Annotated in this window: 44 protein-coding genes and 4 pseudogenes (2 of these 48 only partly in view); 21 read left to right on the top strand and 27 right to left on the bottom strand. The window is 61.6% G+C overall.

The window, feature by feature from the left end; genetic code table 11:
* From ACSQ84_RS04235 to ACSQ84_RS04220, 4 genes are all read right to left on the bottom strand, one after another.
* Positions 1-885: the 5' portion of a branched-chain amino acid ABC transporter permease gene (locus tag ACSQ84_RS04235; RefSeq protein WP_436210368.1), read on the bottom strand. Its footprint begins 153 nt before the window's first position; only the first 885 of its 1,038 coding nucleotides appear in the window; it begins with the start codon at positions 883-885; the stop codon falls past the left edge of the window.
* Between the two features lie 90 nt (positions 886-975).
* Positions 976-2,136 carry an ABC transporter substrate-binding protein gene (locus ACSQ84_RS04230; RefSeq protein ID WP_436210367.1) on the bottom strand — a complete coding sequence of 387 codons (1,161 nt, stop codon included), beginning with the start codon at positions 2,134-2,136 and terminating at the stop codon, positions 976-978.
* Positions 2,137-2,170: 34 nt separating this feature from the next.
* Entirely contained in the window at positions 2,171-3,400 is a 1,230-nt protein-coding gene (locus tag ACSQ84_RS04225) for a CaiB/BaiF CoA transferase family protein (protein WP_436210366.1), read from the bottom strand.
* A gap of 2 nt (positions 3,401-3,402) precedes the next feature.
* Positions 3,403-4,170 carry an enoyl-CoA hydratase/isomerase family protein gene (locus ACSQ84_RS04220; protein ID WP_436210365.1) on the bottom strand — a complete coding sequence of 256 codons (768 nt, stop codon included), beginning with the start codon at positions 4,168-4,170 and terminating at the stop codon, positions 3,403-3,405.
* Positions 4,171-4,399: 229 nt separating this feature from the next.
* Here ACSQ84_RS04220 and ACSQ84_RS04215 point away from each other — a divergent pair, with 229 nt between their 5' ends.
* Positions 4,400-5,455, top strand: a complete 1,056-nt coding sequence (locus ACSQ84_RS04215; RefSeq protein WP_436210364.1) for an AraC family transcriptional regulator — start codon at positions 4,400-4,402, stop codon at positions 5,453-5,455.
* Between the two features lie 175 nt (positions 5,456-5,630).
* Here ACSQ84_RS04215 and ACSQ84_RS04210 read toward each other — a convergent pair whose 3' ends face one another.
* The 8 genes from ACSQ84_RS04210 to ACSQ84_RS04175 form a co-directional block, all read right to left on the bottom strand.
* Positions 5,631-5,879, bottom strand: coding sequence for a hypothetical protein (locus tag ACSQ84_RS04210; RefSeq protein WP_436210363.1), 249 nt, complete (start codon positions 5,877-5,879; stop codon positions 5,631-5,633).
* A gap of 88 nt (positions 5,880-5,967) precedes the next feature.
* Positions 5,968-6,117, bottom strand: a complete 150-nt coding sequence (locus tag ACSQ84_RS04205; RefSeq protein WP_436210362.1) for a hypothetical protein — start codon at positions 6,115-6,117, stop codon at positions 5,968-5,970.
* A 413-nt stretch (positions 6,118-6,530) separates the two neighbouring features.
* Positions 6,531-7,931 (bottom strand): FAD-binding oxidoreductase, encoded by a 1,401-nt coding sequence (locus tag ACSQ84_RS04200; RefSeq protein ID WP_436210361.1) that lies wholly within the window; start codon positions 7,929-7,931, stop codon positions 6,531-6,533.
* 127 nt (positions 7,932-8,058) lie between these two features.
* Complete coding sequence (locus ACSQ84_RS04195) at positions 8,059-8,946, bottom strand: dihydrodipicolinate synthase family protein (protein WP_436210360.1); 888 nt, start codon at positions 8,944-8,946, stop codon at positions 8,059-8,061.
* Between the two features lie 52 nt (positions 8,947-8,998).
* Entirely contained in the window at positions 8,999-9,736 is a 738-nt protein-coding gene (locus ACSQ84_RS04190) for an ABC transporter ATP-binding protein (RefSeq protein ID WP_436210359.1), read from the bottom strand.
* A gap of 16 nt (positions 9,737-9,752) precedes the next feature.
* Positions 9,753-10,904, bottom strand: coding sequence for an ABC transporter substrate-binding protein (locus ACSQ84_RS04185; protein WP_436210358.1), 1,152 nt, complete (start codon positions 10,902-10,904; stop codon positions 9,753-9,755).
* A 28-nt stretch (positions 10,905-10,932) separates the two neighbouring features.
* Complete coding sequence (locus ACSQ84_RS04180; protein ID WP_436210357.1) at positions 10,933-12,777, bottom strand: branched-chain amino acid ABC transporter ATP-binding protein/permease; 1,845 nt, start codon at positions 12,775-12,777, stop codon at positions 10,933-10,935.
* An 8-nt stretch (positions 12,778-12,785) separates the two neighbouring features.
* Positions 12,786-13,658, bottom strand: coding sequence for a branched-chain amino acid ABC transporter permease (locus tag ACSQ84_RS04175; RefSeq protein ID WP_436210356.1), 873 nt, complete (start codon positions 13,656-13,658; stop codon positions 12,786-12,788).
* A gap of 292 nt (positions 13,659-13,950) precedes the next feature.
* On the opposite strand from ACSQ84_RS04175, the gene ACSQ84_RS04170 reads away from it, so the two are divergent.
* The gene (locus tag ACSQ84_RS04170) at positions 13,951-14,634 is read left to right on the top strand and encodes a GntR family transcriptional regulator (RefSeq protein WP_436210355.1); all 684 of its coding nucleotides are present in this window, start codon (positions 13,951-13,953) and stop codon (positions 14,632-14,634) included.
* Between the two features lie 358 nt (positions 14,635-14,992).
* On the opposite strand, the gene ACSQ84_RS04165 is transcribed toward ACSQ84_RS04170, so the two are convergent.
* Together ACSQ84_RS04165 and ACSQ84_RS04160 are read right to left on the bottom strand one after the other, a co-directional pair.
* Complete coding sequence (locus ACSQ84_RS04165) at positions 14,993-15,394, bottom strand: RidA family protein (RefSeq protein WP_436211175.1); 402 nt, start codon at positions 15,392-15,394, stop codon at positions 14,993-14,995.
* A 284-nt stretch (positions 15,395-15,678) separates the two neighbouring features.
* Positions 15,679-16,035, bottom strand: coding sequence for a hypothetical protein (locus ACSQ84_RS04160; RefSeq protein ID WP_436210354.1), 357 nt, complete (start codon positions 16,033-16,035; stop codon positions 15,679-15,681).
* Positions 16,036-16,219: 184 nt separating this feature from the next.
* On the opposite strand from ACSQ84_RS04160, the gene ACSQ84_RS04155 reads away from it, so the two are divergent.
* Positions 16,220-18,493, top strand: coding sequence for a response regulator (locus ACSQ84_RS04155; RefSeq protein WP_436210353.1), 2,274 nt, complete (start codon positions 16,220-16,222; stop codon positions 18,491-18,493).
* On the opposite strand, the gene ACSQ84_RS04150 is transcribed toward ACSQ84_RS04155, so the two are convergent.
* On the bottom strand, positions 18,451-19,302 hold the full coding sequence (locus ACSQ84_RS04150; protein ID WP_436210352.1) for a response regulator transcription factor: 852 nt from the start codon (positions 19,300-19,302) through the stop codon (positions 18,451-18,453). The genes ACSQ84_RS04155 and ACSQ84_RS04150 overlap by 43 nt on opposite strands.
* A gap of 17 nt (positions 19,303-19,319) precedes the next feature.
* Here ACSQ84_RS04150 and ACSQ84_RS04145 point away from each other — a divergent pair, with 17 nt between their 5' ends.
* The 5 genes from ACSQ84_RS04145 (at position 19,320) to ACSQ84_RS04125 (ending at position 26,648) form a co-directional block, all read left to right on the top strand.
* The gene (locus ACSQ84_RS04145) at positions 19,320-20,393 is read left to right on the top strand and encodes an ABC transporter substrate-binding protein (protein ID WP_436210351.1); all 1,074 of its coding nucleotides are present in this window, start codon (positions 19,320-19,322) and stop codon (positions 20,391-20,393) included.
* Positions 20,357-21,286, top strand: a complete 930-nt coding sequence (locus ACSQ84_RS04140; RefSeq protein WP_436210350.1) for an ABC transporter permease — start codon at positions 20,357-20,359, stop codon at positions 21,284-21,286. Before ACSQ84_RS04145 ends, ACSQ84_RS04140 begins: the two co-directional genes overlap by 37 nt.
* Before the next feature lie 47 nt (positions 21,287-21,333).
* Complete coding sequence (locus ACSQ84_RS04135) at positions 21,334-22,113, top strand: ABC transporter permease (protein WP_436210349.1); 780 nt, start codon at positions 21,334-21,336, stop codon at positions 22,111-22,113.
* A gap of 10 nt (positions 22,114-22,123) precedes the next feature.
* Complete coding sequence (locus ACSQ84_RS04130; protein WP_436210348.1) at positions 22,124-23,194, top strand: ABC transporter ATP-binding protein; 1,071 nt, start codon at positions 22,124-22,126, stop codon at positions 23,192-23,194.
* Positions 23,195-23,261: 67 nt separating this feature from the next.
* The gene (locus tag ACSQ84_RS04125; protein WP_436210347.1) at positions 23,262-26,648 is read left to right on the top strand and encodes a molybdopterin-dependent oxidoreductase; all 3,387 of its coding nucleotides are present in this window, start codon (positions 23,262-23,264) and stop codon (positions 26,646-26,648) included.
* A 92-nt stretch (positions 26,649-26,740) separates the two neighbouring features.
* On the opposite strand, the gene ACSQ84_RS04120 is transcribed toward ACSQ84_RS04125, so the two are convergent.
* Positions 26,741-27,643 carry a LysR family transcriptional regulator gene (locus ACSQ84_RS04120; RefSeq protein WP_436210346.1) on the bottom strand — a complete coding sequence of 301 codons (903 nt, stop codon included), beginning with the start codon at positions 27,641-27,643 and terminating at the stop codon, positions 26,741-26,743.
* Between the two features lie 152 nt (positions 27,644-27,795).
* Here ACSQ84_RS04120 and hglS point away from each other — a divergent pair, with 152 nt between their 5' ends.
* Genes hglS through ACSQ84_RS04105 form a run of 3 tightly spaced genes read left to right on the top strand, consistent with a single transcriptional unit; the run spans position 27,796 to position 32,032 of the window.
* Entirely contained in the window at positions 27,796-29,199 is a 1,404-nt protein-coding gene (gene hglS / locus ACSQ84_RS04115; RefSeq protein ID WP_436210345.1) for a 2-oxoadipate dioxygenase/decarboxylase HglS, read from the top strand.
* Between the two features lie 36 nt (positions 29,200-29,235).
* A complete protein-coding gene (gene amaB / locus ACSQ84_RS04110; protein ID WP_436210344.1) occupies positions 29,236-30,789 on the top strand; it encodes an L-piperidine-6-carboxylate dehydrogenase in 1,554 nt (517 codons plus the stop codon).
* Between the two features lie 13 nt (positions 30,790-30,802).
* Positions 30,803-32,032 carry a pyridoxal phosphate-dependent aminotransferase gene (locus ACSQ84_RS04105; protein WP_436210343.1) on the top strand — a complete coding sequence of 410 codons (1,230 nt, stop codon included), beginning with the start codon at positions 30,803-30,805 and terminating at the stop codon, positions 32,030-32,032.
* 715 nt (positions 32,033-32,747) lie between these two features.
* Here the strand turns inward: ACSQ84_RS04105 and ACSQ84_RS04100 are convergent.
* Together ACSQ84_RS04100 and ACSQ84_RS04095 are read right to left on the bottom strand one after the other, a co-directional pair.
* Positions 32,748-34,432 (bottom strand): annotated as a pseudogene (locus tag ACSQ84_RS04100) (S8 family peptidase).
* Positions 34,433-35,198: 766 nt separating this feature from the next.
* Positions 35,199-36,153: pseudogene (locus tag ACSQ84_RS04095) on the bottom strand (AAA family ATPase).
* On the opposite strand from ACSQ84_RS04095, the pseudogene ACSQ84_RS04090 reads away from it, so the two are divergent.
* From ACSQ84_RS04090 to ACSQ84_RS04080, 3 genes and pseudogenes are all read left to right on the top strand, one after another.
* Positions 36,130-36,261 (top strand): annotated as a pseudogene (locus ACSQ84_RS04090) (SbcC/MukB-like Walker B domain-containing protein); the annotation flags it as partial. The pseudogenes ACSQ84_RS04095 and ACSQ84_RS04090 sit on opposite strands and share 24 nt — an antisense overlap.
* Before the next feature lie 45 nt (positions 36,262-36,306).
* Entirely contained in the window at positions 36,307-36,516 is a 210-nt protein-coding gene (locus ACSQ84_RS04085; protein WP_436211205.1) for a hypothetical protein, read from the top strand.
* Positions 36,513-37,730: a TIGR02679 family protein gene (locus ACSQ84_RS04080; protein ID WP_436210342.1), complete on the top strand. Its 1,218-nt coding sequence runs from the start codon at positions 36,513-36,515 to the stop codon at positions 37,728-37,730. The genes ACSQ84_RS04085 and ACSQ84_RS04080 overlap by 4 nt, the downstream gene beginning before the upstream one ends.
* A gap of 5 nt (positions 37,731-37,735) precedes the next feature.
* Here ACSQ84_RS04080 and ACSQ84_RS04075 read toward each other — a convergent pair whose 3' ends face one another.
* Complete coding sequence (locus ACSQ84_RS04075; protein ID WP_436210341.1) at positions 37,736-38,089, bottom strand: hypothetical protein; 354 nt, start codon at positions 38,087-38,089, stop codon at positions 37,736-37,738.
* Positions 38,090-39,322: 1,233 nt separating this feature from the next.
* Here ACSQ84_RS04075 and ACSQ84_RS04070 point away from each other — a divergent pair.
* Positions 39,323-40,132, top strand: a complete 810-nt coding sequence (locus ACSQ84_RS04070) for a DUF6065 family protein (protein ID WP_436210340.1) — start codon at positions 39,323-39,325, stop codon at positions 40,130-40,132.
* A 134-nt stretch (positions 40,133-40,266) separates the two neighbouring features.
* Positions 40,267-40,542: a hypothetical protein gene (locus ACSQ84_RS04065; RefSeq protein ID WP_436210339.1), complete on the top strand. Its 276-nt coding sequence runs from the start codon at positions 40,267-40,269 to the stop codon at positions 40,540-40,542.
* A gap of 144 nt (positions 40,543-40,686) precedes the next feature.
* Here ACSQ84_RS04065 and ACSQ84_RS04060 read toward each other — a convergent pair whose 3' ends face one another.
* From ACSQ84_RS04060 to ACSQ84_RS04045, 4 genes are all read right to left on the bottom strand, one after another.
* Positions 40,687-41,898: an ABC transporter permease gene (locus ACSQ84_RS04060; protein WP_436210338.1), complete on the bottom strand. Its 1,212-nt coding sequence runs from the start codon at positions 41,896-41,898 to the stop codon at positions 40,687-40,689.
* Entirely contained in the window at positions 41,888-42,583 is a 696-nt protein-coding gene (locus ACSQ84_RS04055; protein ID WP_436210337.1) for an ABC transporter ATP-binding protein, read from the bottom strand. Before ACSQ84_RS04055 ends, ACSQ84_RS04060 begins: the two co-directional genes overlap by 11 nt.
* A gap of 41 nt (positions 42,584-42,624) precedes the next feature.
* A complete protein-coding gene (locus ACSQ84_RS04050; protein WP_436210336.1) occupies positions 42,625-43,905 on the bottom strand; it encodes an efflux RND transporter periplasmic adaptor subunit in 1,281 nt (426 codons plus the stop codon).
* 199 nt (positions 43,906-44,104) lie between these two features.
* Positions 44,105-45,394 (bottom strand): calcium-binding protein, encoded by a 1,290-nt coding sequence (locus ACSQ84_RS04045; protein WP_436210335.1) that lies wholly within the window; start codon positions 45,392-45,394, stop codon positions 44,105-44,107.
* Between the two features lie 171 nt (positions 45,395-45,565).
* Between ACSQ84_RS04045 and ACSQ84_RS04040 the strand changes: the two genes are divergently transcribed.
* The 3 genes from ACSQ84_RS04040 (at position 45,566) to ACSQ84_RS04030 (ending at position 48,831) form a co-directional block, all read left to right on the top strand.
* The gene (locus ACSQ84_RS04040) at positions 45,566-46,090 is read left to right on the top strand and encodes an RNA polymerase sigma factor (RefSeq protein WP_436210334.1); all 525 of its coding nucleotides are present in this window, start codon (positions 45,566-45,568) and stop codon (positions 46,088-46,090) included.
* The gene (locus tag ACSQ84_RS04035; RefSeq protein WP_436210333.1) at positions 46,090-46,959 is read left to right on the top strand and encodes an anti-sigma factor family protein; all 870 of its coding nucleotides are present in this window, start codon (positions 46,090-46,092) and stop codon (positions 46,957-46,959) included. Before ACSQ84_RS04040 ends, ACSQ84_RS04035 begins: the two co-directional genes overlap by 1 nt.
* A 900-nt stretch (positions 46,960-47,859) precedes the next feature.
* Positions 47,860-48,831 carry a S8 family serine peptidase gene (locus ACSQ84_RS04030; RefSeq protein ID WP_436210332.1) on the top strand — a complete coding sequence of 324 codons (972 nt, stop codon included), beginning with the start codon at positions 47,860-47,862 and terminating at the stop codon, positions 48,829-48,831.
* Between the two features lie 28 nt (positions 48,832-48,859).
* Here ACSQ84_RS04030 and ACSQ84_RS04025 read toward each other — a convergent pair whose 3' ends face one another.
* Both ACSQ84_RS04025 and ACSQ84_RS04020 read right to left on the bottom strand, forming a co-directional pair.
* Positions 48,860-50,203 (bottom strand): glycerate kinase family protein, encoded by a 1,344-nt coding sequence (locus ACSQ84_RS04025; RefSeq protein WP_436210331.1) that lies wholly within the window; start codon positions 50,201-50,203, stop codon positions 48,860-48,862.
* A 111-nt stretch (positions 50,204-50,314) separates the two neighbouring features.
* Entirely contained in the window at positions 50,315-51,685 is a 1,371-nt protein-coding gene (locus tag ACSQ84_RS04020; RefSeq protein WP_436210330.1) for an SLC13 family permease, read from the bottom strand.
* 1,209 nt (positions 51,686-52,894) lie between these two features.
* Between ACSQ84_RS04020 and ACSQ84_RS04015 the strand changes: the two are divergent.
* Positions 52,895-53,152: pseudogene (locus tag ACSQ84_RS04015) on the top strand (transposase); the annotation flags it as partial.
* Entirely contained in the window at positions 53,141-53,776 is a 636-nt protein-coding gene (locus tag ACSQ84_RS04010) for an IS30 family transposase (protein WP_436211174.1), read from the top strand. The pseudogene ACSQ84_RS04015 and the gene ACSQ84_RS04010, both read left to right, overlap by 12 nt.
* A gap of 538 nt (positions 53,777-54,314) precedes the next feature.
* Here the strand turns inward: ACSQ84_RS04010 and ACSQ84_RS04005 are convergent.
* Together ACSQ84_RS04005 and ACSQ84_RS04000 are read right to left on the bottom strand one after the other, a co-directional pair.
* Positions 54,315-55,748 carry a PepSY domain-containing protein gene (locus tag ACSQ84_RS04005; RefSeq protein WP_436210329.1) on the bottom strand — a complete coding sequence of 478 codons (1,434 nt, stop codon included), beginning with the start codon at positions 55,746-55,748 and terminating at the stop codon, positions 54,315-54,317.
* 13 nt (positions 55,749-55,761) lie between these two features.
* A protein-coding gene (locus ACSQ84_RS04000) for a TonB-dependent receptor (protein ID WP_436210328.1) crosses the window boundary here: on the bottom strand, positions 55,762-57,671 show its 3' portion. It continues 454 nt past the right edge of the window; the window shows 1,910 of its 2,364 coding nt (coding positions 455-2,364); its start codon lies off the right edge, out of view; its stop codon occupies positions 55,762-55,764.

Genomic DNA, 57,671 nt, shown 5'->3' with positions numbered 1-57,671 from the left:
ATAGCTGTGCAACCCGCCAATAATCGCCGCAACAAATCCCTTCAGGGCAATCAGAAAGCCACCGTCATAATAGATTGTCGTCATCGGCCCGATCAGCAGACCGCCGAGCACGCCAATGAAGGCTGCGATGCTGAATGCCAGGCTTCCTGCGCGATCTGGCCGAATACCGACGATCCGCGCGCCGGTTGCATTCGAGGCGGTTGCGCGGAGCGCCTTCCCGAACACCGTCATGCTAAATCCGACAACGAGCAGCAGCATCAAAACCACCGCGACAACAATCACAGAGGCCGCGCCACCCGAGAGAAACAGCGGTCCCAGTTTCAGATTGAAATCGACAATCGCCGGCGTCCGGAATCCTTCAGCTCCAAAAAATAGCAGACCAGCGCTTTCGAACGCGAGATGCACCGCCACTGACACGATGAGCAGCACGAGAATCGAGGACGATGCGAGCGGCGCGTACACGATACGATAGAGCAGTGAGCCCAAGGGTACCACAATGACCAGCGTCGTCAGGACTTGAATAGCCAAACCACCTCGCGGGGCGCCGGCTAAAATCAGGACTGCGGCCACGACCGCAGGGAACGATATCTTGAGCATCGCGATCGCGGACGGGACGCCAAATGCCGATCTACCGGCAGCGATCGACAGAATGCCGCTGCATAGCGCCCACGCCGTTCCAACCAGGAGCAACCAAAACGTGCCGGGGATCGCACCCGTCTGTAACACTGCGAGCGACAACGCTCCGAAAGTCACGAACTCACCCTGCGGAACGAAGATCACCCGCGTGACGCTAAAGACGAGCACCAGCGCCAACCCGAGCAATCCGTAGATCGCACCGTTGACGATGCCGTCCTGAGCAAGAATGAGGGCGACGCTGCTATCCATGTTATTTTACGACCTTGAACGCGTGCTCTCGTGTCTCGAACGACGGGACGCGAGAGATTGATATTCGGAAGTAGCTGGGCGCGAACGCAGTTACGGAACAAGCTTCCAGGTGCCGTCCTTTACGGTAACGATCATCCGGGCTCGATTGTCGAGCCCAATATGGTCCATGGGCGTCATGTTGAATATTCCGTGCGAGCCGACAACATCCTTGCTCTTTTCGATCTCGTCGCGGAGCGCCTTCCGGAATTCTGGCGTTCCAGGCTTCCCTACCTTCAATGCGGCTGGCACGGCATTAGCGAACGTCAGAAAACTATCGTACGCATGACCTCCGAATGTAGCGCGCGTACCGGCACCAAATTGCCTCTCGTATTGCGTGACGTAGTCAAGTGCGACCTTTTTGATCGGGTTGCTGTCCGGCAATTGCTCCGGAATCAGCATCGCGCCAGTGGGAAAGAATGTTCCCTCCAATGCCTTGCCGCCGACGCGCAGAAAGTCTGCGTTGAGCACGGCGTGACTTTGATACTGCAACCCGTTGTAGCCCCGTTCTTTGAGAGCAATCGCCGGCAACGCCGCTGGCGTGCCAACTGCCGCGATGAAGACCGCATCGGGTTTAGAGCCGACGATCTTGAGAATTTGTCCGGTGACACTGGTGTCGGTCCGGTTGAAGCGCTCGGATGCAACGACCTCGATTCCGGCCTTTTTAGCAGCCGGCTCAAATTCAGCCCAGAAGCTCTCGCCAAAGGCATCGTTCGCGCCAATGAACGCGGCCCTCTTGACGTTCGATGTCTTCATGTGATCGACAATCGCGCCGACCATCAAAGCATCGGCTTGAGAGGCCTTGAACACCCAGTAACGTTTGTCGTCCATTGGACTGACGATACGAATTGATGAAGCCATCGCCATAAATGGCGTCTTTGTTTCCGACGCTACATCGACGAGCGCCAGCGCAATCGGCGACGTGTTGGCGCCAAGTATAATATCGACATTGTCTTCGCTGGTTAGCTTACGCGCGTTCTTGACGGCATTGGTTGGATCCGATCCGTCATCGAGGATCACCCATTCGATTTTCTGTCCTGCGATTTCCTTCGGCAGCAGACCAAGCGTGTTGCGATAGGGGATTCCAAGCGACGCGGCCGGACCGGTCGCGGAAACGGTCGCGCCAATCTTGATATCGGCACCAGATGCATCAACGGCAATCAATGACATCCCGGCGCAGATTGCTATGCCTTGAAGCGTTTTCATCGACTTCATCTTGCTTCCCCCTTGGCTGTTTTAGTTGTGTGTTTCAGTCGTACGTACCAACCGGATTGCGGCGGCTGAGCAAGACCTTTCGCTTTTGTAGGTCTTTGATACGAGCCGGCGTTATCTTGCGTTCAGCGAGAATCTCTTCGTTGTGCTCGCCTTGGAAGGCGGGCACGCCGGGCTGCGGCAACATTGAGCGGCTGAAAATCCAGGGATTCCCCGGCATACGTACCGCCCCCCCTGCGCGGTCATCAACTTCGACAACGGCACCCCACTCTTTCACCCATTCCGAACCGGCGAACTCACCAATGGTACGGAGCACCCCGACCGCAAGCCCCGCCTCGCTAACTTGTGCCTGCAATTGCTCAAGACTGGAAAATGTCGATAACCAGGCTTTCACCTCCGCGAGGAGCGCAGGGAGATTTTTCCGGCGTAGATTGGCTGTGGCAAAGCGGGGGTCGGTTCTCAGATCGTTGCGCCGCATCATCGCGCAATAGCGCGCAAAGATAGGCGAATAGATCGGACTGGCGGCGATCGTCAGGCGGCGACCATCGGACATCTCGAAAATGTGAGATTCGTTCGCTGAGAGGGCGATCGGTTCGCCGTCGGTATCTATACCTGAAAGCATGGCGCCGGCGCGCTCGTTGATGGACATCATTGTTGCCGCCATTGACACGTCGACGTGTTGTCCCTCTCCGCTGGTGTGACGATCGTGAAGCGCAGCGAGAATGGCAACGACGCCTTGCAAACCGGTATAGACGTCCGCATGACTGCAGGCGTCGTTTCGCGGCTCTGATAATGCCTCCCCAAAATGATCGCCTACCATCGCCGTGAAGCCGGTCTCGGCCTGCACCGTCGGCGCGAACGCTGGGCGGTTCTTCCAGGAAGTGAACTGGCCATACCCGCTGAGCGAGACGTAGACGACCCTTGGATTGAGGGCGCGAACATCCTCATAAGACAATCCGAAGCGGGCCAATGTGCCGGGACGGAAGTTCTCGACGATAACGTCCGCTTCCTTGCACATATCGGTAACGATCTCCCGCGCTTCCGCCCAATTGAGATCGATGCTCAGATTGCGCTTGCCGGCATTCTGCTGGACGAAATACAGACCCATGTCGCCGACATGCGGGAGGCTGATGCGCGCGAGATCGCCTGATGGGGGCTCGATCTTTGTTACGTCGGCCCCGAGATCTCTCAGAGCTTTGGTGCAATGCGGGCCCGCAAGCACGCGAGTGAAGTCGATTACACGCAATCCTTCCAAGGGACCCGCCATAATCAATCTCCCTTGAACACAGCGGACGCAGGTCCTGTGGCGAAGAAGGCATCGAAGCCACGCTGCCGGTCCGCAGCCTTCCAGATCATGTCGTTGATCTCAACTTGCTTCGCATCCGCCGACTGGATGCCCCCGCGCGCTGCCAGGTTGGCTTGCATCTTCACACCCTTGATGACGGCCGTCGGCCCTGCAGCAAGTTGGCGCGCCCATGTCATCGACGCGCTCGACAGATCTGCTTCAGGCACTACTAAATTGATGATGCCCCAACGCTCAAACGCCTCCGGAGTGTGGCGGCGCCCAAGCATGCAAATTTCCTTTGCGCGCGCGGAGCCGGCACGTTGTGCGATGCGCTGGGTACCTCCCAGCAATGGCAGCAACCCGACCGTTACTTCGACCTGCCCAAGAAACGCCGTGTCGGCGGCGATGATCATGTCGCAGGTCAGCGCAAGTTCGAGGCCCCCTCCAAGGACACCGCCGTTCACGGCCGCCACCGTGGGCACGGGAACGTCTTCGAGGGCATGAAGCATGGCCTCGAAACGAGGCTTGTCGGTATGGATGGTCGTCCCGGTGCCCCAGGACGCCATTTCAGCGCCGGCACAGAAATGGCGCATCGAGCTGCGCAGCAGAATTGCGCGGCAGCCGCCGCTGACGACCGCCTTGTAGGCAGCCATGAGATCTTCGACCAATCTGTCGTCGATCAAATTGTGTGGCGGCTTCGCGAGCGTCACCACGCCGACCTTGCCGTCGATTTCGTGAGCAACTGTGGTCATCCGTCTTCCTCCGAACAGTCAAAGACCCGGGGTCCGGGTCCGACCGATGAACGCTTCCTCGTTTCACGGCAGGTGCCTTGGGCCTTCGGCCGTCTATATTCCGCTAAATCTGGTCGGACAGAAGGAAGGTGACAACGTCAGGGTCTGCCAATTATGATGTCAATCACTGCCAAACAGGCCTTTAATTGACGTTTGTGATGGGTCAATCCGTGCCAGACGAGTCGATCTCATGAAGCCAATCAAACTCGTGACTCCGATCTCAGGCGACCTCAACGCCCCGACCCAGAACCTTTTGGGCCTCGCGGCGCTGGCCGCGGAGCTCGGGGCGGAAGGCATCTCGGTCCGGGATCTCTTCGCGCGGACCGGCGTCGACGCGGCACAGCTCGAGGATGCCCATGCCCGCATCTCGCATCGCCAGCGGCTCGCAATCTACCGGAACGCCATGAGGCTCGCGAAGCGCTCCGACGTCGGGCTTTTGGCCGGCGCCAGGCAGAGGATCAGCGACTACGGCATCTATGGATATGCGATGGTCTCGAGCCCCACGTTCGGAGATGCGCTGCACTTCTCGCTCGATCACGTGACCATGGCGGGCCCAGCCGTTCGGCAGATCAGCTTCCGCATCGAGGGCAGGACGACCGCCATCCTGAGAAGCCACGGTCTCGACACACTCGGCGAATTGTTGCCGTTTGCCGCGGAGTTTTGGCGAAGCTCGATGACCGTGCTGTTCAGCCGCGTCCTTGAACTGCCGTTCCCGACCAAACGCATGATCTTCCCCTTCCCGCCCCCGGTCCATTGGCGCAACTACGAACGCCTGTTCAACTGCCCGATCGACTTCGATGCGGACCGGATGGAGTGGCACTTCGATGCCAAGGTCCTGGATCTGCCCTGTCCGAATGCCAACCCAATCACCGCGAAGATCTGCCAGCAGGTCTGCGACACGGTGTTGACCGAACACCCCGGCGAATCGGACCTCGTGCGGCGCATTCGCGCTGCCTGCCTGAACAGCCCGAACCGATTCCCGCCGGCCTCTGAAATCACTTCCCAACTCGGCCTCTCGTTACGGACCTTTCACCGACGGTTATCGGACGGCGGATTGTCCTATCAATCAATCGTCGACGAGATGCGCCGGTCGCTCGCGACTGAGCTGCTCGAGAATACGCATATGAGTATCGACCAGGTCGCCGAGCGCATCGGTTTCGCCGACGCGACCAGCTTTCGCAAAGCCTTCAAGAAATGGACCGACCGCTCGCCGACCGCTGTCCGCAACCCCTCGCGGATGCGGTAGAATTAGGCCATCATGCCGACAAAGGTGGAAATCAGCGTCATCAGGATCAGTGTCGAGACGGCCACCAAGACCGTCAGTAGCTGACCATGGCGCACCTCGTCCAGGTCGAGGCCCGGCGAGATGAGTGCCGCAGATCAAGGGGGGCCCCGCACTCCATCTCACATCTCCCTGCGCGTCAGCCGGATGTCCTGCCGCCAGCGACGAATTCGGCGGCCTGGATCGTTCCGACGCAGGAGCCGAAACCAATCGAGGCGTATCCCGCTCTGTAACACTTGCCCCGGAACGTGATCTCATCGCCGTCCTGCAGAAATCGCCTCTGCTCGCCGTTGGGAAGCACGACAGGCTTCGACCCGCCATTCGTGAACTCCAGCATGCTGCTGAGCTCGGCGGGGCTCGGTCCGGAAATGGTGCCGGTACCGATCAAGTCGCCGGGCTGCAAGTTGCAGCCGTTGATGGTGTGGTGGGCAACCAGCCCTCCTGATTAGAAGGACCTGCGCCGTGCATGACAGAAACTAACCCCGCGCGCGCCGCAGCGCAGCTCCCAATTGCTCCTTCTCCTTATCCCAGCGGGCATTTTCGGTTTGCGATCTCTTCTCGAGAGCCTCGACCTCGGGCTGGATGGCGGCGGCCCGCTTCGCGTGCTCCTGCTCGGCCTTGTCCAACGCAGCCTGCACCTTGTCGATGGCTGCTGCCGGCGTTCACGGGCGCAGAACAGTCGTTGAGGCGTCGGAGTTAGACTTGATTTGCTCGCGCTGTCTGGACCTAGCTTCCACTTGCCGATGGGCGGCCGTTCCATAACCGCCCGTTCTGCGAATTGAGCCTAGCAGCGTTCGGTTTCGCAAATTCGCGACTTGCCAAACAAAACCCCTCCCCTCTCGAAAGAATGGCCAGCCTTTGACTGCGATCGGTGCAGCCTCCTCACACCGGTTATCGCTAGACTTTCTACGAACTCTCGGTGCACACATCGTGCACACACCGTCCTCCAACTGATTGGAAATGGCACTCTGTCGCGGTAGCGCGGCGAGACTTGAAGCCTGAGCTGCTGCAAAGACTCCGGCCCCACGCATGATGCCGTTCAAGGGTAGAGTTTACCCGGGTTCATGATCCCGTTTGGATCCAACGCCTTCTTCACCGCCTTCATCAGGGCGATACCTTGGCCGTGCTCAGCTTCCATATGCACGATCTTGTGCAATCCGACACCGTGTTCGCCCGAGCACGTTCCCCCCATGGAAATGGCACGGCGCGCGGTACGAAAAGCAAGCGCCTCAGCTCGCTCCGTTTCGTCTGCGTCATTCGGATCGAACAGGATCCCGAGATGGAAATTGCCGTCTCCTACATGACCGACGATCGGCGCAGTCAGGCCGGATGCGACGATGTCTGCCTTGGTCTCCAGCAGGCAAGCGGGCAGCGCTGATATCGGCACGCAGGCGTCGGTGCCCATGTTGCTCTTGCCGGGGCTGAGCGCCATCACCGCCTGATAGGAATTATGACGCGCCTTCCACAAGCGGCTTCGGTCCTCGGGCCGCTCCGCAAACTGAAACTCGCCGCCGCCGAGATCCGTGGTGATCGTCTGCATCATCTCGACGTCCTCGCGCACGCCATTCGGGGAGCCGTGAAATTCGAGAAATAGCGTTGGCGTCTCCGCGTAGTCGAGCTTCGAGTAGCGGATCGCCGCGCGCATCTGCACTTCGTCGAGCAGCTCGATGCGCGCCATCTCCAGATTGGATTGTAGCGCCGTCACGACGGCCGCCACCGCATCCTCAAGCTTGTCAAATTGGCATACCGCCGCGACGATCGTCTCCGGCACGCCGTAAAGCCTGAGCTGGATTTCCGTGATGACACCGAGCGTGCCTTCGCTGCCGACATAGAGATGGGTGAGATCGAGGCCGGCGGAGGATTTTCGCGCACGGCTACCGGTGCGCACGATGCGGCCGTCGGGTGTCACGACGGTGAGGCCGAGAATGTTCTCGCGCATCGTGCCGTAGCGCACCGCATTGGTGCCGGAGGCACGCGTCGAAGCCATGCCGCCGAGTGAAGCATTGGCGCCGGGATCGACCGGAAAGAACAGGCCGGTGTCGCGGATATGCGCATTCAGGGCCTCGCGCGTCACGCCCGCCTGGACGCGGCAGTCGAGCGATTCCGGCGTGACCTCAAGAATCTTCGCGAAGCGGCCCATGTCGAGCGACACGCCGCCGGCAAGGGCCGCCAGTTGGCCCTCCAGCGAGGACCCCGCGCCGAAGGGCGTGACCGGCACGCGGCGCTCGTTGCAGCGGGCGAGAACGAATGCTACCTCCTCGTTGGTCTCGGGAAAGACCACGAGATCGGGCACGCCAACCGCTGGCAGGCCCTCGCCGTGGCTGTGCTGGTCGAGCACCGCCTGTGCGGCCGTGACGCGCGCGCCCAGTCGCTCGGTGAGGCTCGCGCCCACGGCGGCGATGATTTCGGGCCGCGGGCGCGGCAAGGCGTTGGCGTTCATGTCGGCCTCCTTTGTAACCCTGCCCCCGTCTCCATCAAGACGATCCACCTTTCAAACCGCGATCGCCGCGAGCAGCCTGGAAAATGCGAACAAGCCGGGATGGCACCGCCCTCCCGAACGGCCTCGCTCAGACGTCGTATTCGAGCAGCGCCGGCAGCGTGCGCTCGATGGCGGCGCGGGTGGCCGCGTCGGGCATCGGCATCGGCTGTCGGGAGATGCCGCAATCTACTCCCTGCAGCTGCAGCGAATACTTCACGCAGGCCGGCAGGTTACCGTGCGGCAGCACCGACCAGAAATTGACGAGGCGGTGGTGGATGGCGAGCGCGGTCTCGTCGTCCTTCTTCTTGACCGCGTCCCAGAGGCGCACGCAGGGGCCAGGCGCTGCGGTCGGCGAAGCGGCCAGCGTGCCGTGCGCCCCGAACTGGAAGCAGGAGTAGAGCAGGTTGTCGACTGCGGCGAGGATGACCTTGTCCTTCGGCGCGTTGGCGACGAGCTCGGCCGTGCGGGTGATGTGGCCCTGACTCTGCTTGATGCCGACGACCCACGGCAGCTCGTTCAGGATGCGCAGCACGAGCGGCGTCGAGAGCAGGTTCCAGGGGATCACATTGTAGAGCAGGACGGGCGTCTTCAGCGTCTCGGTCAGCGTCTTGAAATGACCGAAATTCGATTCGTCGTCCGGCTGGAAGACGTAGAAGACCGGCGTGACCTGCAGGGCGTCAACCTTGAGGTCGGTGATCAATTCGCCGCGCTTGATGACTTCGCGCGTCGAGTTGGCGATGATGCCGGCGACGACCGGCACGCGACCCGCGACTTCCTCCATGGTGATCTCGCCGAGCCGGCGGAACTCGCCGGGCTCCAGCGCCTGGCCCTCGCCGGTCGAACCGCCGAAGCAGATGCCATGCACGCCCTTGCCTAGCATGAAGCGGATCTGGTTGCGGAACTTGGCTTCATCGATGCCGCCCTTCTCGTCGAACGGGGTGGTGAGTGCCGGGATGATGCCGTGAAGCTTCTTCATGGTGTGGTACCTGCCTCTGCTTGGGTGGGGGGTAGTGAAATAGAAGATGCCATCAGGCACCGAGATAGGCGTCGCGCACGTGATCGTCGCGCAGCAGCTCGTCGGCGTGGCCCTCGAGCGCGATGCTGCCGCCCTCGAGCACATAGCCGTAGTCGGCAACGCCGAGGGCCGCATAGGCATTCTGCTCGACGATCACGACGGTGCGGCCGCCATCGGCGATCTTGCGGATGCTGGCGAACATCTCGGTGGTTAGCTTGGGCGACAGACCCATGGACGGCTCGTCGAGCAGGAGCAGCCGCGGGCCGGCCATCAGGCCACGGCCGATGGCGAGTGCCTGCTGCTCGCCGCCCGAGAGCACGCCACCCATGTCGGCGGCCTTGCGCTTCAGGACGGGGAATAGTTCGAAGACCTCGTCGAGGGTAGCGCTGATCCCACCCCTGTCGTGACGGCGCGCATACGCGCCGACCTCGAGGTTCTCGATCACGGTCAGCGTGCTGAAGATGCGCCGGCGCTGCGGCACGCAGGCGATGCCGCCGGCGACGACCTTGTCGATCGCGCGGCCGGCGATCGACTCGCCGGCGAAGGTGACGGTCCCCTTCGACGGCTTGAGCTTGCCGATGATCAGGTTCAGCGTCGTCGACTTGCCGGCGCCGTTGGCGCCGATGATCGCCACCACCTCCCCGCGTTCGACATGGATGGACAGGTCGAAAAGGACCTGCGCCTTGCCGTAGAACACGTCGACTTGTGACAGTTCCAGCTCGGGCGGCTCGGGGGTGGCGACATTCAGCATCGACGCGCTCCGGCACTTAGTATCGGACCGCGGCGCGGACGACGGGCTTGCCGGCCTTGATCTCGACGATGTTGACCTGCCGGTTGCAGTCGCCCTTCTCGTCGCAGCCATAGGACGCGAGCAAGCCATCGTACTTCACCGTGCCGAAGGTCTCGCGGATCTTGGCCACGTCACCGGCGCCGGCCGCGTTGATCGCCTTCGCGGCGAGCATGGTCGCGTCGTAATAGGTCGCCGACCATACGTCGGGTGCCATCTTGAAGCGCTCCTCGTAGCGCTTGACGAAGGTCTGCACCGCCGGGTTCGGATCGGTCGGGACGAAATAGGAGGCGCTCATCGCGCCTTCGGCGCCGCTGCCGGCGAGCTTGAGAAAGGCATCCTCGCTGAGCACCGCGCCCGCGAAGCGGAAGGGCAGCCCGAACTGCTTGGCCTGCTTGACGATCAGTGCGGCGTCGGTGTCGTGGGCCCACAACACAACGAGGACGGCGCCGGCGTTCTTCAACTTCGCAAGCTGGGCCGAGTAATCCTTGTCGTTGGGATTGTGGCTCTCGACCGCCACCGGCTTCAGGCCGAGCGCGCCCATCTGGGCGACGACGCGCGCCTGACCGGATTTGCCAAAATCATCGTTCGCGTAGAACACGGCGGTCTTGTCGCCGGCGTTCAACTCCTTCCGGGCGTATTCGATGATTGCCTTCGCCTGGATGTCATCGTTGGACCGGGTGCGAATAACGTATTTGCAGCCACTGTTGGTGACGGCCACGCCGGTCGCGCCGGTGAGCGAGACGACCTTGCCATTGCAGTAGACGTTCTGGGTCGCCATCTGCGTCACGGAATAGTGCGGACCAATCATCACCGGCGTCTTGTGTACTTGCATGATCTTGTTGACGGCATTGATCGCGCCGTTGGTGTTGTCGCCCTGATCGTCCTCGAAGACGACCTGCAGCGGCTTGCCGAGCACGCCGCCGGCGGCGTTGATGTCGGCGATGGCGAGTTCGACGCCCTGCTTGAAGTTGCGGCCGACAAGTGCCTTCGACCCCGTCATCGGCAGCGAGACGCCGATCAGCGGCTGTTCCTGCGCCGAAGCCTCGCCCAGCGGCATCGTTGCCAGTGCGACACTCGCACCGGCCAAGGCCAGCAGGCCGCGCATACCCATTGTCGTTTTCCTGTTCATGGTAGTCCTCCCTAAAGGTTGGTCTTGTTCAACCATGCGCTGCGGCATGGTCGACGGAGCGGCGCCGGATGCGGCGCGCGCGCGTTTCGGAGAAGGCCGTGCCGGCGCGCTCGCCGAGATAGGCCTCGATGACAGCTGGCGATTCCATCACCACCGCGGGAGCACCATCGGCAATGAGATCACCCAGATTGAGCACGACAACGCGGTCGCACATGCTGGTGACAAGCTTGATGCGATGCTCGACGACGAGGATCGTCATGCCCTGCGCGCGCAGCCGCTGCAGGATCGTCGACAGCTCCAGAACAAGACCGCCGCGCAGGCCGGCCGCCGGCTCGTCGAGCAGGAGCACCTTGGGTCGTCCGACGATGGCGCGGGCCATCTCGACCAGGCGGCTCTGGCCGAAAGAAAGGTCGCCTGCCCGGCGCATGGCGAGATGGCGCACTCCCATCTGCTCCAGCGCGGCCAGCGACGCCTCCCGGATCGTGGCCCCTCCGCCGGGTTGGCCGGGGATCCGCCGCCATGCGACCATGACATTCTCCAGAACGGTCATGGATTCCCAGAGCCGCACGTTCTGGAAGATGCGAGCGACGCCGTGCCTATGCACCTCCCAGGCGGGGCGGTTTTGCAGCGGATGCGATTCCAGGTCGATCGAGCCGTCGACATGAACCACGCCGGAGCAGGCGTTGATCATGGTCGACTTGCCGGATCCGTTCGGACCGATCAGGCCCAGGATCTCACCGCGCATCATGTCGAAGGAGACCTCGTTCAGCGCCCGTACGCCGCCGAAGCTCCGCGAGACCTTGCGCACGCGCATCAGCGGACCGCCGGGCTCCGGCAAGACCGCCCCCGCAGCGAGAACGGAGCTGGCGGCCGACGCCGCAGCGGCGAGGCTGAGTGGGCCGGCTGAAGCCGATGTCTCGGGCTCGCGCCGGCCCGTCAGGAAGCTGCCCCAGAGCCAGTCGGCGAAAACGCCGAGTCCCTTCGGCCAGACCAGCATGATGATCACGACGGCGGCGCCGAAGGCGGCCATGTAGTAGGTCTGCAGGTCGCGCAGCGCCTCCGGCAGGATCGTGACGACGATCGCGCCGAGCATCGTGCCGGGAATCGAACCGAGGCCGCCGAGCACGACCATCAGCATCATCTTGATGCTCTCGGCGATGCTAAAGTTGGTGGGAGCGACGAAGCCGACCAGCAGCACGTAAAGACCGCCGGAGAGCGCCGCCCACAGGCTGCAGATCATGAAGGCGATGGTCTTTGCCCGAACGGAGTTCACGCCCATCGCTTCTGCCGCCATCTCGTCGTCCCGTACGGCGCGCAACTCGCGGCCGAGCGCGGAGCGATGGAAGACGATCATCAGCCCGTAGCTGGCAAACATCAGGCCGGCGAGCGGCAAATAGAGCTGCTGGGTGATCGTCTCGCCGAGCCCGGGAATGCTCAGCGTCGGGATGTTGCGCAGTCCCATCGGGCCGCCGGTCAGCGCCTCCTCGTTGACCGCGACGATGCGGAAGATCTCGTTCAGGGCGAGCGTCACGATGGCGAGGTAGTGCCCCTTGATGCGGGTCGAGATCATCCCGAGCACGGCGCCGACCGCTCCGGTCAACATCATCGCCAGCAGCAGCGCGAGCCACCAGGGCAGCGACAGCCGCATCATCAGCAGCGCGGTCGCGTAGGCGCCGATCCCGACGAGGGCGGCCTGTCCGAGCACGATTTGCCCGGCGACGCCGGTCGCGACCGAGAGCCCCAGCGCGGCGATGGCGAAGATCCAAGCCAGGTTCAGCACATGCAGATAATACGTGTTCATGCCCATCGCGATGGGCGCGACGATCGCGACGGCGATCAGGAGCCAGGCAGCCGGGCGCAGGAAGGAAGCCATTGCGAACCTCAGGCGCGGTCGGCGTTGCGCTCGGGGATGAGCCCTTCGGGGCGCACCACGAGGAAGACCAGCAGCATGGTGAAGGCGATCGCGTCCTTGTAGGTGGACGAGATGGTGAAGGCGCCGACATTCTCGATGACGCCGAGCAGAACGCCGCCGACGATCGCGCCGGGCACGCTGCCGAAACCGCCGATGATCATCGCCACGAAGCCCCTGAGGCCGACGAGCGTGCCCATTTCCGTGGTGACGTAGAACAGCGGCGCCAGCAGGATGCCGGCAAGCGCGGCCAGCACGGCTGAAAAGGCGAAGGTACCGGCCAGCACCGCATTGACCGGGATACCCATCAGGGCGGCGGTCTCGCGGTCGAGCGCGGTGGCGCGCATGATCTTGCCGATCATGCTGTAGCGCAGGACGAAATACTGAGCCGCCATGACGACGACGACCACGGCCATGATCAGAAGCTGCTGTACCGACAGGCGGAATCCACCGAAATCGAGCATGTCGTCGCCGAACGGGCTGGCATAGAGCAATGGCTCGGGCCCGTAGATGATGCGCGCCATCTCCTTCAGGAAGATGCCGAAGCCGACGGTCGCGATGATCGCCACGAGCGCCCGCTGGCGTTGCAGGCGGGCGAAGACGAGGCGCGAGAAGAGGGCACCGAGTGCAGCCATCGCGGCCGCCGTCAGGAGCAGCGACGGCCAGAACGGCAGACCGAGGCTTGTCGTGAACGTTGCAACGAACACGTAGGCTGCAAATGTCAGGAACTCGCCGGCCGCGAAGTTCACGATCGCCATCGTGTTCCAGACATAGGCATAGCCCAACGCCACCAAGGCGTAGATGCAGCCCATTGCAAGGCCGCTGGCGATCACCTGACCAAGCATTTCATCTCCCTGGTCCAGTCGGACGGGTTAGCCCCTCCTCGCTGGCGTTCTGTGTGCTTACCCGGCCTGATCCGAACTCCGAACCGCAGGCAACGGTCGACGACCTCATGGAAACGTTGTATACACTTGCTAACATGTTAGTGCGTGCTAACACGACTCAGCGTGACTGCCAAGGGGCGCCGGACATTGTTTGAGGGTGACGGAAACAGGCGGCCCTCCTCCTTTGGCTCGAGAAACGTTAGTGTTGTCTTAGAATCGGGGTACCGACTTGGGTGCAGACAAAAGAGCGTCGATGAAGGCCAAGAAGCTCTGGGCGCCCGCTGTTTCGCAGCGGCTCCTTGCGTATGAGGGCTTCCGCGAGCAGATAATGAGCGCGCAAATCCGCCCGGGGCAATTCGTCTCGCAGCGTGAGCTGAGTGAGCGGCTCGGTCTGCCGCTCGGCGCCGTGCGCGAGATGATTCCGCGGCTTGAGGCAGCGCGCCTGATCGTCACCGTACCGAAACGAGGCCTGCAAGTCGCATCAGTCGATCTCAAGCTCGTGCGCAACGCTTTCCAGGTGCGCATCATGATAGAGTGCGAGGCCGTCCGTCATTTCACCAGGACGGCCGCTGATCAGGAACTCGACGTGCTCGAGGACGCCCATCGCGACATCCTGCGGCGGGCCGAGGCCGCACATGACAGGGAAGCGCTCGACGCTGATGCCCGCGCTGTGGACTGGGGCATGCACGACCGCATGGTCGACGCGATGGGCAACGAAATCCTCTCGGAGATCTATCGCGTCAACAGCCTGCACGTCCGGTTGATCCGAATCGATGCGGATCGTGTCGTGCGCCTAAGAGTTTTGCCAGCCATGCAGGAGCACCTTGTCATTATCGCGGCCCTGAAAAAGCGCGATGAGGCGGCCACCGTCGCGGCGATGACGGCCCACATTGAGAGCTCGAAGCAGCGCGTCTTGGAGGCGATGCTTCTCGCTTAGTTCGTATGACCCTTGGCCGGAACTGCCATTATGATCTGCCGAATTAGATCCGCGCCGACGAAAGCCGGTCTCCAGATCGCCGATCGACATCGCTTCCGGGGGAGCGTCAGCGTCGCACTGCGCCACTAGCTGCTAACGCTTCAAAGGCTTGGGGGAGCGCCTCAAAAATCTCGGCTGTGGCTGGTGACCTATGCGCTTCATTACGCGTTCGTGTTCCGTAAGACTGAACGAACGGCCGCTTTGCGCCAATAGCCGACGATCAAGCGGGATCGCTCCCGCAGTTAATTATCGCTGGCACTACCCAGACCGTTAGACCGGGTTCTCTCTGACAAGCTCGCTGGACGCCCGAGAACGCGACCTAGCCACCCGCGCCGATTACCCCGGTCGCGTTGATCTCCACCTTGAGCGGCGGGCTGGCCTTGGGCGAACCAACGCGCTTTACCTCGATCAAGGTTGAGCAGGGAAAGTCGCCGGTGAAGAACTCCCGGCGCGCGCGCCACACCTCGGTGTTTTCATCGAGATTGGTCACGTACACCGTGATAGACACGATGTCATTCATCTTGCCACCCGCGGCGTCCAGCAGGTCCTTGAACTTCTGAAAGATCGACTTGGCCTGAATGTACATGTCGTCGCCTGGATGCTCCCCCTTAGGCCCCGAGCCGGTCATCCCCGCGATGTGGAAATATCCGTTTACCACTTTCATGTTGGACCAAGTCTGCGGCGGCGCTTCCGCCACCTTGGACGACCGGATAGTTTTCATGCTCAAGGTTCCCTCCTGTGAAGCGGATTTGCAGTGAGCAAGGATGCCATGTCGTCTGGACCTTTCCGTCCAAAGAGTTCGTGGCGGCCTCCCAACTCGCGACGCGCAAGCGGATCGTACCACGCGCGTCGCGATGGTAAATGGCCCGAGTTTGGGTTCGCGCGGTGATTGAAGACAGCATGTCGGCCTTGGCTAAACCGAGACGCGAGCCCTCCGGCGAGGCATGTCCATTCTGCCGCCGGGAGCGGACATGTGCATGACCGGCCGCTTTGCGCCAGAAGCGGTCAGTCGTGAGCGGGCTCGTGAGCAACGCCTGAATGTTCAGTCGGCACTAAAGTCACTCGCTCGCGATAGAGCGAGGCGGAGAGCGGATCGCCGTCTTCACGGTGGGTGTCCAGACGTAGGAATACTCCGTCATGCTCCAGAACGTGAGGCCTGACGACTGCGATGGCATCCTCGTCGTTCGCTGCGACTGCAGGACCGATGACATCGCCCCGCCCGAAGCGTCGACACAGGGCAAAGGCGCAAAGCTTGCTCTCGCGGAAAAGGCCGTAACCTGAAGAATGCACAAACAGCGCACTGATGACGTCGTGCCTGCCGACGCCGAAAGCAAATGCGTCGCTGGCGATGACCGCGGGCAAGTCTTGGTCTTGCAGCTGCCTGACCACTCCAGTTGGATACCTCGTCACTGCCCCCAACAGCCGCACCGTGCCCGGCGTTCATCCACCGCGCTAGTCAAAATACTCATCCGGGCACCTGTGCCAGGTTGCCGTCTGGGAACATCATCCGTATTTTGGTTGGTCAACCCAAGCCGAAGCAGACTGAATGGAAATGCTTGCACTGTGGCAATGGTCCAGTCGCTCCAACCGGATCGTCTGGACCGATCCATCAACCCCGGCTCCGCTGCGGGCGGGAAAGGATCGTTCGCGGTCGATCGAGGGCGAAGCACAGGTTGCGATCAACGGAACGACGGTGTCGTTGAGCCACCTCGCGAGAACTGCCGTCAAGGACAATTCCGCTTTCACGGGCCGGGTGGTGACTTGTCCGGCCTGTCCAAGCGCAAAGCATGGCCTGATCTTCGGTCGAAAAGTCAGCAGGTTTGACGCGTCCGGCGCAATCGTTCTGCAACCAATCGACGAGAGCAGGCACGATCATGATCTGACAGGCGCGTTGATCGAGGGCATTGAAGCGCTCCCTGAGGCCTTTGTGCTGTACGACGCACAGGATCGGTTGCTCATTTGCAACGAGCAATATAGGGGCCTTTATCCCACCGTGGCAGACCTCATGGTACCTGGTCTGTACTTTCCTGACCTGGTTCGGGAAAGCATCCGAAGGGGCGTATTCAAGATCAACGAAGACGAGGAAGTCTGGGCTCAACGGCGAATTTCCTTCCATCAGGCGGGGATTGGCTTCTTCGAACAGCAACTTTCAGACGGCCGTTGGATCCAGGTCAGCGAGCGACGTACGGCATCGGGAGGCATCACCAGCATTCGCGCTGACATCACAGTATTGAAAGAACGGGAACGTGACCTGCGAACCGCTCGCGCCCAAGCCGAGGGGGAGATCGCGATGCGGGCCCAGTTCATCGCCAAGGTCGGCCATGAACTGCGCAATCCACTAAATGTGATCTTTGGTGTTGCCCAACTGCTTGAGGGCGAGGGGATGTCCAAGAGGCAAAAGGCCATGATGTCCAGCCTTCTGGGGGCCGCCCGTTCCATGCGCGACGTTCTAAACGACATTCTCGATGTCGCGAGCGTAAGTTCGGGCCATCTCAACATTCGTCGCGAAACAGTGGAATGCCGCCCGCTGCTGGACGAAATGACGAACATCGCGAAGTTGATGGCGGATCAGAGGGGATTGAAGTTCCATTCGCGTATGCGCAAGGATTTGCCGGACTCGGTCGCAACGGACCCCAGACGGCTGCGACAGATCATTCTGAACCTGCTTGGAAATGCGTTCAAATATACTTCTTCAGGCGCGATTGCGTTTGCGGCATCGCGGGGTTGGAGCGATACGGGCGATGCGGTGATACGAATCACCATTACAGACACTGGCCCGGGCATCGCCAAGGACCGTAAAGACGAGCTATTTGTCCCGTACTCCAGGCAGAAGGAACATATCGAAGCAGGCATCGAGGGCTATGGCCTTGGCCTATCAATTTGCGAAGAATTAGCGCAAGCGATTGGCGCCCGGGTCGGCTTGTCACCTGCCGCTCGCCGTGGGACCCGTGCGTGGGTCGAAATTCCCTTGGCAAGCAAGGACGAGGCAGACCCGATGCGGGCGGTCGCACGGCCGAGACCGCCCCTTGCCGCCGGTCCCCCGCTCAGCGTTCTAGTCGTAGACGACGAACAGACCAATCTGATCGTCGTGGAGGCGCTTCTCAAGCGCCTCGGCCACACGGTGACGACCGCACTCGACGGCGTGGAGGGATTGCACGCACTTCAACGAGAGGCCTACGATGCGGTCCTTCTCGATATTTCCATGCAAGAGATGTCTGGCATCGAAGTTGCCCGGAAAGTCGCCACCATGGATCTCGGCGGGAGACATCCGCCGATTATTGCCCTGACGGGCAACGCTTTGCCCGAAGAAGTCAAAACCTATTTTGCGGCCGGCTTCACGGGCTTCATCGAGAAGCCGGTATCGCTGGAACAACTTGCCGAGGCACTTGCCAACACGCGCGCCCCAGAAGGCGTAAGCGTTCTTGAGCCGAAGGACCGTATACGTTTTCCGCAGCGTGCGGATGTGACCGGTACTTTCGACAGCGCGCGCCTTGATCGCATGGTGGTCGATATCGGTCGCGACAATGTTCGTGCGATTGTCGTTGCTGCTATCGCCACGTTCCGGAAGACGGCAGCCGAGTTGGCCAGGCGCTCGAGCGATCGCCGCAAGCTCGGACGTCTACTACACAAGGTTCACTCAGTTGCGGGCCTTTTTGGCTTCGAGGAGCTTGCAGCCAAAGCATTCGCGCCCAAGTCCGCCGGCGAAGAAGAGATGTCCAGACCACGGGCGGAAGCGCTACGTCACGACCTCACCAACGCGATCGCACAGATGCAAGCCTACGCGTCCGAGCTCGAGGCACCGGCCTTACCTCTGACGTGACCTCTGCGCCCAGCGGACTCCAGCTTGTAGCCGTACCCTCGTACGGTCCGCAGCAACGAGGAATTGAGCCCCGCCTGCGCCATTTTTCTGCGAAGCCGCGAAATCCGGATGTCGACCGCGCGCTCGGAGTCCGGCGACTCGCCGCTCGCCACGGCATCGATAATCTGGGCTCGGGTCAAGACACGATCCTGGCTTCTGGCAAGCACGTTGAGCAGCGAGAACTCGGCGGCACTGAGATCAACGCTCTCGCCCGAGGCGTTAAGCAGCGTTCGGCCCCGCAAATCCAATTCACCCCCTGCGCAATCCAGCCGCAATCCGGGTTCGCCGGCTTGCCGGTCGCCTCGTCGCAGGATGTTGTTGAGACGCAGCACCAGTTCGCGCGGTTCGAAAGGCTTGGGCACAAAATCGTCGGCGCCGATCTCCAGCGCGACCAACCGATCCTCGGCCTCGCTGCGGCCTGTCACCACGACGATCGGAATCGACGATCTCGCCCTCAACATGCGTATCAGCACGATGCCGTCTTCGTCGGGCAGATTGAGGTCTACGATGATGGCATCCCACGCCTCGCGGTCAAGCTTCCTCAATCCCACTTCTGCCGAACCAACGCGCTCTGTGGCGTAGCCTGCGGTCTTGAAGTAGGCGGCGAGCAGGATGGCGAACGTATCGTCATCCTCGATGAGCAAAAGCCTCTTGATCGAGTGCCTCCGAGGGCCGATCGGGCAAGGATGAAACAATCCAGAAACAATTGCAACACATTCAGGAAGCACCGCGCCCCTAGGGTCCGTAACCGGGACATCCAGCGAGGCCAACGGCCACCGCACAAACATTGGGGGCAGCCATGACACACCGAAGCGTTTTCCAAGGCGGGTTGGATCGACGGCGTTTTCTCGAGTTGGGGTCGGCCGCAGCTTTGGGAGCCCTCCTCCCAAGCGAAACCAAGGCTCAGGGCGCAGAACTCGTCGTCTCAAATTGGGGCGGTGACTGGAACGAGCGCATCGTGAAGGGGTTCGAGAACCCGGCGTTCGGCTCGTCGCAACTGCGCATCGTCCACGACCTCGCGCCAGTCCCCGAGCGCAAGGCCAAGCTGCTCGCCGAACGGCGGTTGCCGCGGGGTACTGTCGATGTGACGTGGCTCAGCGATGCCGACGCGTATGAGATGAACTCACAGGGCGTTCTCGAAACCCTCGATGTATCGCGCATCCCGAGCAGCGCTCACATCGTCGAAAAGTTCCGTCTACCCTATCTCGTACCCTGTATCTATGGCGGCGTCGTTATTCTCTACAATCCGGCGAAGATCCCGACACCGCCGAGCAGTTTTGCCGATCTATGGAATCCGAAATACGCCGGGCGCGTCGGGATCATGGATCAGATCTACTTCAACTACATCTATGCAGCCTCGCTGGCGAACGGCGGCACGATGGGGGATGTCAGCAAGGCCTTCCCAGCTCTGCTGGACCTGAAGAAGGCAGTGCAGCCGCGTCTCTACCCGTCGCATCAGACGCTCGCGGCCGCGTTCCAGTCCGAGGAGATCTGGATTTCGGCCAACTACAGCGCCCGGGCGGTGCAATGGGAAAAGGAAGGGCTCCCGATCCGCTGGTCCTACCCCAAGGAGGGTGCCGTCTTCATCTCTTTCGGCGCCGGGATTACCAAGCGCGCGCGAAACACCGAGGCCGCCTACCAATATCTCGAAGCCATGCTGCAGCCAAAGCCGATGGGGGCAATTTCGGTTGCAACGTCGTATTCCGTTGCGACTAACAACGCAGAACTCAACCCCGAAGCGCGCAAGAGCATGGAGTTCACCACCGAACAGATCGCAAAGCTGAACTTCGTCGACTATCCCTATGCGGCGAAGAACGATCCAAAATGGGTCGAGTGGTGGAACAAGGAATTCAAGGCTTGAGTGCAGTTCTTGCGGCCGACTCAGGAGTCCAGGCCACGCATTCGATCCCCCGATCGAGGGCGGGCTGGCTGCTGCTGCCTAGCTTGGCATTGGTCCTGCTCGGGCTGATCCTGCCGCTGTTCCTGATGGCCAAGTACAGCGTTTCGCATTTCGAAGCGGGTGCGGTCGTCGCGGAAGGGCTGACGCTCGAGAACTACGTTCGCTTCTTCAGTGATCCGTTTTATCTCTGGATCCTTCTGCGGACGCTGACGGTCGCGTTCAGTTGCACGGTCGTGTGCCTGCTGCTTGGACTTCCTGCGGCTTACATTCTGAGCCGAATCTCGCATCCCGTGATCAAGACGGCACTCATTCTGGCCACCGTCATTCCGCTGCTAATGGGCAACGCCGTACGCGCCGCCGGGTGGATGGTGCTACTCGCCGATCGCGGCCTGGTGAATTCGACCCTCATCTTTACCGGCATCATCTCCGAGCCGGTCCGGATCCTCTACACCGGCAGCGCGGTCGTGATCGGTCTCATCGCTGTGCTGCTGCCCTTCATGATCATCTCGCTGCAGAGCGTTTTCGAAGGCATTGGAGAAATCTACGAGGAGGCGGCACTCAGTCTAGGTGCCCGCCCGTGGAAAATGTTCTTTCGCGTCCTGCTGCCTCTGGCTGTACCGGGCATCTTCTCGGGTTGCCTGCTGTGTTTTGTCCTGGCGGTCAATGCATACGCGACACCGGTGCTGATCGGCGGCCCTTCATTCCAGATGATGGCTCCCAAGGTATATGAGCAGGCGATCAAGGTTTACAACTGGCCATTCGCAGCCAGCCTCGCCTTCATTCTCATGGGCGTAACCTTCATCCTAACCGTTCTCTCCAGCCTGACGCTTCAGAAGCGTTACGGGACGGTGTAGCGGTGCAACCAACAGCCTCAGCACCTGCGCGCTCGTTCCGACCCGTCATGATCGGAACCTGCGTCATCGCCTTCATCATGGTGCTCGCTCCGCTGTTCGCGGTGGCGTGGGTCAGCTTCTTCGACAACAAGATCATCAGCTTTCCACCCCGAGGATATACGCTGAACTGGTATGTCGCGGCTTGGGAGATGGAACGATTTCGGGACGGCTTCCTGACAAGTCTAAAGCTCGGTATCGTGGCAACCCTGGTGAGCCTGCTGGTCGGCGTGCCCGCTTCCGTCGTGCTGGCTCGCGGCGCGTTTCGTGGCCGGGAACTGGTTCAATCCATCCTGCTCGCTCCCCTCATCGTTCCCGGCATTGTCGCGGGCGCCGCGCTTTACATGTTTCTGATCGAGATCGAGATCGCAACAGGTATCCAGGTCGCGATGACGTTCGGCGGTCTTGCGCTTGCCCACAGTCTCATTGCTTTGCCGTGGACGGTTCGGCTCGTCACGGCTTCGCTCATCGGGGCCGATCGACAGCTGGAAGAGGCCGCGCTCGTCATGGGCGCCCGTCCGCTCACAGCATTCTGGCGTGTCACATGGCCCGTCATTCGTCCAGGCGTCGTGGCCGGAGGGCTCTTCTCCTTCATCATTTCGTTCGTTGACCTTGAGAAGTCATTGTTTCTGGTCGGTCCCGGGAGCACCACGCTGCCGATCGCAATCGTGAATTACCTGGAGTGGAGCATCGATCCGACGATCGCAGCCGTGGCAACGGTGCAAATCGTCGTGATCGCAGCCGGCCTCATTGTCGGCGATCGCTATTTCAAACTTACGCGTGCATTCTGAGAAGGCGCCGATGTCACAGATAACGCTGAACAATCTTACGAAGCAGCACGGCGACGTGACGGCGGTCGACCGCGTCTCTCTTGAAATCAAACAAGGAGAGTTCATCGCGTTTCTCGGCCCGTCGGGATGCGGCAAAACGACGACGCTGCGAATGATCGCCGGCCTCACCATGGCGAGCGAAGGCAATATTTATTTCGGTGACCGCGATGTCACCTATCTGCCTCCCTATCTACGCAACGCCGGGCTCGTATTCCAAGGTTACGCGCTGTTCCCGCACATGAGCGTCGCCCAGAACGTCGCCTTCGGCCTGGAGATGCGCAAGATTGATAGAACGGAAGGACAGCGGCGCGTCATGGAGGCACTGGCGCTCGTCAAGCTCGATCATCTGGCCGACCGGCTCCCCAGGCAATTGTCGGGCGGGCAGCAGCAGCGCGTCGCTCTCGCACGCGCGATCGTCTACGAGCCCGACGTGCTTCTTCTGGATGAACCCCTTTCGGCTCTCGACGCCAAGCTGCGGCACGAGGTGCGCAGCGAACTCAAGCGCCTGCAATCCAAGCTAGGCCTGACGACGATCTTCGTTACCCACGACCAGGACGAGGCTCTGAGCGTCGCCGACCGGATCGTCGTGATGTCTGCCGGTAAGGTCGAGCAGGTCGGCACGCCCCGCGATATCTATCAACGACCCGCGACCCGTTTCGTCGCGGAGTTCATCGGATTGACTAATTTCATCGTGGGATGGGTTGGCGCGGCCGACTGTTTCCATGCCGCTGGTGGCGAAAAGCTGGTGATTTCGGCGGGTTGCGGAAGCGGGATAACCGCCGTGGCGATACGTCCCGAGCAAATCAACCTGCGAGAGCGCGAGGCTTCCGGCCGTGATGCAAACAGTCTCGCCAACAGCCTGCAGGTGACGGTCGAGGAAGTGACGTATCGGGGCGCCCTCACGGAGTTTGTCGTCAAAACGAACTCGGGATTGCAGCTGATCGCTCATCGACAGAACGACGACATGTCGCGAAGCGCCCCTCCGCAACCAGGCGATCTGATGGTTGCGTCATGGCCAGCCGCCGCCACGATCGTTTTCTGAACGCCGATAGGCCATCAAGCCCGACGGGCGCACCGCATGCACCGCAAGAGTCCGATCGAGGCACCCCATGATTGAGAGACATCACGGCTATTGCACCCTCTGTCGCTCGCGCTGCGGGTCGATCACGTTGGTTGAAAATGGCCGGATGATCGGGGTCGAACCGCGTCTCGATCATCCGACGGGAGGCGCGCTGTGCGCTAAGGGTCGCGCTGCACCTGAACTAGCTCACAGCCCGAAGCGCCTGACGAAACCCTTGCGTCGGCTGGGACGCAAAGACGACGGCGATCCCCGATGGACGGAAATCAGTTGGGACGAGGCACTGGCCGAAATCGCCGAACGTCTCCTGTTGATCCGAGCTCAATCTGGCGCCGAGTCCGTTGCCTTTGCCATGACCACGTTCAGCGGTACGCCGATAGTCGACAGCTACGATTGGGTGGAGCGGTTCATTCGCTGTTTCGGTAGCCCAAACCTCGTCTATGCCGTCGAGGTCTGCGGTTGGCACAAGGATTATGCCCATGCGCTGACCTTCGGACGCGGCCTCGGCGTTCCCGAATATGATCGGGCTGACGTCATCCTGCTGTGGGGCCATAACCCAGCCCGAACCTGGCTGACGCAGGCGAGCCGTGTCGCCGACGCGCGACGTCGTGGTGCCAAAGTAGTCGTCATCGATCCCAAGCCCGACGGTTCCGGCCAGCAGGCCGATCTGTGGCTGCGAATGCGCCCCGGCGCAGACGGAGCGCTCGCAATGGGCGCCATCCGTCACCTTATCGAGACTCGGACGTATGATGACGAGTTCGTCCGAAACTGGACGAATGCCGCGCTCCTTGTCGACACCGACACCGGCCGCTTTGTCCGGGCGAGCGATATTATGGAGGGTGCGCCCAACGAATGTTTCGTGGTCCTGGGTCGCGATAGCAAGCCGGCGGCCTATGACACGCAGCGCACGCTCCCCCGCCCGGCGGACGTCGAACTCGAGGCGCGAACCACACTGCGAACGCTGGGTGGGCGCACCATCCACGCCTCGACCGCTTTCAGACTTCTTGCAACCCGGGCCCGCGAATATCCCGTCTCCCGCGTCGCGGAACTGACGTGGCTCGGTGAAGCCGATGTGACCGCATTCTACGCACTGCTCGAAAACGCTCCCCGCCTCGCCTACTACACCTGGACCGGCGTGGGTCAGCACACCAACGCCACGATGACCGAGCGAGCTATCGCCAGTCTCTTCGCCCTGACCGGATCGTGCGATCGCGAAGGCGGCAACGTCTGGACTGTGTTGCCGCCGATGAACGTCATCAACGATCTATCCCTGTTGCCTCCCGGTCAGAAAGAAAAAGCGCTCGGCCTCAACGAACTCCCGCTCGGGCCGCCCGCACGAGGCTGGATCACGGCTCGCGACTTCAGCCGCGCTGTCCTGAAAGGTGAGCCCTACCGCGTACGTGCTCTAATGAGCTTTGGTACCAATCTGGCCGTGTCCCAGATCGACACTAGTCGGAATCTGGCCGCGCTGCGCGCGCTTGAATTTCATGTGCATGCCGACATGTTCATGAATCCTACGGCGGAGTGTGCCGATATCGTGCTCCCGGTCAGCATGCCCTGGGAGCGCGAAGCGCTGCGCATCGGTTTCGAGATCACGCAGGAAGCCGTTGAGACCGTCCAGTTTCGCTCTCAAATGCTGCCCACGCTCGGCGAGTGCCGCGCGGATTACGACATCGTGATGGCCTTGGCCGTGCGCATGGGCATGGATGCTCAATTCTTCGACGGAGATATCGTCGCCGGCTGGAATCATCAGCTTGCCCCGCTAGGCGTCACGGTTGCGGATTTGCGCGGCCTGCCGAATGGCAAGCGCTTCCCGCAACCCTTCACTTACCGCAAATTCTCCGCGACGGCTGACGAAGTCGTCAGAGGCTTCGCAACTCCAACCCGACGCGTGGAGTTGTATTCCGAACTTCTCCTCGAGCACGGCCATGACGCGCTTCCCAACTTCGTGGAACCGGAAGACGGTCCCGGCGCCTCAGGAAGCCTGCCGCTGGTGCTGACGACCGCGAAGAGCGGCTGGTTCGTTCACACTTCGCATCGCCATGTCGCTTCGCTTCGCCGCAAATCCCCCGATCCGATGGTTGAGATCAGCCCGGCGCTGGCCAAAGCCCGAGGGATTTCGAATGGGGACTGGGCACTCATCACCACCCGCGCCGGCCAGGTAGCACTCCGCGTCCGTACCAATACGGCGCTGGATGACCGAACGGTCGTGGCTGAGTTCGGCTGGTGGGAGGAGTGCGTACCATTGGGGCGTGAGAGCAGCGCGGTCGACGGCCCTTCGACTGCGAATATTAACGCCATCCTGCGGGACGAGCAGCGCGATCCGATCAGTGGCTCTGTGCCGCTTCGCGCCGTCACTTGCGACGTCCTTCGGCATCCGTCCGCCAATCGGGGGCGCTGGTCGGGGCAGCGCCGATTCAAGGTCGCACTGGCAACACCCGAAGGAGCGGACGCGATGGCGCTGTCGCTTGCACCGTGCGACGATCTGGATCTTCCTGATTTTCTGCCGGGGCAACACGTCGTCGTCCGGCTGCCGGATCACCCGCTGGCACGCGCCTACTCCCTGACGGGGGCGGCATCTGCGCGCGGCCGCCTGTCGATTGCGGTCCGCTGCAATCCCGAGCGTTCGAAGGCCGAGCATGAGACGTCGTTATCGCATGATCTTCAGGGCCTGCGCGTCGGCGACGACATTCTGCTGGAGGCGCCATCCGGCGTTTTCACGCCTCCCGTCGCCAGCACGCGACCGGTGATCCTGATCGCCGGTGGCATCGGCATAACGCCCTTCGTCGGCTATCTCGAGGCCGTGGCTCGGGCGCGGCCGCGTTCGGCCCATTCAATCTATCTCCTTCATGGCTGTCGCCGCGGCGCCGAACATCATCTTGCTGGTCGTCTGGACGAACTCGCGCGAGAGATTGGAACGTTGCGGCGAATCACGGCCTACTCCCAACCGAGCCGCGACGACGAGATTCTCCGGCGTTTCGATCAGGAAGGCCGGCTTGACGTCTCCGCCATCGAAGATGTCATCCCTACCCGGCCGCTGGCCTATATCTGCGGGTCACCCAGCTTCATCACTTCAGTAACCGAAACGTTGGCGGTGCTCGGTGTGCCTCGCTTCGACATTTTCTCGGAAGCCTTCGTGTCACGGAGCGAGGTACCGGCGCAGCTGGAGCCGCAGACCGTGACGATCGCCAGCACCGGCCAGTCATTTGTGTGGACACCAGCCTCCGGCCCGCTGCTCGACGCGGCGCTGGCAGCGGGCCTCTCGCTTCCGAGCGGTTGCCGGGTCGGCCAATGCGAAAGCTGCGCCGTGCGGGTGACGGAAGGACGCTTTGCCCATCTTACCGAATTCGACGGTGAACCCGATCGCTGCCTGACCTGCCAGGCAGTTCCGCTCTCGGCTCTGACGATCGCTGTATGAGCATGCTCGCGGAGATTAGAACTGAAGGCGCCGCGATTAATCGTTCCGCGAGCCGCAGCTGTCGGACGCCGCTATCCCTTGGCCGAATTCGTTCACCGATCGGTAGCCGTTTCCGCCACGAGCCATTCCCGAAACGCCGACAGCGGCGGGTGCGTCGCGCGTTCGGACGGCCAGACGAGAAAATATCGTTCCGGGCTTTCCATAGGCAGGTTGATCGCGCGGACCAGCTTACGGCTCGCCAATTCGTCCTGGATCAGGAAGGTAGGCAACAACGCCACGCCGACGCCGGCGATTGCGGCCTGGGCGACAGTCGCGAACTGATCGAAAACCATCCCATGGAAATTGCTGCCCGGCACCTCGTGGATCGAAAACCAGTGGTCCCAGGCCTGACGCCGAGTGGAGATGCTAAGCAGCGGAGCCTTCTTGAGATCGCCTGCAACACGGAAAGCAAACCTCCGCTTAAGGTCGGGGCTGCATGCGGGAACGACTTGTTCGGATCGCAAGAGAACCATCTCCGCCCCGGGCCACTCCGGCTGACCGAAATGGATCGCAGCATCCAACGCTTCCGCGCGAAAATCGAAATAGGACAATCGCGTGGTGAGGTTGATCGTGATTCCCGGGTTCGCCGCCAGGAATCTGGGCAAACGCGGCGCGAGCCAGCGCGTGCCGAATGTCGGAAGAATGGCAAGATTGAGCGCTCCCCCGCTCGGGTTGGCGTGCAGATTGAAGGAGGCGGTGCTGATCTTGTGGAGCGCTTCGCGAACCTCGCGCGCATAGGCCTCGCCGGCTGCCGTGAGGCGAATGGTCTGACGCTCGCGGACGAAAAGTTCGACCTCGAGCTGTTCCTCCAAAATCTTGATCTGACGGCTGACTGCACTTTGGGTGAGAAGGAGTTCGCGGGCGGCCAACGTCATGCTGCCGGTTCGGGCGGTGGCTTCGAACGCCGCCAAAAGCGCTGTCGATGGAAGGAAGCGACGGGGCGTTTGCATAGTCATTCCAATTCAGAATGATGTTCTGAGCAAACATTGTTTGAATTGGCTGCTAATGCAAGATTAATGTCAAAGTTCATAACGGTAACGCATGAACGCAAGGCCGGGACAAGCGCCACACGCCCCCGAGGGATGATGGCACGGCAATGGAGGCTTTGATGACAGCGCCGCACGTCGAGTCGGACCAGGTCCGCACTTTGTTTTCTCGCGCCATGTCGGAAATGTACCGGGCTGAAGTACCGCAGTATGGTACTCTGGTGGAACTCGTCGATGATACCAATCGCGAGACCTTGCAGCGACATAACGAGCTTCGCGCGAGCCTCGAACGGAGCGGCGACCTCGACAGATTGGGCGTCGAACGCCACGGCGCCATCCGCCTGGGAAGTGCCGAAGAGCTGTTCAACAGCCGCCGCGTCTTCGCCGTGATGGGTATGTACCCGGTTGGCTACTACGACCTGTCGGTTGCCAATGTGCCCGTCCACGCGACGGCGTTTCGGCCGATCGCGGATGAAGCACTCCGTCGCAACCCGTTCCGGGTGTTTACCTCGCTGTTGCGCCTCGAACTGATCGAGGACGAGGCGCTTCGCTCAGAGGCCGCGCGTATCCTCGCCGCCCGCCGGATCTTCACGCCGCGAGCGCTCGAACTGGTCGGCATCTTCGAGACCGAAGGCGGCTTGACCCGCCAGCAAGCCGAGGAGTTCGTGCACGAGGCGCTGGAAACCTTCCGTTGGCATGGCGATGCCAAAGTGAGCCTCGATGTTTACCAGAAACTCCATGACGCCCATCGTCTCATTGCTGACGTGGTGAGCTTCAAGGGCCCGCATATCAATCACCTGACGCCGCGCACGCTCGACATCGACGCGGTCCAGGCGGCAATGCCAAAGCGCGGCGTCACGCCGAAGGCGGTGATCGAAGGCCCGCCGCGCCGCAACTGCGCGATCCTGCTGCGGCAGACCAGCTTCAAGGCGCTCGACGAGCCAATCATCTTCACGCAGGCGAACGCCGGAACGCACACAGCACGCTTTGGCGAGATCGAACAGCGCGGTGTTGCCCTTACACCGAAAGGCCGCGCACTCTATGACAAGCTGCTCGGCTCGGTAAGACGTCACGTCGGGGCTGAGGGGATCGGACCAAATGCCGGCGACTATGGCGCCGAACTTGCTGAACGTTTTAAGGCGTTCCCGGATGATTGGGCGGAGCTGCGAGCTCAAGGCCTTGCCTTCTTCCGCTACTCGGCGACGCCGGCGGGCATTGAGGCGAGCAAGCGTCGGGCTTTGCCCTCCACCGTGGATGGTCTAATCGCCGGGGGCTTCCTGCATGCCGATCCGATCGTCTACGAGGATTTTCTCCCTGTCAGCGCCGCCGGGATTTTCCAGTCCAATCTCGGCACCGATGAGCAGCAGAATTACACCGGCCGCTCCAACCGAGCAGCGTTCGAAGCCGCCCTTGGTGCCGAAGTTCACGATGAATTTGCGATGTACGCCCAGGCAGAACAGACTTCCCTGGAGCAGGCTCTCGTCCGACTCGGGTCACCGCATGTCGCGCGCAAGGCGATTGCCTGACGAAGATATCAACATCCAACCGCCTGAGGACCCGTCATGACCAACGACCGATCACAGACCGTCAAATCCCTGGTGAGCGAAGTAGACGCGCTTCTGAAAGAGCTTGGCGTCGAGGGTGTCCGCTACGTCGATGGGACGCTTGCCGCTCGATCACCGATCACCGGCGAGGTCACTGCCCACGTGCACGAGATCAGTCCCGCGGAGGCGCGGGCCGCAATCGACAAGGCGCATGCAGCCTTCCTCGAATGGCGCCTGGTGCCTGCTCCGAAGCGCGGCGAACTGGTCCGGCTTCTTGGCGAGGAACTGCGTGCCCACAAGCAGGCTCTCGGCAGGCTGGTCTCCATCGAAGTCGGCAAGATTGCTTCGGAAGGTCTCGGCGAGGTCCAGGAAATGATCGACATCTGCGACTTCGCCGTAGGCCTGTCGCGCCAGCTCTACGGCCTGACGATCGCGACCGAACGCAGCGAACACAGGATGATGGAGACGTGGCATCCGCTCGGTGTCACCGGAATCATCTCGGCGTTCAACTTCCCTGTCGCCGTCTGGTCCTGGAATGCGGCGTTGGCCCTGATCTGCGGCAATAGCATCGTCTGGAAACCGTCCGAGAAGACGCCGCTCACCGCACTCGCAACGGAAGCGCTGTTCGAGCGCGCGCTCAAGCGCTTCAGGCAGGAAGGCGGCGCGGTGCCAGATGGGCTTTCGGTCGTGTTGTTTGGCGGCCGCGAGATCGGCGAGATCCTGGTCGACCACGCCAAGGTTCCCTTGGTCTCGGCAACCGGTTCGACGGCGATGGGCCGCATTGTCGGACCGCGGCTCGCCGGGCGCTTCGCGCGCGCGATCCTCGAGCTTGGCGGCAACAATGCGGCGATCGTCACCTCGACTGCCGACCTCGACGTCACCTTGCGCGGCGTCGCGTTCGCCGCCATGGGCACGGCTGGGCAGCGTTGCACGACGCTGCGCCGCCTCTTCGTTCACGAGAGCGTCTACGAGGCCTTTGTGCCGCGCCTAAAGCGTGCCTACGAAAGCGTGACCATCGGCAATCCGCTCCAGGACGGTAATCTGGTTGGCCCCCTGATCGACGAAGCGGCCCATGCCTCCATGCAGAAGGCGCTGAGTGCGGCGCGTGCAGCGGGCGGCATCGTCTTCGGCGGCGACCGGGTCGTCGTCTCCGGCGCCGACCAGGCTTATTATGTGCGCCCGGCACTGGTCGAGATTACGGGACAAGTCGGGCCGGTCGAGCACGAGACCTTTGCGCCGATACTCTATGTCATCAAATATCGCGACTTCGACGCCGTGCTCGAACTCCATAATTCCGTGCCGCAGGGTCTCTCCTCCTCGATCTTCACCAACGACCTACGCGAGGCAGAGACGTTCCTGTCGGCGCGCGGCTCCGATTGCGGGATTGCCAACGTCAATCTCGGGCCGTCGGGCGCCGAGATCGGCGGCGCCTTCGGCGGTGAAAAGGAGACCGGCGGCGGGCGCGAATCCGGCTCGGACGCATGGAAGGCCTATATGCGACGCGCCACCAACACCATCAATTTCGGCCGGACGCTGCCGCTCGCCCAGGGCGTCAAGTTCGACGTGACCTGAAGGGAGAGCCAGCATGAACGCGCCCGTACAAACCTCATCGCTGTTCCGGCCGGCGAAACGCCTCTCCGCGATCGGGGTGTCGGAGATTCTGAAGATCACCGGACTTGCCGCCGAGATGAAGCGCCAGGGGCAGGACATCATCATCCTTGGTGCCGGTGAGCCCGATTTCGACACGCCGGACCCGATCAAGGACGCAGCAGAGCGCGCCATGCGCGCTGGTGCGACGAAATACACCGCGCTGGATGGCTCGCCCGAACTCAAAACCGCCATCCGCGCCAAGTTCAAGCGCGACAACGGCCTCGACTTCGCGCAGGACGAGATCACGGTGTCTGCCGGCGCTAAGCAGGTGCTGTTCAACGCCATGATGGCGACGATCAGCCCCGGCGACGAGGTGATCGTCCCGACGCCGTACTGGGTGACGTATGCCGATATCGTCCTGATCGCCGGCGGCGAGCCCGTGCTCGTGCCGTGCTCGGAAGCAAACGGCTTCCGGCTTTCGGCCGAGGATCTCGAACGGGCGATCACGCCCCGCACGCGATGGCTGATGCTGAACTCGCCATCGAACCCCTCCGGGGCGGCCTATTCGCAAGGTCAATACCGGCCGATCCTCGATGTGCTTCTCAGGCATCCGCATGTCTGGCTGGTGGTGGACGACATGTATGAGCACATCGTCTACGACGACTTTCGCTTCGTCACGCCGGCGGCGATCGAACCGGCACTCCGGGAGCGCACGCTTACCGTGAACGGAGTTTCGAAAGCCTACGCCATGACCGGTTGGCGGATCGGCTACGGCGGCGGACCAAACGCCCTGATCAGGGCCATGGCTGTAGTCCAGAGCCAATCGACTTCCTGCCCTTCCTCTATCGGCCAGTCCGCAGCCGTCGAAGCGCTGAACGGTCCGCAGGATTTCATTCGCGAGCGCCGTCGGTCGTTCCAGGAACGGCGTGATCTTGTCGTCGGCGCGTTGAACGGTATCGACGGCATCACCTGCCGCGTGCCCGAGGGCGCCTTTTACACATTCGCCAGCTGTGCCGGCTTGATCGGCAAGAAGACATCCGACGGTCGAGTGATTGATCGCGATACCGCCTTTGCGCAATACCTTCTGCGTACTGCGGGCGTCGCGGTCGTGCCGGGCTCGGCCTTCGGTCTCGCGCCTTACTTCAGGATTTCCTATGCAACATCGACTGCCGAACTAAGGGAAGCCTGCCGGCGCATCGCCTCTGCATCCGCTCAGCTTAAGTGAGAGCATCAACGTCGCTTGAACGGCCAGAATCGCTGCCGCGCGCGATCGGTTTGCTCCAACGCATCGAACACGAAGCCCACATGCGCCGTGCGCGAGATCCTCCAGCCCACGATACCTTTCCGGAAGGTACTTCTATCACCAGAAGCTTCGGAACCCGGATCCGACTAGGAAGGAAGTCGAACTACAGAGCCTGCTGCTCGACCTGTGTCACAAGGTTTCGGGGACGGCGCTTCCTGAATCGCAGCACCTCTTCCGTACCCCGGCAGGTGATACGCCCGAACTGCGCAATGACCGCTTTGCGCCACAAGCTGCCATTCCATAACCGTTCATTCCGCGAATTGAGCTCTGGCGACGATTGGCCGCGATCATTTTTGTGGAGACGAAAGCCGTAGAGAGCCGCTGAGCTTTTAAAGTTCTGCGAACCCAAGCAGCGAGCGGTGACAACGATAGGCGCGGTATTCGCAGCTCCACCAGACAATTCCTCTGGCTTCAGACAAGGTGACCGAAGACCAACCGAAGTCAGAAACAAAATAGCGCTACGCCCTGCGTGCGCCTAGGTCCACAACGCTTGGATCGTAGTTTCGGCGATCATAGAGAAAAAGAACTTGCGTACGGCGGGATTTGCTAACAACCGGCGACGATAGTTCTTTCTAGCATGAAGAGACGAGGCAATCTGCATTCGTTTGACGCATGTGAGGTTCAAGTCGTCCGCCCCTCATCCAGCAGGTATTGGAATTTCCAGCTTGTTGGCGATCGGCGTGTAGATGTCGATGTTCGCTCCCGGTGCTCTTACTGAGACGATCAGCGCATATCGCGCCGAGCGATCCCAACGCTGAAGCGCGGGCTTTTCTTTCCACCAGCCACTGATGGGAAACACGCCGATCGCATCGCGCTCAGCGAGCTCAGCTGCACTTCCGCGCCAAATATCCGAATGGATCGATCCTTTATCGCGAATCGTACCGAGCACCCAATTGTCGCCACCTGCCGCTGCTCCAGCCTGCCCCTCCTCTTCCGCCTCCGCAGCCTTGTTGATCCGTTGGCGAAATTGCTGGAGGCTCTCCAATGACCGCTTTACCGCAAACCGGAGCGAATGAGACGAATAGCGGTGCCGTCTCGTCCATCCCCGCTCGCCGGGATTAGGCTCGACGAAATAGGACAACGTTACGCGTAGCTCGACATCCTGCTCCCCCAACGCGAGCAGTTCGTCTCGGGGCCATGGCAAGCGGTGCAGGTTCATGCTGCGGGTTTTAATCGCCGAGCCATCCTTCCGGAACGGAAGAAACGCATCTTCGACCATCAGGGTCGCATCGTCCGTCGCGCTCATCACTGCGCGACCGATATCTGGTACGCCCCATCCGTATCGGCGAAGCATGGCTGCTTTCTGTGCCTGCGCAGCCCCCTCGATCCGCACATGCATCGCCGGCGTCCATTCGGCCGAATGCACCGCGAGAGCTCGCACGGTTTCTGGCCAAAGCTGGGGCCGGGCAACCAAAACGCCGGCGCAAAGATACGAGCCTAATGCTGCGGCCGCGCTGGTATCGCCAAACGTCTCGAAGAGACGCATTTGCGGGCGATAGTGCGTCGTTATGAGCTGAAGATCATCGATTGCTGACGCCGGATTGACACCGTCATGGGCAAAGTTGCCACCTTCGAACACGACGTCCGGTCGGATCGGCCACTGACGATCCCAAACACCAGACGTTCGGCTCGCCGGAGACAATTCACCGGCGGGCGCCACTGGCTGCCAGCCATTGAAGTCGGGATGAAAGATGCCGATCTTGTCGGTGTAAGCTCCGACAACTAGCGGATTCCATGCCTGAGCGGGGCTCTCGACCTCTTCAAGGTCGTTACGGTCCGGATAGTCCGGAGCCGAAATGTCACCTCGCAGATTCCCGGCGGCGAGCACCATGAGGCGCCGACGGTCGCCGCCGCCATAGCAAAGTTGGTCGGGCGACCGCGACCAAGACCGACTTCGCTCGTCACCGCCATACAGAAGACCCGCCGACGACGCGGAGCTTGTGCCTCAGCCTTGTTGATACCGACTTCTGTGATTGCTCCATAAAGTTCGGGATCGTTCTGGCCAGCTGGCGGCAAGACTTTGACCGTCTCCAATCGATGGCGCAGGTCAACTTGACCACCATGGCTAAGCGCCGCTTCAAGATCGCCATAGAGCGCGACACCTGACATCGACGTACCGTGGCCATTCCAGTAAGAGCTGTCACCTACGCCCCAGCCGTTGTCATAGGCGTGCTGGTCGACGGCATCCAAGCCCGGCTCGATCAACGGATGCGTCCGGGTCGCTCCGCTGTCGAGAAGACAGATGGCCGGCGCCAGCGCATCAGGTGCGTCAACCCGATCGACGAGATCGCCCGCCCAGTCTGCCTGTTCGACTGGGCGCATCTCGAGAAAGACCGTCGGCGTGTCCTTAGCGATGCGCAATTCGGCCACGGCGTCGCTATTGTCGACGAGCCTTGCCATCGCTTCCTCGTTGGCGAGCGCCAGGACCACGTCGCGCTCGGGGAAGCTGATGGCATGTTCCTTCAGGGTTACATTGAGGCGTTGTGCGACATGCCGAAGGGTCTCCAGGCGACCGTCGCGAACCCATATCTCCCACCACGCCTGACGACCAACCGTCGGAAAAAGCACCATGTCGTCCGTGAAGAGCGAACGAACAGCTCCAAGGCGAACATCCTCGATTCGAGCGACCAAGGCCTCGTTCCTCGGCTTTCCCGACTTCGTGTTCTCGTCGCGATAAGCCTCAACCTTTTTGGCAAAGAAATCCGCTGAGCGCTCAGGTACGAACACAGTGGCCGAAACCATTTCCTGATTATCGGCGGTAGGCTTAACGGCAACGAGCTCAATTTTGGCAGGTTTATTCTCAAGATCTTGGACAGCCTCCCGCTCCGCCGCCGGGATCTCGAATTCGAGATAGAACCCCTTCTCGCCTTCAGCGACCGCTTGGTCGCGGGCTCCAAGTTTCTGCCGGCCTGCCGGACGGCGGCACCGATCGCGTGGCCGAGTTTCTGTGCGTGCCGCGCTCTCACCCTGACAGGCGGCAGTCCCGTGATGACAATGCGAGGCGATGTGTACGGCTCTGCTTGACCGCCACCCTCAACATGAAAATGCGGCCGATTGCGCGGCGGTCGTGCCATCTATCGTCTGCACCTCAACTCGTGGCGGCTCTGCGTTCCGCCAATGTCGAGAGCAGCGTTGGCGTCCTGATCTCGCTTCTGTCCTCGAGTACGGCGATCTTCGCCGCCTCGTCGGCAGCCCTTGATACTTCCGCCTGGCTTAAACCCAAAATCGATGACCAATTGATGTCCGAGAGGTCAAATCCCGTCAGATGCGATTCCAATATGCCGCGAGCGATCTCCGGGTCCGGTAATCCATAAAGAATGACGTCGTCGAAACGCCGGAAAACGGCTTCGTCTAGCAGCTCTGGGTGGTTGGTCGCAGCAACGATCAGGCTCGGGCCATCATCGTTCTCCAAAAACTGGAGCAATGAATTGAGCACGCGCCGGATCTCGCCGACATCGTTCGTGTGCGATCGTTGTGAACCGATCGCATCGAACTCGTCAATGAAGTATACGCCGCGCTGAACTGCAACAGCATCAAACACCAGGCGAAGGCGCGTCGCCGTTTCGCCCATGAGCTTGCCGATCAAGCCCTCATAGAGAACTGTGAATAGCGGCAGCTTTAACTCCGCCGGCAAGAGCGGACGCCGTCATCGTCTTGCCTGAACCCGGAGGCCCAATTAACAGCAGCTTCCGTCGAGGCATCAGGCCGCGGGCGCGCAGGCGCTGCTGTTGGCGCTGTTCGGTCAAAACGCGCGTCAAGCGCTCTTTCAGTTCTGGCCCCAACACCATACTGTTAAGGCGAATATCCGAATAACGCGCCGAAAGCAGGCTGCTGAGTTCGCCTTTTGGCTGCGCTAGAGGAACGGGACCGGCGCCGCGCCGACCGACATGCGCGGTCTTGCCCTTTGCCGCGTCGATCAGTTCGCGCAGTTCCTGGGCGAGTTTGCCGTGTCCGTGCCTCGCCTCGTGCGCGGCAAGCTGCGTCGCCACGGAGAGGAAGCGGTCCTCATCTCCGTCGATATGGCTGCGCAGCAACGCGACGATGTGGCGAGCGGCGGCGAACGTGCGTTGGGCCTCACCATTCCCATGTTCGCAGCGGTCGCAAGCTTCTACGGCGACGAGCACAGTACCCGGCCCCGCCTCGTCCTGCTCGATGAAGCCTATGCCGGTATAGACGACGGCGTCCGGGCACACTGCATGGGACTCATCCATGAGTTCGATCTCGATTTCGTCATCACGAGCGAGCGCGAATGGGCCTGCTACAAGACGCTGCCGGGCGTCGCAATCTGCCAACTCCAGAGACACGACAAGTTCGACGCCATTCACGTCTCCCGCTGGCAATGGAACGGAAAGACGCGCTTAAGGATGGAAGAGCCGGCGCGGCTGATGTTGAACCGTAGCGCATGACGTTGGCCGTAGACGAACGCTTGGTCCGGCTCCTCGGCGGCGCCGAGCTTTCCGATCTGCGCGTTCGGCTGCGCAGGCGCTACGAGCTCGGACCGGCCGACGGCAAGCTCCCATCGATCCAGGTCGGCAAGCTGAACCAAACCGAACGCGCCGCACTCGCATCCCTCGTTGGCCGTAAAGGCGGCGTGGCCGCCTCGATCATCATCGACGTCAACGCAGTCGACCGAGCTCTCTCCGATGCCGGTGTCGCGCCATCCCTTCGAGCCGCGCTCGAACTTCTGGATGGTCCGATCGTCCACCGGGAAACCGAATTGAACAGGATTCGGGACAGTTGGGCGTCCGTGCTGGCCGGCTGCTCGCACACCGATCTGATCGCCTATCTGTCCTCGCCGGTCAACTTTGGCGTCCTGAAGCGCTTATCAGGCAATCAACCGGATTCCGCATCCCTTATCTGCAGACAAACCGAAGGCATCCTCAGACGGCTTCCCGCTGTGGGGGCCCCGCGCGCCCAAATAGCGGCGGAGCTTCTGGGAGACGCTCACGGACTGGACAGCGCCCGCCCTGTCACCACTCTCACGCTCGCCGTCCTCCGAAGCCGCTCTTCAACCGACACAGGCGATGACCGCGATACATGGGCTGCGGTCGGCATCCTGGTGAATGAGCTCGCCAGGCCAGCCCTGTTCTTGAACGTGCCGTACAGCGGATTACCAGTCTCACCCGGAGAACCACAATACGCGTCACTTCGGCTTCTCGCGCGGCGGCCCCCGGACTGGGCTGTGGCGAGCAGACCCATTTTGGTGTGCGAGAATCCGAATCTCGTCGCAATCCTCGCCGACCAGCTCGGGACCGCTTGCCCTCCGGTCGTCTGCGTCGACGGCCACCTCGGCGCGGCTCAGCGGACCATTCTCAAACAGCTCAAGGAATCGGGGGCAGACCTGCGATATCATGGCGACTATGATTGGCCAGGAATTTCGATCGCCAATTACGTGATTGGGAAATACGGCGCCGTACCATGGCATTTCTCAGCTGCAGACTACGTCGCCGCCGCCGAAAGCGCTCCTCAGCTCGCGATACCGCTGAGCGGCCGACCCGTCATCGCTTCATGGGATGCAGATCTCACCACGGCAATGATAAAGACCGGAATCAAGATCGAGGAAGAGGCCATCGCCGAGCGGATCATCGACCTTCTGGGCAAAGAGTCGCTACGCGCCTGACTACATCACGTTTCGAACCGCGAGTACGTCGGCGATGGAGTAGACCTCGTCGGTTCAACGTCGGACAGGTTCAGGATCGCCGCCGTGCAGCGTGGTGCAATATCAATTGCGCCGCCATTCAAGTAATCGATGCGTGACTGATTTGTCGCCAGCAACTTCAACAAATCGCTCGACAACTCGCAAACGATCGTTTCGCCGGGTGCGAAGTCGGTCAGACGAAAGACCCTCAGCTCATCCTTTTGTCTCACATTTGGAAAAGAGCAGAGAGCAAAACAGCGGGCTTCTTTTCCGTCCCCCGTAATGCTTGCCCGAGATGCCCCTTCACTCTCAACGCGGTTTGCGACGAGATCAGGCTGCATCCCTTACGCGTGCGGGACTCAATCCCCGCGACAAAAACCGCCGGATTTTGTCGGCCATCAGCGTGACGCGAGCTCCGCTTACGTGCTTCAAAGCGAGCACGGGAGTCCACAACTCACAATCGGCAACGAAGCCGCATTGTGCGGCGAACTGACATCCTACGCTGCGTTACTGTCCAGCCACCAAACAAACGCACGAGCGCGAAATCGCCCACTCATCGAAGCTCCGCACATCAGCGGTACAGCATTTGGTACAGCATGGAGATTGAGGCACCACCTTAACTACTGATTACACATGGCTTTTTTAGAAGTCGCCGTCCAATCCATCATGGGTGCAACGCAAAATAGATGCGCTAACATGTTGATGTTATTTCGCTTTATCGTCTCGTCTGGAATCGCTGATTTTTGGGCCGACACAAATTCGAAACTGACTATTGGGGCATTTTCCTTTCGTTTCAAGTGCTTAAGCCGATCGCCCGTTCGTTCTTTGATAATACCGCGCCTTGTTCGGTACAGCATTGCAGTACCGAATGAGCTCGTGCGGTACCGCGCTAGTTTGTACCCTCCTGATCAATCTACTTCGGTCGAAAAGTAGCGTGCCGCTCTCCCCAAGCCTACCGCGTCAGAACCGAGGTCGTAGTTTTGGCGATGGCAGCGTAAGAAAACTTGCGCGCTGCGGGTCGGAGATTAGCATTCTCGCTATGACAACCGAGGTCGAGCAAATCGGCGTGTCAGCAATCCACCGGCCCAGCCGTCGCGCTCGGGGATCTACGGAGCTAACCCCGCCCCATTCAAGCGTTGCTCGATTGGCGAACAGCTAAGCGCCGGCGATATCCGCGGGACGCTCGGTTTCGTCTCAGTGTATGCACCTTTGCTATCAGGCTTGAGAACTGACTCCTTTTCGCTGCTGTCGGGCATCGTGAATACGATCGTTGTCTGGCACTCGGCGGATTAACGATTGCACCGATTTTAGATCAGGACTTCCGGCGAGAGCCTCGATCGGTTGAATGCCCGATGTTGAGCACGAGTCTGTTCAATCGTGGGACGGGCCGTGCCGCCTCGCCAGGGCCTCCCCCAGCAAGATCTTGTAGTAAGGCCCCAAGCGTTTCTGATTCCTCGTGGGCTGCACGGGGCCAACGCAGAGAGCGAGTGGGGCGTCGTTTGACCAAAACAACGCGGAATAACGGACCAGCGATCACGTTATTCCCGCGTGGCCACGCTTATGAGGAGCCCCTGATGCTATTCCGTTCCAATCACCGCACGCCGGAACCCGACACCGGATCCTGCCCGCAAACAGAGTCCGAGCTGCGGATCAACAACGACAAGTCGATCGAATTTCTGTGCCAGCCGGACGATCACGGCGTTATTGCCGAGCCTGCGCCGGCCAAGGCAGCGCTGCCGGAGTGGTTTCGACGCATTCCGCCTGTCGATCAATCGGTGCTTTCGGCCACCAACAACGGCCTGACCATCAAGCGATGCATGCCTTTTCTCGATGCAATGACGCTCGGCTTTGTCCTGCCGATCGCTGCGACGGTGCGTCTGCAAATCAGCGAGCAAGGCCGCAAGGTTGATGCCGGCTGGGAGTTCGACCGGGTGATGGTGAGCAATCACGGCAGCTACCAGATCGCCGGACATCCCCTCGCAGACAGACCGCCCATGAAATTTCACAACTACTGGACCATCAAGACACCGCCCGGCTGGAGCTGCCTGTTCGTCGCACCGCTCAACCGGCATAACCTTCCCGTCGAGATCCTGGCCGGCGTTGTCGATACCGACACCTATGCGTCGCTGATCAACTTTCCCTTCATCGCGACCGGGTCCGATGGGGTCCACGTCATCGAGAAGGGCACACCGCTGGTGCAGGTCATTCCATTCAAGCGTGGTGAGGCGGACCTCGAACTACGCAAGGAAAGTGCATCCCGCGAGCGCCTCGTGCCTGTCGTTGCGGCGGAGACCGCAGTTGAGGAACGCGAGCGCCTGCAGATTCTGCGGAACACCCAGGCGTCCGAGGGATGGTATCGAAAGTTTGCACGCGCGAGGCGATGAGGCGATGGCGATACTGTACACGAGGCGCCGGAAACTTTGGCGGCGTTCGGAATAAGCCTTCGCTGCGCTTCGTTTCATTCCGGGGTCGAAAAGAAATCGGCCCCGTATCGCAACCAAGGAAAGAGGATCTTGCCATGAAACGAGAAGTTATCTTTACCGCCAGTGCGATCGCCCTGGCGCTGGGAACGACCGGCGCGCTGGCTGCCGTCGGGGCGCCGGTCGACCCCGCGGTCAAAACCGTGAAGGCAGAGCGGGGCCAGATCATTCTGGCTGGCAACAGTTCGTCGAACACCAGTTCGAACAGCTCGTCGAACTCCAGCTCCAACAGCTCCTCGAACTCAAGCTCCAACAGCTCTTCGAATTCCAACTCGAACAGCTCGTCGAACTCGAGCTCCAACAGCTCGCGCTAAGCGGGTCTTGGCCAGGTTCGGCCAGTCGACGCCAACGAGGAAAGGGCCCAGGCTTCCGGGCCCTTTCTGCGTGTCTCATGGCGTACAGGCAGCAATCAGCCGGCAACATGGCGAGCCAACCCCGGCCTCCTCGGCAACGTACGGCTATTCGCGGGACAGCGCTTCGATCGGGTCAAGCTGCGCAGCCCTCGCAGCCGGCATGTAACTGAACAGCAGTCCGATCGCGCAAGATGCGGCCACCGCAATGATGACGGTTGCGGGATCCACGACGAGCGGGATCCGAAGCCAAAGGCGCGCGGCCGCTGCAAGAGCCAGCCCGGCAACGATGCCGGCCAGCCCGCCTCCGACTGCCAGCAGAACCCCTTCGGCAAGCACTTCCGCCTTGATCTGGCGCGGCAGCGCCCCGATTGCGAGGCGGATTCCGATTTCTGCAGTCCTGTCGGCGACCGAGACCAGCATGATGTTCATGATCCCGATGCCGCCCACCAGCAGGCTGATCGCTGCGACGGCCGTCAGCAACGCGGTCAGCGTCTGCGACGTGCTTGCCATCGCCTCAGCGACCTGGCGCATCTCGAGCACATGGAAGTTGTCGGCCTGCCCGGGGGCAATGCCGCGACGTTCGCGCATCACTTCCTCGATCCGCTCTTTCATGTGCGAGCTATCGACGTCATGCCGGACCAGGACATGGACTGACTGGATATCCGTGGTGCCCTGAATCCTGCGCTGATAACCCGTGAGCGGCATGACCACGATGTTGTCGTCGTCCTGCGACAGCCCCGACTGCCCGCGCTTTCGAAGCACTCCGATCACTTCGCAAGGCAACGTCTTGACGCGAATGGTTTCGCCAACGGCGGCACTGCCGCCGAACAGCCGCTCATGGATGGTCGCTCCGACTATGCAAACATTCTTGCCGGCCTGGATTTCGTGACCGGAAAAAGGCCGGCCCGCGGCGAGGCCCCATCGCTTGGCGATTAAAAAATCGTTGTCTGCACCAGTAATGCTGGCGACCCAGTTTGCCTGTCGCAAAACAACGCGAACCGGTTGCGAAGCGATGGGCGCGACCGCCTGCAGTGCACTGCGAAACTGACGGATCGCGTCAACGTCGGCGTATGTGAATGGCTTCGCCTCGATCTGCGCGCCCTTGCCGCCTCGAGTATCATGGCCGATGCGGAGCGACAGCAACTGCATGCCGAGTTGCTCGATCTGTTGCTTCACCTTGGCATTGCTCCCGCGCCCGATCGTCACCATGCCGACCACAGCACTCACGCCGATAACGATGCCGAGCGCGGCCAGCGCCGAGCGCAGGACATTGCGCTGCAAGGCGGCGACGGCCAGGCGCAGGATCTCATGGGCCATGACTACACTCTCCATCGAAGCATCTTTGGCGGATGCGGCCGTCGGCGAATCGAATGGTGCGACGCGCATGCGCGGCGATCGAAGGATCATGCGTCACCATGACGATCGTGGTACCTTCTTCGCGATTGAGTTGTTTCAGCAGTTGCATGATTTCGGCACCTGTCGTGCTGTCGAGTGCGCCTGTCGGCTCGTCGGCGATCAGCAGGTCGGGCCGAACGACCAGGGCGCGCGCGATTGCGACGCGTTGCTGTTGGCCGCCGGAGAGTTGGTCCGGGGTGTGGTGCTGGCGCCCGGACAGGCCGACCGAGATCAGAGCCGCTGCGGCGGCCTCGCGGCGCACCCGGCGCGGAACGGCCTGGTACAGCAGCGGCAGCTCGACATTGTCCAAAGCGCTTGTGCGCTTGATGAGATTGAACCGCTGGAACACGAATCCAATGCTGCTTCGCCGCAGGAGCGCCCGGCGCGTGGCGTCGAGCGCGCCTGTATCGACCCCCTTGAAGTGATAGCGTCCGCTGGATGGTGTATCGAGGCAGCCGATGATGTTGAGAAACGTCGACTTGCCGGAGCCGCTGGGACCGACAACCGCGACGAACTCGCCCGGTGCGATCGACAGATCAACATCTGCGAGGGCGGTCACCGAAGCAGATCCGCGGCCATGAATGCGCGCAACATTCTCCAGCAGCATCAGGGGCTCGATATCGCCATTTGCTGCGGTGCCGCCGGAACTCATGGCTGAACCAAAGCTGTGTCGATGACGACGCTATCGCCTGCTGCAATGTCGCCTTCGAGGATTTCGCTGTGCGTCCCATCGGTCTCGCCAACCCGCACCTGAACGGATGTGAGCACGCCGCGAACCCGCTTGTAGATTTGCCGATGGCCGGGCAGAAGGGAATCGGCGACGCGCGCTATTGCGGGCGTCGCGGCGATGGCCGGATGTGGCACCTGCGCCGGCGGCACGAATCGCAGCGCAGCGTTTGGCACCAGCAGCACGTTGCGGCGCTGTGCAACCGTGAGGTCCGTCGTGGTCGTCATGCCGGGCTTGAGCTGAAGCTCGTCATTGTCGAAGCCGAGAATCGCCTTGTAGGTAACGACGCCCTGCACGACCTCGGGACCAAGATAGATTTTTTCGACGACAGCCGGAATGGTGCGATCGCGCAAGGCTTGGCCCTTGAACACGGCGGGCTGTCCCGGTCGCACGGCGAGAGCATCGGCTTCATCGACATCGACCTTGACCTGCATGTGCTTGAGGTCGGCTGCAATACGAAACAGCACCGGCGACTGGAACGAGGCTGCTATCACCTGGCCACGTTCGACGTTGCGCCGAAGCACCACGCCGTCGACGGGTGCGACGATCCGCGTCTTGTCGAGGTTTGACGCCGCGAGATCGACCTCCGCGGTAGCGATCCTGAGCTCTGCTTCAAATATCTCGACCTGGGCTGTTGCCTTCATGAAGGCGCCGACCGCCGCCTCCAGTTCGCGCTCGCTGATGGCTTGCCGCTCCGCGAGCCGCTGCTTCCGGTTCCGCTCGCTCTCGGCAAGCGCGAGATTGATGTGTCCTTCACGCAACCGCGCTTCGGCAAGACCGTGCGCGGCCCGGGCGCGAGTGAGCTGCCTTGCGGGCACGGCGTCGTCGAGCGTCGCCAGGAGTTGCCCGGCCTTGACCCTGTCGTTGTAGTCGACAGCGATGTCCCCGATCGTCCCGGACAGTTCGGTCGAAACTTCCACGATCCGGACCGGTTCCACGGTCCCGGTTGCGGAAACCTTGACCTCAAGATCCCCGCGAAAGGCTGCCTGTACGACGAACCGCGTGTCGGTCGGCGGAGACCCATCTCCTTGGCTGAAGCCAATCACGACCACGGTCGAAACAATGGCGATTCCCGCGAGCCCAGTTGCGATACTGCGCCTTCTGCTGCGAGGCTGCAGCTCGGCGAGGCTCCATTCTGCGACCGCGCGTCGGGAGCCGGTCCAGGCCGAGCGAAGTTGGTTGAGCTTTGGAGTTTGCCACATCAACGCTGCTCCGTCGGGCGTTCCAGGTGAACCTCAACGCCTTCAACGAACCTACTTGGCAGCTTATTCCAGCATTTGCTCCGCCGAGGTCGTTCACTTGCCGCGCCGTCGCGTGCATCAAGACGGATGGAAAATGCGGCACCTCTCGGACCCGCGGATCAGGAAGCAGGGATAACCGTGCTTCCTGCCCGAGGCAGACTCAGATGATGAGGAAGTCGTTAACGCTGAGAGTCTGAACACCCTGTAGCGTTGCGATCCACTGGGCGCTCTGGTCGCCGGCGCCATCGGCATCCCAGCTCAACCTGCCGTCATCGGTATCAAACAGGAATGTCCCGAGGCCGGAACTCGTCGCGACAGGTCCTGAAGATACGACGAGCTGGCTTGCGGCGAGCGAATTGCCGCCGCTAATTCCGCCGCCGAAGAGGGCCGCTTCGATCTGCAGTTCGTCGCTACCAATCCCGAAATCGGTGATCGTGTCGCGGTTCGCGGCCATGTTCGATAACACGAACGAGTCCTGATCGGCTCCGCCGGTCAGGATATCGCCGCCTAACCCACCGATCAGCACGTCGCTGCCGATGCCGCCGTTGAGGTTGTCGGCTCCGATACCGCCGTCAAGCCGATCGTTGCCGCTATCGCCGATAAGCTGGTCGTTTCCGGTATCGCCGATCAGCCAGTCGCTGTCTTCGCCGCCGAACAGGCGGTCGTTGCCGGATCCCCCCGCGACCAGGTCGTCGCCGGAACCTCCGGAAACAGTGTCGATGCCGTCACCGCCGTACATCCGATCGGCGTCCTTGCCGCCGTCGAGACGGTCGTCACCGAGACCGCCGTACATTTCGTCCTCGCCCTCCTCTCCATAAAGGATATCGTCGGCGTCGCCGCCTTCGACCAGATCGGCGTCCTCCCCGCCATAGAGCGTATCGGCTCCGCTGCCGCCAAAGACGAAGTCCTGACCCTTGCCGCCAAGCAGGACGTCAGTGCCATCGCCGCCAAACAGCTCGTCATTGTCTTCGCCGCCATCCAGTCTGTCGCCGCCGATGCCGCCATAGAGAGTGTCCTCGCCCTTGCCCGCGGCCAGCGTATCGTTTCCATCCTCGCCTTCCAGCAGGTCGTTGCCTTCGCCGCCATCAAGGACGTCGTTTCCGGCTCCACCGAACAGCTCGTCATTATCCTTGTCGCCGAAAAGCCGATCGTCACCACCGTCGCCATAGAGAATGTCGGCTCCTTCTCCGCCATCCAACGTATCGTTGCCGTCGAATCCTTCCAGAATGTCGTTGCCCTTGAAGCCGAAGATCGTATCGGCGAGACCCGTGCCGCGCAGCCGATCGTTAAAGTCAGTTCCATTGATCTGCATGGACCACTCCCGTTGTTCAGCCGCGATGCGGCTTTTCGCGCGGCTCCAACAGGAAACGGTTAGATCCGCTCCTGCGCCACCCGAAGCTAAACGGAAGCCCGCAGTGCTTATTCCCGGATGAACCGAAAGGGCTTGCACGGCTCAGGCCATCCTGAGATGATCGCCAGGATGTTGCTGATAGCGGATACATAAATAAAGATGGCAGCTTTCGGAATATGCGAGAGAGCGCCGCGTTATTCCTTTACGACTACGGCCCTCGACGTCGAGACGCGAGGAATGAGTTATGCCGTCGACGTCGAGACATGAAGAATGAGCGGCTTCGGTGACGAACTTGTGGGCTTGCTGCCTCGTCTGCGTCGATTCGCGCGCTCGCTGACCGGGCGAGCTGATGAGGCTGACGATCTTGTACAAGCTACGTTTGAGCGCGCGCTGCGCGCCCAAGCGCTTTGGGAGCCGGGCACACGGCTGGACGCATGGCTGTTCAGAATCATGAAGAATCTCTGGATCGATCAGATCCGGCGCCGGAAGACCGAGGGTGCTCAGACGGCGCTTGAGGATGCGGAGCACCTTTCCGGTTCCGATGGCCGAGCCGTGGCTGAAAGCCGTATTGTGCTTGCGGACGTCAAGGCGTTGCTCGCGTCGCTGCCGGGTGATCAGCAGGCCGTTGTTCAGTCCGTTTGTATTGAGGAATTGAGCTACCGAGAGACCGCCCAACGCCTCAAAACTCCGATCGGAACAGTGATGAGCCGTCTGGCGCGCGCAAGACTTGCTCTGTCGGCCGGACTCGATTTCGATCAAATCATCGAAGCCCGCCACAACACGAATAAACCCTGATGACCGCGATCACCGACGAAACCCTGATGGCTCTGGCGGACGGCGAACTTGAACCCGCGGAGGCGGCTCGCGTGCGCGAGGCGCTTGCCCGCGACATCGATCTCGCTGCGCGATTTGCATCATTCGCGGAATCGCGGGCGCTCTTGTCCGGAACGTCCAGCCGCGCCGACGATGACGCAGTGCCCGAACATCTGGTCGGCACGGCCCGCAGACTAGGGAATGCATTGTCGGGATTGGGCCAAGGCGCCCAGCACCGCGCCGCCGACGTTCGGCTGCCTGAAGCAGCCGCAACCAACGGAGCCGACGACCGTGCCCGAAAAGACGATACCATAAGACCCGCCAACGCCTGGCGCGAACAAGCCTCTCGCAACTTGCGTCGGTTCGATCGCTTCAAGGCTATGGCTTTGGCCGCCTCAATCGCACTTTGTGCCGGAGGCGTGCTCGGCTTTGCACTCAGCCCGCTTCGACAGCCCGACAACACGTTCGCGAACAATGTGCCGCTGAACAGCATTGCTGTATCGCCTGCCGAAGCGGAGTTGCTGTTCCAACTGGCGAGCGGCGAGTCGCGGCAAGTCCCAGGCAGCTCGGGAACGGCGACGGCCGATTTCACCATGGTATCCACGCATCGGATGGAAGACGGCTCCATCTGCCGCGAATTCACGACGGCGATCGCCGGCATGCAGCAGCAGACACGGGTCGCCTGCCTGCGGGAACGCGCCTGGCGTGTCCATCTCGTCGTGGTTTCGCCGTCGAGTGGAGGCTTCTCGCCAGCGAGCGCCCAGGAGACGGCGGATCATTTCATCGAAGCGCTCGGGAGCAAGGAAATCCTGACAGGCGACGCGGAGCGCAGGGCTCTCGTGCAGCCTTAATGCCTAGCCTGTAATTCGGCGGCCTCTTGGTGCGCTTTCAGGTATGGTGCAGACCCGATGATGCGCCCGGCTCCTGCAATCTCGGGACCTCCGCGCAGCCGTTAAGGAATGCGCCGTCGCCCAACGTCCTCAGATGATTGATGAAAGCCGAAGTGTTTGTGCCACTGGAACTCATCCGTTCCGTGAACGTTAAGCTCCTTGCCGATCAGCTGACGTGAAGTGCTTTCGTTTCCGATCGCCCCGGCGCTTTTTTTACGCCGGGCGGGAATAGGCGGGCAGCATCCTCCGTTGTTGTAAGGCGACGAAGCCGCAGTCAGTGTATCACCACGGATAGCGAATGTGACAAAAGGAAGCCGCCCGTATGATTGCGAGCGGGCGCGCGCGCCTAGCGCGAGCGCGCACACGCAGTACAACAATGTTAGTGACCCCCCGATGAGAACCATGATTGCCTGCCGTTCATTCGCGACCGTCGTCGGTCTATTTCTGGGCTTCGCCGTGGTCGGCCAATCCCCAACATGCCCTGCACTGTTTTCGCCCGCATTCGCTGATGACGGTGACGGTAGCGGTTCGGCTGGAGCGAGCGGTGGCGGTGGTGGTGATGGTAGCGCTGGTGGCGGAGACCCCCCCATCGGGAGCAATTGGAGCCCTGTCGGAAGAGGTAGACACTTCTCGCTGTTTCGCGGCTTTCGGTTGCCGTGGGATGCAAGACCGCGTCGTGCCGTGAGGGCGCGAGCGAATGCACCTGAATATGTGCTGTCCGAAATCGAGGCTACTCAAGCCCAGACACTGCGCGACCGCGGGTTTCGCGTCATAGCCGAACGCTCGCTGAGCGGCGGCAGAGGTTTGTTGCTACGCGTCACAGCGCCGGGCCGGATTTCGAAACAACGCGCGCTCGCATCATTGCGTGAGATCGCGCCGGGACGGCCTGTCGATGAAAACACGTTGTATCGCCAGCGATTCCAGATGCAGAGTGGCCGGCCAACGCTGCGCAATGCGTTCCTCAATCCATTGGAGGCCGTGGGCTGGCGTTCGCTGGAAAATTGCGGCGACCTGGATGCCATCGGGCTGGTGGATACGGGCATCGATGCGGACCACATAGGGCTGGCGAGCAAGCAGCTAGAGGTGATTACGCAGCGCTCGCCCGACCGACAGGCGTCGAGCAAACGTCACGGAACAGCGATCGCGACGCTCTTGCTTGGCGACGGCGTCTTCTCGGGATTAACGCCGAAGGCCCGGATTGTAGCTGTCGACGCGTTCCATTCGCAAAACGGCACGGACCAGATCGACACGTTCGATCTGGTGTCCGCGATGGACGCTTTGGTGGAGCGCGGCGTCGCGGTCATCAATCTGAGCCTGGCGGGGTCGTCAAATGAGGTTCTGGACGCGGAGGGAAAGCGTGTGCAGGCGCGAGGCGTCATCGTGGTCGCCGCGAGCGGCAACGACGGCGCCGCCGTCAAACCGCGTTATCCTGCAGCATATCCATGGGCGATCGCGGCAACCGCGGTTGACAGGAATCTCGTCGTCTACAAGCGAGCGGTTCGCGGACCGCATATCCGACTTGCCGCTCCCGGCGTCGATCTTGCTCTTCGCGATGGGGACGGGAAGCTGCGACAGCACACCGGCACCTCTTTCGCCGCACCGTTCGTCGCCGCGCGGCTGGCGCTGGCTCACTTGGGAAAACAGACCCGGCGCGCCGACGCAGCAGGCCTACCCGCCGACGATCTCGATTCCGCGCGCGCTGCGGAAGCCAGGGTCGCGGCACTTGGCAGCCAGGCGATCGATCTCGGCGAACCCGGAAAGGACATCGTCTACGGAGACGGCCTCGTGCAGTTTGGCTCCGCATGCCGCTCCGCGACGAGTGCGACACGATGAACTTGCCGCACACAAGTTGCGACAACAATCACCGCGCTGGAAACGACGCAGCCCCGCAAGATCTGCCATGCTCCGCATCCTGTGGGCTCTGAAGATGAATAGCTCCTGATAACCCCGTCGGCGGCGCTACAGTGTCCGACGAGATGAGCGGGCGGCGTCGGGCGGCGTCGAGGTCCATGACGACCGTCCGCAAGCGGTGGCCATGGCGGCCCGCGGCGTCACGCAAGCGCATGCCGACCAGGACCATGCGAATCGTATCTTCGGTCGCGTGGCGGAGCAGTTCAGACGCCGACGCCATCGCCTCGTCGAGCGTCCAGGGGCGCATCTGGATGCTCGCGAACGCGTCGATACCGCAATCGAGATTGACCTTGGCGCCTTCGCCGATTGAACCGGCAAGGGCGATCACTGGAAGGCCGCGTGCCTTCGCGCGCCGCGCAACTTCCGCTGGCACCTTGCCGAACGGTGTTTGGCTATCGAGAGTGCCCTCGCCGGTGAGCACGAGATCGGTCTCGGCCAACAGGGCGTCGAAGTTGGTGTAGTGCATGACCATGTCGAAGCGCGGACGCAGCACCGCGCCGAGGAGCGCATGCAACCCCGCGCCAATGCCCCCGGACGCTCCGCCGCCAGCCACCGTCGTGACATCGACGCCGGTTGCGACGCGAACACGCGCTGCATAGTTCCCAAGCGCCGCCTCGAGCATCATGATCTGTACGGGCGTCGCACCCTTCTGCGGACCGTAAACGCGCGTCACGCCATGTTCGCCGAGCAACACGTTGTGCCAGTTGACCGCCGCCTCAATCTGCACGCGGTCGAGGCGCGGGTCTCGATTCGACAGGTCGATGGAGGCAAGCCGCGCCAGCGCGCCGCCGCCGCAGCCGATCGGCTTGTCGTTCGTATCAAGTAGACGGATGCCGAGCGCTTCCGCCATGCCGGCGCCGCCGTCGTTGACGCCGCTGTCCCCGCATCCGACCAGGATGTGCTCGGCGCCGGCATCGAGCGCCGCGCGGATGAGTTCGCCGACGCCACGGCTCGTCGTCACTGCCGGATCGCGCGCTTCGCGCGGCACTAACCGCAGGCCGGCCGCCGCCGCAATCTCGATCACGGCCGTTTTAGGCCCGGCGCCGCCAAGAAGGCCGATCGGCGCGCTTACCGGCACGTTGACCGGTCCAGTGACCGTGACCTGTTCAAGCGTGCCGTTCGTCGCCGCGGCCAGCGCCGCCGTGAAGCCTTCGCCGCCGTCGATCATCGGCGTGTGGAGCACCCGAGCATCGGGCAGCGTGCGCCGAACGCCCGCTGCCATGGCCTCGGCGACTTCGCTAGCGCTCAGGCATTCCTTGAAGCCCGAGGGAGCGATCAGAACGGTAAGGGCCATCTTGTCCTCCGTTGTTGGGCGGCAGAAGGGCGTGCAGGGATAACGATGGGATCCAGGATTTATTCCGGTGCATGGAAGCGCACTGCTGATCGCCACGTGGTGCGGCGATAATCATGGTTGCAACGAGATGCCGAGAAGCGGCCAGACGAAAAGCGCGAACGCTACCAACAGAAGGAGGTGGATCGGCAAGAGCACGGCTGAGAGCACCATCAGATCCTTCGGCGCATAGGTCGACTGCTTCAGCGTGGCGTAGAGCGCCACCGCTTTCGCGCTCACAGGCAGCGTCTGGCAGAAGCCGGTTCCGACTGCGACGAGCAGAATGAGCGCGGCCGGATCGTATCCGAACCCCGCGAGCGGCAGCGCGAGTATCGGAATGAGAACGACCGCCCGGGCGGTCCGAGACGTCACTACCAGATGCGCGCAAAGTGCGGTCGCGGAGACAATTGTGGCGACCGCGAGCGGGCTGTCGAATGCCTGCCGGTCGACGCTCGTCACAAAGTCCGCCGCAACCAAGCGCGCGGCGCCGGAGGTGATCAGCGCGTCGCCCATCAGCATGGTAGCAATCAGGAACACCAACAGCTTCCATTCGATCGCTTTCAGGGCCGTGGCCGGCGTGAGTGCGGGGAAAGGTCCGATCACCAGCAGTGTGGCCGCCACCAAAGCGATAAAAGCAGGCTCGATTCCGACGGCCGTCGCGCCGAGAAGCGCGACCAGCATGACCGCGACGATCATTGCGACCGCGCGCTGCCGCGGATGGAGCGGGTCTCGCGAAATGCTTGGCAGCTTGGGCGCCGTCATGCGCGTCTCGCGGTCGATGAAGAGCCAAAGGATCACACTCGTTGCCACGAAGCTGCTCGCGACCGCGAACGGCAAACCCAGCACGGTCCAGCGTACGTAATCGAGGAGCGCTCCGCCGGACCGTGTGATGAACTCGGCGGCGACCAGATGCGCGCCCGCGCCAGTAAGCGAAGCGCATGCCGAGAGCAGAACGACACTCGGGATAAGAAGCGCGAGTGCACGCACGACCTGTACATCCCGGATCGAAGCGGCGAGCGTCAGGAACACCGGCAGGAACAACACAGCGCGACCGGTCGTCGAGGGAACGACGAAAGCGGTTGCCAGGATCAGGAAGGCGAGTCGATGGAACAGACGCGTGACCGATCGGACATTGCCAATCGTGGCGATCACCGCGCGTTCCGCGAGTCCGGATCGCGTAAGTGCGGCGGCGATCACGAAGGCTCCGACCAGGAGTCCGATCAGTGGGTTTGTCAGCGTCGTCGGGATGGTGGAGAGGGAGATGGCGCCACCGACAAGGAGCGTGGCCACGGCTGCGAGCGCGACGACGGTGTCGTCGATTTTGAGCAGAGTCCACCCCACGATCGCGAGCGCAAACACGACCAGCACGAAGCGTGCCTCAGCCGGATAAGGCAACCCCACCCCGATGATCGCGACCGCGGCGAACGCAGCCAGGATAGCTATCACCGACCGCGAGCTCCAGCAGCCAGCCGCCGCGGTCGACTCTCGGGCAATTTGCTTACCGACCGACACGGTTTGTTCATGGGCCATGCCACGACAACGGACGGCGTTGTGAATTATTCCCGGATTGACATCGCGCCGCTCGGGGCACGCGCTAGCGAACCTGACCGGCAGACCAGGAGATCGCGGCGGATGCTCAAGGAACTCCCGGCCTTTCAAGACTGCCGGCCCAGCTGTTGCGCTATGCCAGCACACCGCACCGACCGGGCAGCGTGGATAAGATGGTGGGTGCGCACATCAACGCCATCCGCGATCGCATAGGCGGTGCCTCTGAGCTCATCATGCAGCCCACGCTCCACCAGCCGACCAAGCTGGGCGACACGACTGAACCCTTCGCGGCGTTTGTGGATGCCCAAGCGGAGCACTAGGCAGCGGCAGCCAAGGCAGCCGTGATCGAGCCCAGCAGCACCGCGAGCCTGCGACATCTCCTCATCTTGGAAATGAAATTGATTGCAGGCCCCAACCAACCAGGGTCGGAAGTGCGACTACGCCCCCTGCGGCGAACGCGGCATGAAGCTGGATTTCGTTCGTTAGAGAGCGCTCATCAATGGATGTGGTACTTCATTTGGTACGACACGGCCGATAACGAGTCGCGTTAAGTACTGATTGTGCTTCGCTTTTTCAGATGTCCCGGTCCAATCCATCACGGGTGCAACGGAGAAACGGTGGTCTAAGTCATTCATCTCATTAATCTTTTATGCCTCAAGCCGATCCTATAAGGGATCGGATGGACTGGCAAATTTTGCCTGAGCGACGGTGTTTACGCCGACCCTTCTAGGATCATATCCGCCTCCATTGGAAGCCAAATCGTCACATCTGCATTCTCAGCGCATACATGGTGCGCACGAAAGCCCGAGTGCACACGCATGGTGATCTTCTCAATCGCATTCACATTCTCGCAGCAAACATTCTTTCCCCACTTCACATCGCAACGCGAGTACCCCGATAAAACGCCGAGAACGATACACATTCAACCGAAATAAAAAGCAGCTTTGGCAACGACGACCACATTGATCAAGCGCACCGATGATAGATCAAGCGTGGCGCAACGTCGGCGCAATTCAGTAAACGCCTCAACAAGACGTGAGGGGCATTGAGCTGCTGCCGGTTTGATGGACACCCGGATTGGGTATTTCATACAGCCGGAGGTGGGTCATGCGGAGACGGAAGTTCAGTCGAGAGTTCAAGATCGAGGCGGTCAAGCTCGTCAAGGAGCGCGGGGTATCGGCGGCACAGGCAGCCCGAGACCTGGACGTTCATGAGAACGTGCTGCGCAAATGGGTCAGGGAGTTCGGCTCCGACCCGGTGCAGGCCGTTCCCGGCCATGGACAGATGAAGCCGGAGCAGCTTGAGATCGAGCGGCTGCGGCGCGAGGTCAACAAGCTGAGGGCGGAGCGGGATATCCTAAAAAAGGCCGCTGCGGATGCCGAGGGCGCGTACACGCAGGCAAGGCAGGAGCTTCATCTCTCCCGAGATCATGATCAGTCCCAACGTCCGGCGGAGGTGGCCGATCGAGCCGTGCCGGGTCACTGGGAAGGGGATCTCATCCTGGGTCTCGGAAGCTCCGCGATCGGTACCTTGGTGGAGCGCACGACACGTTTCACCATGCTGCTGCACCTGCCGCGCATGACTGGTCATGGCCACGAAGCTCGCGTGAAGAACGGACCCGCACTTGCCGGACATGGTGCCGAGGCAGTGCGTGATGCGATCACCCGCACGATCATCACCTTGCCTGAGCAACTACGTCGATCGCTGACTTGGGATCAAGCAGCTGAGCTGGCTCAGCACGCATGTCTGAAGATCGATGCGGGCGTGCAGGTCTACTTCTGCGATCCTCACAGCCCATGGCAGCGCGGCACCAACGAGAACACCAATGGGTTGCTACGCCAATACTTTCCAAAAGGTACTGATCTCAGCATACACAATGCCGATGACCTTGAGGCCGTGGCTCTTGCACTCAACACATGGCCCCGGAAAACCCTTGGCTGGAAAAACGCCGGTGGAAACTCTCGACGAATTGCTACGAGTGTGAGATAGCTTAACCGGGTGTCCATCAAACCGGCAGCAGCTCACTTTTCTGCCATTTGCAGCCAACGTAACTCGCACCAGCAGCTCCAACCGCTACCGTTAGGAGTCCAGATCGCAGAAGATCGTAGATTTGGCCCAGAAAATCGTGGCCCGTGATAGCGGGGGAGCGCTACCACCTTTTCCCACACCAACCGAACCTACGATACCTCATCCAATCCTTCGCATAGAGCAGTTCCTGACCCGCGGAGCGAGCGCAGCTTTACGCTCATAAAGAGGAATTTTGAAAGACCTCGGGCTGCAGGTCGGGTGAAAGCGACGTCTGTCGCGGAAAATCGAGAGCTGGCGCTTATTCGGTGCCGCCATCGCACCGTTGGGCGCGCGGCGCAAGCAGGCGCTGCACGGCGCAAGTTCTCCCATCGGACGAAGCATGAGGGCTGTCTTGATAACGCAGCCGCCGGGAGCGCGGGCTCGTGGTCCGCCACGTCGCGACACTCCGTCCCTATCGCAGGAGATTTGTTTTCTTACATTCGAGGGATTTCGCATGATGTCAACATAGCCATCTCCGCAGCAAGCGGCGCCAACCAATTACGACACCGGTCATTGAGAACAGCAATCCGAGCGCGCAGAGGCCGACGATCAAGCTGCTGCGGATCTTCGGGTGGGCCACCAGGATCGGAAAGTCCAGCGTGTGCAGCGCGCTGTAGAGCCAGCGATAGGCACGACGAGACGCGTCCAATCGTTGCAGCACGTTGCCGTTCGCGCCGTCGATGTCGAACCACACATCGGCGCATCTGGAGCGATAGACGGGAGAGCCCGGAGTTGCCGACAGCACCAGATACGCGTCGTCGGCGGCGAGCACCGATGGCACATCGCAGCCGGCCGCCAGGCTGGCCGCCAATCCCGCGACCTCGCGCGTACTCAAGGCCTCTGCCCGATCATCAGTTCCTGCCCCGCCTGCTCTGAACAGCATCTGTCGATCATGACTGGTCCGGTCGCGCCGGTAGAAGCGACCATTGAAGGCGAACCATTCAACCTCTCGGGCAATTGGTGAAATCGGCTCCATACGAATCGCGGAAAACATCTTCCAGTCCGGAGAGGCAGTGGCTATATCCGCTTCAGCCTTGGTCAACTGCCCGCGCGAGAACAGCCGGCCGTGGTCCATGGAGAGCCAGCCGCTGAATATCCACGTCAGGACGAAGACCGTCGCTATCAGGCCTATGATGTGATGCAGCGCATGCCAGCCCCGATACGGAGACACCGCCGCTCCCTTCCTGACCCTGAGCTGCGCGACCCCAAGCACTGCCCCAAGCGCGGCCGAGATCAGCGCAAGCAGCGACAGCGTCCACACCACGCGGTCCCAGATCGACCAGTTGCGCCGGAGCACCGTGGGATAGATCCAGTGCAGCACGCTACCCGCAAAGTTCCACCAGCGCTCGCGGCGTGTCGTGTCCAGTGTGATCTCGCCAGTGACCGAGGAGACGTAGAATTCAGTGCCGGCCGCATCATTGAGCGCCACGCGAAACAGGGGACGGTGGCGTTCGAAGCTGTTCGGCACGCTCCATTGATCATAATCCGCGAGCTCAACGACTGAAGCGCGCGAGATGTCCAGGCCGGGTCCGCCTCTATCACCCCTCGCCGCAGCGAGAGCAATGTCGGGAGATTTCACCGCGGCATTCGTCGCGTCCGACGCACGGATCGCCCGCGTTTGCGACGACCCTGATACGACGTACACCGGCCCGTCGCTCCGCTGGATCAGGCGAACACGCGCGGCATCCTCGATCCCGCTGGCACTAACGGCATCTGACGGACTGATGGTCACACGCGCGCTGTCCACGGGTGCAAGGCCAGCAAAGCGTTCCGCTTCCGACAGGGACGGAAACGGAACGAAATGCATGACGATGCCGGTCGCAAACCACATCGCGAACAGGAGACAGAACGCGACACCGAGCCATCGGTGCAACAGGACTATTCCGCCCATCATTCGGGTTACGCCCCTACCACTTGAACGCAGCGGAGACCTCATAAGTACGCGGCGCCCCCAACAGGACCTGATCGGGATAGAACGGATCGCCCCAGATCGCGTAACGCTTGTCGGTGACGTTTCGCACCCGGAACGTCAGCCGCGTCTGGTCGACGGCGTTGAACACCGATTTCGGTATGTCGACGAAGGCATAGAGGTCCGCGATGGTATAGGCGTTCATGGTCACTGTGTTGGCATCGGTATTATAGCGATCGCCGACATGACGGCCGACGACGCCAAGCTCGACCGGCCAGGGCGTGAAGAACCGGTACGCTGCGCCGGCGTTCGCGACGACGCGCGGCACGTTCGGCGGCGCATTCCCGGAAAACGAGCCGCCTGCAAAGTTATAGTCGGCGTAGCGCGCGTCCACATAGGCGATGTTGCCCCACAGTCGCAATGCTTCGGTAATGCGCACAGCAGCCGCGAGCTCAACGCCCTTCGATTCCTGCCGCCCGGCAATGTTGAGCTGCATGCCGCCGGCGGCCGCATAGACGTTCTTCCGCTCGATGTCGAACGCCGAGAACGTCCACTCCGCCCTCCTGTTCCAGAACAGATGCTTCACGCCGGTCTCGTAGGTCTGCGACGTCGTCAGGTCGAGCGGCTGGCGCGGCCCAAGCAGGAAGATGTTGTTGGCCGAGACGTCGGCGCCGGTCGCGTACTGGCTGAAGAAGGTCAACCCCGGGACCGCCTCCCAAGTGTAACCGATGCGCCCCGTCACCGGCGTCCAGGACTTGGAGAAGGGAAAGCCCGCCTTCACCATGCCATTCACATCGGTAGAATTGCGATCGAGCCCGATATGCTCCATGCGCAGGCCACCGACCAGCGCGAATGTCCGCGTGACTTTCAGGCGATCCTCGAACGACAACGATTCATTGTCGATCCGCGCCGCCTGTTGCTGCGTCGTCAGCAGGCCGTAGTACCCGCGGGAAGGATCGACCAGCGTGACCTGATCGTGCGGGAAATTGGCGGCCCCCGGTCGGACGAAATCAAGGCCGCTTGCGGCAACCGTCGTCACCAGGCGGTTGTCCATGCCGGCGATGTCCGTATCCCAGGTCAGGTCGGTGAAGTTGCCGGCGAGCTTCTGGCTGTGCGCCACGTAGAAGCGCTCCCTGTCGACCAGGTTCACATTGGCATTGAACGCCGCGACCTCGTTGTTGAACCACTCCCGCTCTGCGCCATATCCGTAAGCCTGGCTCCTCAGCGTCAGGCCGGGCGCGAGCTTGAGCTCGAAGCCGCCGCGCAGCCATACCTCCTTCGCCACGTTGCGATTGTCGAGGACGTTGTAGTTGGTGTTGAATGTGCGATCGTCGATCGTGACCGGGCCAAGATTGGTTCCGTTATAGTTCGAAACATAGCTGCCCGAAACGATGCCGGTCGTGGCATGCGATCCGCTGAAGGCGACCGGGACCAGCGGTACGCCCCAATAGGGCTTGCCGCGATCCTCCCGGTATTCGATCGCGCCCCAGACCTTTAGATTGTCGGAGATGCGGTAGTTGAGCTGACCCGAGATATCCAGCGTCCTGGTGTTGGTATCGTCGGCAAAGCCGTTGAGCGAGGAGCGGCTGATGTCGAACCGGTAGTCGAGCCCCTGAACGTTGGTGCTGCCGCCGGAGCCATAATAACTGCGGAACGAGTTCAGCGAATCATAGGAGAAATAGGCCTCGTTCCGGATCGTCCCCGTATGCGGCTGCTTGGTCACGAAATTGATCGCGCCGCCGCTGGCCCCCTCGCCCGACAGCAGCGAAGCCGGACCTTTGAGAAACTCCACGGCCTCGAGATTGGCCGTGTCCATGATACGCGATGTCATGTTCTGGGGGCCGATCTTGATACCGTTGTAGAGGATGTTGATCTGGCTGTTGGTGAAGCCGCGCATCGAGAACGCCG

Origin of the sequence: Bradyrhizobium sp. LjRoot220, assembly GCF_964252915.1 — a bacterium.
Classification (GTDB): Bacteria; Pseudomonadota; Alphaproteobacteria; order Rhizobiales; family Xanthobacteraceae; genus Bradyrhizobium.
The sequence above is the reverse complement of the archived record's forward strand: the minus strand, read 5'-3'. Positions and strand labels throughout refer to the sequence as shown.

Excerpts from the sequence above, each read along its gene's own strand:
- ACSQ84_RS04130 (WP_436210348.1), top strand. The coding sequence starts at position 22,124 with ATGTCACAGATAACGCTGAACAATCTTACGAAGCAGCACGGCGACGTG.
- ACSQ84_RS04175 (WP_436210356.1), bottom strand. The coding sequence starts at position 13,658 with ATGCTTGGTCAGGTGATCGCCAGCGGCCTTGCAATGGGCTGCATCTAC.
- ACSQ84_RS04190 (WP_436210359.1), bottom strand. The coding sequence starts at position 9,736 with ATGCTGAATGTCGCCACCCCCGAGCCGCCCGAGCTGGAACTGTCACAA.
- ACSQ84_RS04050 (WP_436210336.1), bottom strand. The coding sequence starts at position 43,905 with ATGTGGCAAACTCCAAAGCTCAACCAACTTCGCTCGGCCTGGACCGGC.
- hglS (WP_436210345.1), top strand. The coding sequence starts at position 27,796 with ATGACAGCGCCGCACGTCGAGTCGGACCAGGTCCGCACTTTGTTTTCT.
- ACSQ84_RS04135 (WP_436210349.1), top strand. The coding sequence starts at position 21,334 with ATGATCGGAACCTGCGTCATCGCCTTCATCATGGTGCTCGCTCCGCTG.
- ACSQ84_RS04140 (WP_436210350.1), top strand. The coding sequence starts at position 20,357 with ATGGGTCGAGTGGTGGAACAAGGAATTCAAGGCTTGAGTGCAGTTCTT.
- ACSQ84_RS04225 (WP_436210366.1), bottom strand. The coding sequence starts at position 3,400 with ATGGCGGGTCCCTTGGAAGGATTGCGTGTAATCGACTTCACTCGCGTG.
- ACSQ84_RS04025 (WP_436210331.1), bottom strand. The coding sequence starts at position 50,203 with ATGGCCCTTACCGTTCTGATCGCTCCCTCGGGCTTCAAGGAATGCCTG.
- ACSQ84_RS04200 (WP_436210361.1), bottom strand. The coding sequence starts at position 7,931 with ATGAACGCCAACGCCTTGCCGCGCCCGCGGCCCGAAATCATCGCCGCC.
- ACSQ84_RS04070 (WP_436210340.1), top strand. The coding sequence starts at position 39,323 with ATGCTATTCCGTTCCAATCACCGCACGCCGGAACCCGACACCGGATCC.
- ACSQ84_RS04170 (WP_436210355.1), top strand. The coding sequence starts at position 13,951 with ATGAAGGCCAAGAAGCTCTGGGCGCCCGCTGTTTCGCAGCGGCTCCTT.
- ACSQ84_RS04060 (WP_436210338.1), bottom strand. The coding sequence starts at position 41,898 with ATGGCCCATGAGATCCTGCGCCTGGCCGTCGCCGCCTTGCAGCGCAAT.
- ACSQ84_RS04220 (WP_436210365.1), bottom strand. The coding sequence starts at position 4,170 with ATGACCACAGTTGCTCACGAAATCGACGGCAAGGTCGGCGTGGTGACG.
- ACSQ84_RS04080 (WP_436210342.1), top strand. The coding sequence starts at position 36,513 with ATGACGTTGGCCGTAGACGAACGCTTGGTCCGGCTCCTCGGCGGCGCC.
- ACSQ84_RS04230 (WP_436210367.1), bottom strand. The coding sequence starts at position 2,136 with ATGAAGTCGATGAAAACGCTTCAAGGCATAGCAATCTGCGCCGGGATG.
- ACSQ84_RS04075 (WP_436210341.1), bottom strand. The coding sequence starts at position 38,089 with ATGCAGCCTGATCTCGTCGCAAACCGCGTTGAGAGTGAAGGGGCATCT.
- amaB (WP_436210344.1), top strand. The coding sequence starts at position 29,236 with ATGACCAACGACCGATCACAGACCGTCAAATCCCTGGTGAGCGAAGTA.
- ACSQ84_RS04215 (WP_436210364.1), top strand. The coding sequence starts at position 4,400 with ATGAAGCCAATCAAACTCGTGACTCCGATCTCAGGCGACCTCAACGCC.
- ACSQ84_RS04040 (WP_436210334.1), top strand. The coding sequence starts at position 45,566 with ATGAGCGGCTTCGGTGACGAACTTGTGGGCTTGCTGCCTCGTCTGCGT.
- ACSQ84_RS04085 (WP_436211205.1), top strand. The coding sequence starts at position 36,307 with ATGGGACTCATCCATGAGTTCGATCTCGATTTCGTCATCACGAGCGAG.
- ACSQ84_RS04125 (WP_436210347.1), top strand. The coding sequence starts at position 23,262 with ATGATTGAGAGACATCACGGCTATTGCACCCTCTGTCGCTCGCGCTGC.
- ACSQ84_RS04035 (WP_436210333.1), top strand. The coding sequence starts at position 46,090 with ATGACCGCGATCACCGACGAAACCCTGATGGCTCTGGCGGACGGCGAA.
- ACSQ84_RS04180 (WP_436210357.1), bottom strand. The coding sequence starts at position 12,777 with ATGGCTTCCTTCCTGCGCCCGGCTGCCTGGCTCCTGATCGCCGTCGCG.
- ACSQ84_RS04055 (WP_436210337.1), bottom strand. The coding sequence starts at position 42,583 with ATGCTGCTGGAGAATGTTGCGCGCATTCATGGCCGCGGATCTGCTTCG.
- ACSQ84_RS04105 (WP_436210343.1), top strand. The coding sequence starts at position 30,803 with ATGAACGCGCCCGTACAAACCTCATCGCTGTTCCGGCCGGCGAAACGC.
- ACSQ84_RS04185 (WP_436210358.1), bottom strand. The coding sequence starts at position 10,904 with ATGAACAGGAAAACGACAATGGGTATGCGCGGCCTGCTGGCCTTGGCC.
- ACSQ84_RS04155 (WP_436210353.1), top strand. The coding sequence starts at position 16,220 with ATGGAAATGCTTGCACTGTGGCAATGGTCCAGTCGCTCCAACCGGATC.
- ACSQ84_RS04120 (WP_436210346.1), bottom strand. The coding sequence starts at position 27,643 with ATGACTATGCAAACGCCCCGTCGCTTCCTTCCATCGACAGCGCTTTTG.
- ACSQ84_RS04195 (WP_436210360.1), bottom strand. The coding sequence starts at position 8,946 with ATGAAGAAGCTTCACGGCATCATCCCGGCACTCACCACCCCGTTCGAC.
- ACSQ84_RS04005 (WP_436210329.1), bottom strand. The coding sequence starts at position 55,748 with ATGATGGGCGGAATAGTCCTGTTGCACCGATGGCTCGGTGTCGCGTTC.
- ACSQ84_RS04065 (WP_436210339.1), top strand. The coding sequence starts at position 40,267 with ATGAAACGAGAAGTTATCTTTACCGCCAGTGCGATCGCCCTGGCGCTG.
- ACSQ84_RS04165 (WP_436211175.1), bottom strand. The coding sequence starts at position 15,394 with ATGAAAACTATCCGGTCGTCCAAGGTGGCGGAAGCGCCGCCGCAGACT.